We start from the raw sequence: 55067 nt of genomic DNA, 5'->3' as shown, positions 1-55067 counted from the left end.
CAGCGCCGTCGTACCCCGCCTGCTGCCACCGGCCTTCTCCTTGGTGAAGGCGAACTCCCGGGTGACCCTGAGCGGCCTCCTGGCCACGGGCGTGGCGGCGCCGATCGGCGCGGGCCTGCAGGCGCTGGGACCGCGCTGGCCGCTGTACGGGGCGTTCGTCCTGTTCGTCACGGGCACGGTGCTTTCGTTCACGCTGCCCCACAAGGTGGACTCGGCGAAGGGCGAGCGCAAGGCGCTGCTCGTCGCCGACGAGGAGCATCTGCACCTGGCCCGCGCCCGGGACCGCGAGGACACCTCCCGAAGACGGCGCCTCGGTCTGCGTACCGTCGGCCCGTCGGTGACGCACGGCCTCGTCGTGAACGCCGCGCAGCGCGGGCTCTCCGGGTTCCTGATCTTCTTCCTCGCCTTCCTGCTGCGCGAGCATCCGCTGGCCGGGCAGAGCGCCGCGGTGTCGCTGGGCATAGTGGGCGTGTCGGCGGGCGCGGGCAACGCGCTCGGCACGGCGGTCGGGGCGTGGCTGAAGGCCCGGGCCCCGGAGATGATCATCGTGACGGTGGTGGCGGTCGTCCTGGGGGTGGCGGTGTGCGCGGCCGTGTTCGTCAGCCCGGTGGGCATCGCCGCGCTCGCGGCGGTGGCGGGTTTCGCGCAGGCGCTGTCGAAGCTGTCGCTGGACGCGATGATCCAACGGGACGTACCGGAGGAGGTACGGACGTCCGCGTTCGCGCGGTCCGAGACGTTGCTGCAGATGGCGTGGGTGGTGGGCGGCGGCATCGGCATCGCGCTGCCGCTCAACGGCACGCTGGGCCTGTGGGTGGCGGCGGGGATCATCGCGGTGGGCTGGGTGCCGACGGTGAAGGGGCTCCTGGCGGCGGCACGCAGGGGCGGCGCCCGGCGCCCCCGGGTCGCCTGACCCGCACCGCCGCTCCGCCACACCCGCGCACCCGCGCACCCGCGCACCCGCGCACCCGCGCACCCGCGCACCCGCGCACCCGCCCGACCCCACCGCAGGTGGCGGCACGCCGCACCCACCTCGCAGACGTCACCCCGGCGCCCGATAGCCTTCCGCCATGACCTCCCTGGTACCCCGCTCGGCGCGTCGCCGCCGCACCGTCGCCGCTCTCGGCGCCGCCTCCGCCGGACTTCTCGTCCTGTCGGCCTGTGACAAGCCGACGCCGCTGGCCACCGTGACGGTCGGCAGCGACTCCGTGCACTCCGAGGCGTCCTGCTACAACGACGGCAAGGAACTGACGGAGTCCGAGGTTCAGGACTGCCTGAAGGACAAGAAGGACATCAAGTCCATCACCGTCGACCCCGACGAGAAGGTCCGCTTCGGCGTCGACCCGGAGATCGCCGACAAGGGCTGGACGCTCCTGATGAACGGCCGGCCGCTGACCGAGGCCAGCAAGAAGACGTACGTCGTCATCCCGGGCAGCGTGTTCTTCAACCAGCAGTACGGCGGCAGCGGCAACACCGCCACGGTGAGCCTGCTCGAAGGCGGCAAGGCCGAGGGCGGTGCCAAGGCCACCGGCCTGTGGTCGTTCAAGTTCAAGAAGGACTCGGACGCCTGACCGGGACCGCACCACGGACCCGGCTTCCGGGCCCGCGCGTCCTGATCGCCACCGCGGTCCCCGCCGAGCGGGACGCGGTGGCGTCCGGCCTGCCCGACCCCTCCGGCGGTGACCCCGCCCCCGTCGTCGACCTCCTCGTCGTCGGCGTCGGACCCGCCGCCGCTGCCGCCGCCACCGGCCGCGCCCTTGCCCTCGCCGCCGCGGCCGACGCCCCCTACGACCTGGTCGTCTCCGCCGGAATCGGCGGCGGCTTCCAGCCCGGCGCCCCCGTCGGCTCCCTCGTCGTCGCCGACGCCGTCACCGCCGCCGACCTCGGCGCCGAGACGCCCGACGGATTCCTGCCCGTCACCGACCTCGGCTTCGGCCGGGTCACCCACCTGCCCCCGCCCGCGCTCGTGAGCGCCCTGGCCGCCGCCACCGGCGCCGCGGTCGGCCCCGTCCTGACCGTCTCCACCGTGACCGGCTCCGCCGCCCGCGCCGACGCGCTGCGCGAGCGCCACCCCGGCGTCCTCGCCGAGGCCATGGAGGGCTTCGGGGTCGCCGAGGCCGCCGCCCTGTACGGGCTTCCCGTCGTCGAGGTCCGCGCCGTGTCCAACCCGGTCGGCCCGCGCGACCGGGACACCTGGCGGATCGGGGCCGCGCTGGCCGCGCTGACCGGCGCGTTCGGGAAGTTCACGCCCGTACTCGGGAAGCTCGCGCCCGCACTGGAGAGTTGGAAAAGGCATGACTGACGCCCCGCCCCGGTCCCTGAAGATCGCCTACTCGCCCTGCCCGAACGACACCTTCGTCTTCGACGCGTGGGCACACGGACGGGTGCCCGGCGCCCCCGAACTCGACGTCACCTTCGCCGACATCGACATCACCAACGGCCTCGCCGAGCGCGGCGCCGCCGGGTTCGACGTCCTGAAGGTGTCGTACGCCGTCCTGCCCTACGTCCTCGACGAGTACGCGCTGCTGCCCTGCGGCGGGGCGCTCGGGCGGGGGTGCGGGCCGCTGGTCCTGACCCGGGAAGCCGGGGCCGACCTGACCGGGAAGACCGTCGCCGTCCCGAGTGAGAAGTCGACCGCCTATCTCCTCTTCCGGCTCTGGGCCGCGGACGTCCTGCCCGGCGGGGTCGGCGAGATCGTCGTCCTGCCCTTCCACCAGATCATGCCCGCGGTGCGGGACGGGAAGGTGGACGCGGGGCTCGTCATCCACGAGGCGCGGTTCACGTATCAGGACTACGGGCTGCACAAGCTTGCGGACATGGGCGAGCACTGGGAGGAGGTCACGGGGCTGCCCATTCCCCTCGGTGCGATCATCGCTCGGCGGGCGCTCGGGGAGGGGGTTCTGCGGGAGTTGGCTGCTGCGGCGCGGGCGTCCGTGCGGATGGCCTGGGAGGATCCCGAGGCGTCCCGGCCCTATGTGCGGGAGCATGCCCAGGAGATGGACCCCGCCGTCGCCGATCAGCACATCGGGCTTTACGTCAACGAGTTCACCGCCGACCTGGGTGAGGACGGGTACGCGGCCGTTCGTGGGCTCCTCACGCGGGCGGCGGCCGAGGGATTGGTGCCCGCGCTTCGCCCCGGGGCGCTGGCGTTTCCGTGACGGGTGGAGGCCCTGCCGGGGGCTCCCCAATCCCGCCCCTTCACCGAAACTGGGGCTCCGCCCCAGACCCCGCTCCTCAAACGCCGGAGGGGCTGGAAATCTCGCCGGTGCGGCACAGTTCCAGCCCGCCCCGGCAAGGTTTTAGCCCGTCCGGCGATTGAGGACGAGGCGCGGAGCGCCGACAAGCGGGGGGCCGGGGGCGCAGCCCCCTGGGGGTGACTACACGTCCAGCTGGTCCGCCACCGCCCGGAGGAGACCTGCGATCTTCGCGCCCGAAGCCTTGTCGGGGTAGCGGCCCTTCTCCAGCATGGGTGTGATGTTCTCGAGCAGGGTCGTCAAATCCTGGACGATGGACGCCAGTTCGTCCGGCTTGCGCCGCTGCGCCGCGGCGACGGACGGCGTCGGGTCGAGCAGCGTCACGGAAAGGGCCTGATCCCCCCGCTGCCCGGCGACCACGCCGAATTCCACGCGCTGGCCGGGCTTGAGGGTGTCGACGCCGTCGGGCAGTACGGAGGAATGCACGAAGACGTCGCCGCCGTCGTCGCGGGAGAGAAAGCCAAAGCCCTTCTCGCTGTTGAACCACTTGACCTTGCCGGTAGGCACGTGAAGTCCTCGTCCTCGTACTCGTCGTCGTACTCGTCTGTGCCGCGACGCGTTCCGGCGGACGGGTCGGTCCGGCCCGCCGGGCGTAAACGGCTCTGGATAGCAGTACAGCGGGTCGCCCCGACCCGCCGGAACCAAGACTATGGGTCCCCGGGCCGGTGACAAGACGTCCCCGGTTTCTTCCTACGCGCTGGGAACTACCCTGGTCCGGTGCGTGACAAAACCCAAGCGAATTCCACCGGACCGGGCGACGGCCTCGTACGGATTGGCGCGATCGTTTTCTTCGTCGGCGCCGTGGCCACACTGGTCACGGTGGCACCGCTGTTCCTCGGCGGCGACACTTTCCCACCCATCGCGTACGCGGTCTGCATGCTGATGGGAGCGGGCTTCCTCATCGCGGGCGCGGGCGTGCTGCGCGGTATCGCGGTGCAGCGGCGTCAGGCCAGGTCGGCGACGGAGCCGTCCGCCCGGTAGGCCGCGAGCCAGGCGGGGAACAGGGTCAGGTCGTCGAGTACGACGTCGGCGCCCGCCGCGCGCAATTCCGCTGCGTCACACGGACCGGTCGCCACCGCCACGGACAGCGCGCCCGCCGTACGCGCGCCGCGTACGTCGCCGGTGTGGTCGCCGACGTACACCGACGCCCCCTGCTCGGTCAGCGCCTCCGCCTTCCGCTCCGCCCACAGGTCGCCTATGACCGCGTCCACGTCGAGGGCCAGGTGCTCCAGATGGAGCTTCGCGTTCGGCTCGAACTTGGCGGTCACGACCAGGGCGCGGCCGCCCGCGGCGTGCACCGCGTCGACGGCCTCGCGGGCTCCGGGGAGCGCGGGCGTCGCGGTGATCGCGTATGTGGGATACATCTCACGGTAGAGCGTGGCCATGGCAGCGACACGATCGGCTGGAAACCAGTGCTTCAACTCCTCCTCAAGAGGCGGTCCGAGCCGGGTGATCGTCAGGTCCGCGTCGATGTACGTCCCCGTACGCGCCGAAAGCTCCAGGTAGCAGGCGTGGATGCCGGGCCGGGAGTCGATCAGCGTCATGTCGAGGTCGAAGCCGACGGTGAGGGGAGCGGTGGTCCGGTCAGTCCGTGAGGTCATGGGGCCATTGTGCCGAGGGCCGCGAGCCCCGGGCAGGGACCCCGGCCCCGCTTAGACTTAGCCAAGCCTTACCAGCCTCTGTGCACCCCTGCGAAACGAACCCCTGCGAAACGAGCCCCAGCCGATGCGTGTGTCCGTCAGACGGGCTGTCGCGATGACGGCGGCCGTCGTGGCCCTGCTGCTCGCGGTCCTGTTCAGCCTCGCCGTCGGCGCCCGCGCGATCGCGCCCTCCGCCGTACTCGACGCCCTCCTGCACGGCGGGCACAGCGACGCCGCCGAGGTGATCCGGGAGCTGCGGGTGCCCCGCACCGTCATCGGCGTGATGGTCGGCGCCGCCCTCGCCGTCGCCGGCACCGCCCTGCAGGGCATCACCCGCAACCCCATCGCCGACCCCGGCATCCTCGGCATCAGCCAGGGCGCCTCCGTCGGCGTCGTCCTCGCCATCGCCTACGCGGGCGTGCACACCCTCACCGGCTACGTCTGGTACGCCTTCGCGGGCGCCGGGATCGCCTCCGTCGCCGTGTACGCCATCGCCAGCAGCGGGCGCGGCGGCGCGACGCCCGTCAAACTCGCCCTCGGCGGCGCCGCCATCAACGCCCTGCTCGTCTCCGTCACCACCGCCGTCCTCACCACCAAGGCCTCCGCCCTGGACGAGTTCCGCTTCTGGCAGGTCGGCTCACTGTCCGGCCGCGACGCCGACATCGCCGCCCAGATCTGGCCCTTCCTGCTCGTCGGGCTCCTCCTCGTGCTCTCCGTCGCCCGCGGCCTCGACGCCCTCGCGCTCGGCGAGGACGTGGCCAAGGGCCTCGGCCAGAAGGTCGCGACGGTACGCGTCGTGGGCGGCCTCGGCGCCACGGTCCTCACCGCCGTCGGCGTCGCCGCGGCCGGGCCCATCGCCTTCATCGGACTCGCCGTCCCCCACATCGCCCGCGCCGTCATCGGCAGCGACCACCGCTGGGTCCTCCCCCTCGCCGCCCTCCTCGGCCCGGTCATGCTCCTGGTCTCCGACACCGTCGGTCGCGTCGTCTTCCCCCCGAGCGAGGTCCCGGCGGGCGTCATGACGGCGCTGATCGGGGTCCCGTTCCTGGTGACCCTGGTCCGCAGGAAGGCGGTGGCGGCGTGAGTCCCACGTCCTCAGGCGGCTCCCGTTTTGGGCAGGCGTTCCGCATGGCGGAACGGGTGGGCAAAACCCCCGGTGCCGGGCGCCCTTCACGCGTCCGTCCAGCCGGTTACGGCGTACTCCGCTTCGGGCAAGCGAACTTCCTCGTCCACCGCCGCTCCGCCGCAGTCGCCCTGGCCCTCGGCCTGACCCTCGCAGCCGCCTGCCTGGCCTACCTCTGCATCGGCGAAACCTTCGTACAGCCCCTGGAAGCCGTGAAGGTGATCCTCGGCCAGCCCTCCCCCGACGAACTGGTCGTGGGCACGCTGCGCGAACCCCGCATGGTGGTGGGCCTCCTGGTCGGCGCGGCCTTCGGCGTCGCGGGCGCCCTCATCCAGACGGTCGCCCGCAACCCCCTGGCCAGCCCGGACATCATCGGCATCAGCCAGGGCGCGAGCGCGGTGACGGTGGGGGCGATGACGTTCGGCGTGACGTCGTACACGCTCCTGCCGTACCTGTCGGTGGCGGGCGGCATCCTCGCCGCGCTGCTCGTGTACGTGTTCGCCTGGCGAGGCGGCCTGCACGCCACCCGCTTCGTCCTGATCGGCATCGGCTTCGCGATCGCGCTCCGCTCGGTCACGACGCTGTTCATGACGAAGGGCGACTACCTGGTCGCGCAGCAGGCGCAGATCTGGATGACGGGTTCGCTGAACGGCCGCGGCTGGCCGGAGGCCGACCCGCTCGCCCTGACCCTGCTCGTACTGCTCCCGTTCGTGGCCTGGGCGGCCCGCGCCCAGCGCACGGCGGCGATGGACGACGACACGGCGACGGCCCTGGGCGTGCGCCTGGGCCGGGTCCGCTTCGGCCTTGTCCTGCTCGGCGTGGTGCTGGCCTCCGTGGCGACGGGCGCGGCGGGCCCGGTCGACTTCGTGGCCCTGCTCGCCCCGCAGATCGCCCGCCGTCTCACCCGCACCGCCCAGATCCCGCTGCTCAGCTCGGCCCTCCTGGGCGCCCTGATCGTCGTCCTCGCGGACCTGCTCGCCCGGAAGCTGTTCGCGCCGACGGAGCTGCCGGTGGGCGTCCTGACGGCTGCCGTCGGAGCCCCGTATCTGATCTGGCTCATCATCCGCAGTCGTTCCGTACGCAATGGAGGCACCGCGTGACCGCCCCCGCCCCCGCCACCACGGCGGCCGCCCGCCTCACGGCCCGCGAGCTGACCCTCGCGTACGAGGACCGCACCGTCGTACACGACCTGGACCTCGCGATCCCCGACGGCAAGGTCACCGTCATCGTCGGCCCGAACGCCTGCGGCAAGTCCACGACGCTGCGGGCCCTCGGGCGGCTCCTGAAGCCCAGGGGCGGCTCGGTGCTGCTCGACGGCGAAGCCCTCGCGAAGCTGCCGACCCGGCACATCGCCCAGCAGGTCGGGCTGCTCCCGCAGACGCCCGTCGCCCCCGAGGCGATCACCGTCGGCGACCTGGTGGCGCGCGGCCGCCAGCCGCACCAGCGCTGGTGGCAGCAGTGGTCCGACGCCGACGAGACCGCGGTGACCGAGGCGATGGAGCGCACCGACGTGGCGGCGCTCGCCGAGCGGTCCGTGGACGAGCTGTCGGGCGGGCAGCGGCAGCGCGTGTGGATCGCGATGGCGCTCGCGCAGCAGACGGACATCCTGCTCCTGGACGAGCCCACGACCTACCTGGACATCTCCCACCAGGTCGAAGTCCTCGACCTGGTGCGCCAGTTGGCCGCGCCCGCGCCGGAGGGCGACCGGGGCCGGACGGTCGTGGTCGTGCTGCACGACCTGAACCAGGCGGCCCGTTACGCCGACCACCTCGTCGCCATGAAGGAGGGGCGGGTGGTCGCCCGCGGAACGCCCGCGGACGTCGTCACCGCGGAACTCGTGGGTGAGGTCTTCGGGCTCGACTGCGTGGTCGTCCCCGACCCGGTGACGGGCTCGCCGCTGGTCGTGCCGGGCGCGCCCTGGCAGCCGTCGGCCTCCGGGAAGTCAGCGGCTCCCGCCGGTCCTTCGGCCCCCACCGACCTTCCCACGGACAAGAAACCACCCCTCGACGAAAGGCCCACGTCATGACTGGTTTCCCCCGCCGCACCGCTCTCCCCCACCGCACCGCTCTCCCCCGCCGTCGCGCCCTCGTCCCGTGCGCCCTCGCGCTGTCCGGCGCCCTCGCCCTCACCGCCTGCGGGTCCGACTCGGACGACTCCGACGGCGGCTCGGGCTCGGGCAAGACGCACACCGTGAAGACCGCCATGGGCGACGTGAAGGTGCCGGTCGAACCGAAGCGGGTCGTCGTGCTCGACACCGCCGAGCTGGACTCCGCGATCACCCTCGGCGTGAAGCCGGTCGGCGCCACCCACGTCGAGGCGGCGGGCGAGTTCCCGGGCTATCTGCCGAAGGACGAGGTCGCGGGCATCAAGGACGTCGGGGAGATGCTGAACCCCAACATGGAGGTCATCGCCGGGCTCAAGCCCGACCTGATCCTCACGTCCAAGATCCGGCACGGGGCGAAGTACGACCAGCTCAAGAAGATCGCGCCGACGGTGATGACGGAGACCACCGGCCACCCCTGGAAGGAGAACTTCCAGACCCACGCCGACGCCCTCGGCAAGAAGCCCGAGGCGAAGAAGGCCGTCGCCGACTACACCGCCCACGCCGAGAAGGTCACGAAGGCCGTCGGCGGCCCCGCGAAGGCCAAGGCGACCGAGGTCAACGTCGTCCGCTTCGTGGAGGGCGCGGACATCCGCGTGTACGGCGAGCAGACGTACATCGCCACCCTCCTCAAGGACGTCGGGCTCGGCAGGCCGCCGCTGGCGAAGAAGGCCAAGGACGGGTTCTCGTACGACCTGAGCCCCGAGAAGATCGACATGGCCGACGCGGACGTCATCTTCCAGTCCACGTACGGCGATCCGGAGAAGTCCAAGCAGACGCAGACCGTGCGGAGCGGGCTGTGGAAGAACATGGAGGCCGTGAAGTCCGGCAACGTCCATGTCGTCGACGACGAGTTGTGGATCCAGGGCATCGGCTACACGGCCGCAGCGAAGATCCTGGACCAGATGCAGGCCGACCTGACGAAGTAGCCCTCCGGGCGGGCACGGGGTCGACTCCCGGGCGGGCGCGGGCCGGGGCCTGCCCGCCGGGGGCGGCCCCTAATCCGCCGACGGCCGTTGTCGCTGCGACCTCCACACCAGGAAGAGCGCGGAGGCGACGGCCGCACCGCGGACCACCCACGGCCAGGTGTCGGCCACCGCCTCGTTCATGTGCCCCTTCACGATGGGCTCGCCCCACTTGCCCTGCGAGCGGCCCCACAGCCAGGCGACACCCGACGCGATGGCGAGGCCCGGCACGACGAACACGCCGACCTTCCGCTCGGCCGGGCTGAGCTTCCGCGAGAACCAGGCGAGGACCCAACCGCCCGCCAGCGCGAACCAGTTGCCGATGACGGCGCCGACGACGAGCGCGATGGCCGCGAGCAGGGGGACGGGGTTGGCGAGGGCCCGGGCGAGGCCCGCCTTGGCGTTGCCGCCCTTCGCCACCGGGGCGGGCTCGTCCTCCTCGGCGGTGTCCTCCTCGGGGGCGGCCTTCGCGGCGGGCGGGAGCAGTCGCCGCAGCCCTCTGCGCGGGGCCGCCTCGACGGCCCCGTCTTCCTCCTCCGCCTCCCCTTCCTCCGCCTCCTCGTCCTCGTAGACCTCTTCGTCGTCGTACTCGTCCTCTGCGTCCTCGGCGTACTCGGCCCCCGTCGCGCCGGGCCCCCGCTTCGCCATGTTCACCGACGGCCGCCGCAGCATCTCGGGGATCTCCACCCCGCCGACGAAGCCGTGCACGGTGTCCTTGCCCGCCGCGGGTGAGCTGTCGACGCGCCACCAGTCCGGCTCCAAGTCGGCTCCCGTGACGCCCAGTTCGTCCGTGCCCGCGAGGTGCGGGGGCGTGGGGCGGGGGTCGGGGGCGGGCGGCGGGGCGGCCGGGCGGCGCCGGGCGGGGCGGTCCTTCGCCGGGCGGGCGGGACGGGCCGGGCGGTCCTTCGCGGGGCGCGCGGGGCGGGCCGGGCGCTCGGTGGCGGGCGGTTCGGGCACGGGCCGCGCGGAGCTGTCCGGGGCCGCGGGGCGCTCCGTCGCCGGGCGCAGGCGTGGCCGGGGGACGACCCGGCGCAGGCGGCTCGTCTGGGGTTCCGCGCGCTGTTCGGGGATGGCGGCGCTGACGTCGTCGGGGTTGTCGGCCGCCGCGTCGACCAGTTCGTCGGGGGTGCCGAGGCCGTCCAGGATGCGGCGGATCGCGGCGGGGCTGTCGGCGGCGCCCGCGCGGCGGCGGTCGATCTCGCCGCGCAGCCCGGAGACGAGCCGCATCCGGGTGCCGGACGGCAGTTGGCGCTGCTGAGCCACGTCGCCGACGCGGCTCAGGTAGTCGAAGACGAGCTGGTCGCTCTCGATCCCCACGAAGTTCCCTCCGGGGCTGCGGTGTTGTGGGCCCGGACCTCGACGTTACCGTGATCCGCGGCCTCCGGCGCCCCTGCCCCTGGGGCGGCCGCACCGCACCGGCCGTCCCCTCTTCTGTCACAGAACATCGACAGCGCCAACCGGACACACGTGTTCCCCGTTCTTGTAGGGCAGTTCGAGAGCTTCTGTTCGCTGCCCGCCTTCTTCTGTTCGCTGCCCGCTTTCTGTTCGCTGTGCGCCGTACGCCGCTGTCCGCACCAAGCCGAGGAGACACCCGCCATGACCGCGACACCCCCTTCCCTGTTCCGGCGACTTCGTGGCCGCGCCACGGGGCTCGCCGTGGCCGGCGCGGCCCTGGCCCTCGCCGCCCCCGTCGTGGTGACCGCCACGGCCGGTCAGGCAGGTGCCGCGGCCGACCCGACCTCCGCCCTGAAGTTCACCTCCGCGGAGCGCAAGGCCGCCCTCGCGTACTGGACCCCCGCCCGGATGAAGGCCGTCGGCAGGTCCGTGGACCTCGGCCCGACAGGACCGAAGGCCAAGCCGTGGCAGGGCCCCAAGCTCAAGACCGTGGGCCGCCTGTTCTTCGTCAACGCGAGCGGCGCCGACACCTGGTGCACGGCCACCGCCGTGAAGAGCGCCAACCGCTCCGCCGTGATGACCGCCGCCCACTGCGTGCGCCGGGGCTCCTCCCCCGTGAACACCAACATCGACATGGTCTTCGTCCCCGGCTACCACGAGGGCAAGGCGCCCCACGGCGTGTTCGCGGTCCGCCAGGCCATCACCCCGCGCGCCTGGGAGACGGACTCCACCGACGACATGGCCACGCTGGTCGTCGACCCCGACAAGAACGGCAAGAAGCTCACCGACGTCGTGGGCGCCCGCGCCGTCGCCTTCGGCCGACCCGTCGGCGGCACCGTCTCCGCCCTCGGCTACTCCGCCACCCGCCCGCAGCGCGGCGAGTCGCTGCTGCGCTGCGTCGGTACGGCGAAGAAGGAGCACGGCACCCAGGCCATCCCCTGCGACATGTCCGGCGGCGCCAGCGGCGGCCCCTGGTTCGCCGACTTCAAGGCGAGCACCGGCCGCGGCACCCTGATCTCGGTCAACAGCGCGCTGGACTCCCTGGAGCCGACCAAGATGTACGGCGAGGTGTTCGGGAGCCTGGCCAAGAAGGTGTACGACCGGGCGCAGAACGCCTGACGCGGCGGCGCGGGGCCCTGACCGGCCCTCGCGCCGCGCACGGCGCCGCGCCCCCGCACGGTGCGGCGCGGGCGCCCGCCCCGGCCCGGCCCGGCGGGCGACCCGCTACCGTGGCGAGGATGAGCACCCCGGACGCCCCCCGTTCCCTGGCGGAAGCCCTCCGGGCGAGCGACGACGCGGCGATGGTCGCGTTGTTGCGGACCCGGCCGGACCTCCTCACGCCGGTCCCGAACGACCTCACGCAGCTCGCGACGCGCGCGGGCACGCGGGCGTCCGTCGTGCGCGCGCTCGAACGGCTCGACCGGTTCGCACAGCAGGTCGCGGAGGCCCTTGCGGTGGCGGGGGATCCGGCGACGTATGCGGAGTTGCTGGGGCTGCTGGCGGGGGATGACGGGGCGGACGCGGCGCGGGCCGACGCGGCGGACGTCGACGCGGCACGCACCGCCACCACGACAGTCGCCGACGCGGCACGCACCACCACCGTCGCCGACACAACAAGTGCCGACACGACAGGCGCCGACGCGGCCTCGGTGCGGGGCGCCCTCGACCGGGCCCTCGCCACCCTGCGCGGGCAGGCACTCGTGTGGGGCGGCGACGACCGGCTCCGCCTGGTCCGCACCGCCCGCGAACTGCTCGCCCCCACCCCGCAGCGGCCGTCCCCGACGGGGCTCGGGCCGACCGTCGCGGAGGCGATGGCGGGGATGTCGCCGGGGCGGGTGCAGAGCCTGGTCGCGGCGGCGGGGCTCGCCGCCACGCACGACGCGGTGTCGGCCGTGGGGGCGCTGACGGCGCTGTTCACCGACCGCGAGCGGATGGCGGCGCTCCTGGACGAGGCGCCCGCCGAGTCCGTGGAGGTCCTGTCGCGGCTCGTGTGGGGGCCGCCGTACGGCCAGGTCACCGCCGAACCGGCGGCGCACCTGCGCTGGCTGATCGACCGGGGGCTGCTCCTGCCGACCGCGCCCGGCACCGTCGTCCTGCCCCGGGAGGCGGCCCTGCATCTGCGCGGTGGGCGCGCCCACCGCGTACTGGAGGCGACCGCACCGCCCGTCGAGGCTGCGCGCGAACACCGTCCACAGGTTGTGGACGCGACCGCCGCGGGCCAGGCGCACATGGCGCTCGCCACCGTCGAGGAACTCCTCAAGGACTGGGACGAGGGCGGGCCCGCGGTGCTGCGGGCGGGCGGCCTGAGCGTGCGCGACCTGAAGCGGACCGCGGTGGCCCTGGACGTGCCGGAACCGCAGGCCGCGTTCTGGGTGGAACTCGCGTACGCCGCCGGGCTGCTCGCGGCCGACGGCGAGGCCGACGAGCGGTACGCGGCGACGCCCGGGTACGACACCTGGCAGGAGCTGCCCGCCGCCGAGCGCTGGGCCCGCCTCGCCACGGCGTGGCTCACCGCGACCCGCACGGCGGGCCTGGTCGGCGGCCGCGACTCCAAGGACCGCACGCTGTCCGCACTCGGCCCCGGCCTGGACCGCTCCGCCGCCCCCGAGGTGCGCCACCGCGTCCTGACCCTCCTCACCGACCTCCCCGAGGGCTCCGCCCCCACCCCCGAATCCCTCCTGGCCCGCCTCCGCTGGGAACGACCGCCGGGCGTGGGCGCCTCCGACCTGCGGTCACGCCTGGCCACCTGGACCCTGACCGAGGCGGAACTCCTCGGCGTGACGGGCCGAGGTGCCCTGTCGTCCCACGCCCGCGCACTACTGGCCGTGGGCCTGGACCAGCCTTCCCCGCCGCTCCGCGGCGGCCGTCCCACCCGCCCACCCGTTCACCCTGGGCCGCAGGGTGGGGCGGGGGCCGATGGGGGTCCGGCTGGGCCGCAGGGCGGGGCGGAGGCCGATGGGGGTCCGGCTGGGCCGCAGGGCGGGGCGGAGGCCGGTGCCGTTCGCCCTGGGCCGCAGGGCGGGGCAGGGACCGGTGGCGACGCGGCGAAGGCACGCGAGGCGGACGCTGCGCGGCTCCTCGCCCCCCTCCTCCCCGACCCCCTCGACCACGTCCTCCTCCAGGCCGACCTCACCGCGGTTGCGCCGGGGCCCCTCCAGCGGCCCCTCGCCGACGCGCTCACCGTGCTCGCCGACGTCGAGTCGAAGGGCGGCGCGACCGTGTACCGGTTCACGCCGGGCTCCGTGCGGCGGGCGCTCGACGCCGGGCAGAGTGCGTCCGACCTGCACGCCTTCCTCGCCGCGCACTCCCGTACGCCGGTCCCCCAGCCGCTCACGTACCTGATCGACGACGTCGCCCGGAAACACGGCCACCTGCGCATCGGCGCCGCGTCCGCGTACGTGCGCTGCGACGACGAGGGCGTCCTCAACGAGATCCTCGCCGACAAGCGCGCCCAGGGCCTGCGCCTGCGCCGCCTCGCCCCGACCGTCCTCGCCACCCAGGCCGACCCGGCCGCGCTCCTCGACGGCCTGCGCTCCCTCGGCTTCGCCCCGTCCGCCGAGAGCGCCGAGGGCGACGTCCTCATCACCCGCGCGCACAGCCACCGCACCCCGCCGCGCACCCCGCCGGAGCCGGTCCCGGACGGCCCGCCGCTGCCCGACACCACCCTCATCGACGCCGCCGTACGCGCCATCCGCGCCGGCGACCTGGCCTCCACGACCCCCCGCAAGACCGCTACCCCTGGCACCCCCAGCACCGGCGAACTCCCCCGCACCACCCCCGCCGAGACCCTCGCCACCATGCAGGCCGCCGTCCTCACCGGCGAGGCCCTCTGGATCGGCTACGTCAACGCCGAGGGCGCCGCCAGCCAACGCGTCATCGCCCCCGTCCGCGTCGAGGGCGGCTTCGTCACGGCCTACGACCACACGGCCGACGAGGTCCGCACCTACCCCCTGCACCGGGTCACGGGGGTCGCGGAACTGGCGGACGACTGAGGGGCCCGGCCCGCACACGTCCGGGATCATCGAAAGAGTGAACGCATCCGGATCGCCGGACACACCGGAACGTGATCCAACAGGGTTGTCCCCATGGTCAGTTCAGCCCACGAGGGCTTACACCGCATCTTCCAGGAGCGGCCGGAGATCCTCGCCCCCGTCTTCCGAGTACTGGGCCTCCCCTTCCCCGAGAAGGTGACCCTGGACGCGCTCACCCCTGACGTGACGGAGACCAGGCCGCTGGAACGCCGCATCGACACCGTGCTGCGCATCGGCCCGTCCGACGGGGACGACTTCCTGCTCGCCGTCGAGGCACAGGGGGCACGAAAACCCGACAAGGAGTCGAGCTGGCCGTACTACGTCGCCCACCTCCAGGCCAAGTACCGCCTGCCGGTACTGCTGCTCGTGGTCTGCCAGGACCTGGCCACGGCCAAGTGGGCGGCCAGCCCCTTCGACTGCGCAGTCCGGGGCTGGACCACTCAGCGCACGCACCCGCTGGTCGTCGGCCCCGACAACCTGCCGGTGATCACCGATTCGAGGACGGCGGCGGAGAACCCCGCGATGGCGGCTTTCTCCGCGCTGGCACACGCCCGCAGCCGCCGCATCGACGCCATACTGGAAGCACTCGGCCGTGGCCTTCAACAGCAGGACCCGATGGCCGCCGACTACTTCTACGAGTTCCTGGACATCAACCTGCGGGGGACCGCAGCCGGAGACAAATGGAGGGAAATCTTGAGCTTCGTGAGCTACTTCCCCGGGCGCGGCACGGTCCGTGAGACGGCCTACCTCGAAGGCAAGGCCGAGGGCAAAGCCGAGGGCGAGATCAAGGGCAAGGCTGAGGCTCGCGCCTCCATGATCCTGCGCGCCCTGGAGGTGCGCGGCGTCGACGTTCCCGGGGACGTCCGGGAGCACATCGCCGCCTGCACAGACCCGTACACCCTCAGTCTCTGGTTCGACAAGGCACTCGTCGTCACCACCGTGGAGGAGCTCTTCGCCGGGCCCCCCGCCCCCTCGACGGGCACATCCGACGCGAGCTGAGCGCCCCCCATCGGCAAGCGGCCCGGGACCGGACCAGGTCCCGGGCCGCCGTGCACCCTCAGGACGACGCGTTGCCCGTGAGCAGCAGGACCAGGAACACCACTATGCCGAGCGCCTCCAGGATCGGCTCCGCGAGGAGGACCACTGCGGTCGTCAGGGCCGCGGCCAGTGTCGCCGTCAGCGCGAGGGTGCGCTGCGGGCTTCGGGGGGCCGGGGGCGCGTACCAGTGGGGGCGGTCGGGCGGAGCGGGGTGGCTGGTCATGGGTCCAGCCAAGCCGTCGGGACGTGTGTGTGGCACCGTGCGGGTACTCAGGGCGAAGGCCCCGCACCTGCGTGTTCGTACTCAGGCGTCACAGCGGCCCGCCGCCGTCCCCGCGGTGATGCGGCACACTGGATGTTTGGCCTAGCGAAAGGGCACCCCCTGGTGAACGGACCGCTCATCGTCCAGTCGGACAAGACTCTGCTTCTTGAGGTCGACCACGACCGGGCCGACGCCTGTCGCCGCGCGATCGCCCCGTTCGCGGAGCTGGAGCGCGCGCCCGAGCACATCCACACGTACCGCGTCACGCCCCTCGGCCTGTGGAACGCGCGGGCCGCCGGGCACGACGCCGAGCAGGTCGTGGACGCCCTGGTCGAGTTCTCCCGGTATCCCGTGCCGCACGCGCTGCTCGTGGACGTGGCCGAGACCATGGCGCGGTACGGGCGCCTCACGCTCAGCAAGCACCCCGTGCACGGGCTTGTTCTGACCAGCACGGACCGGCCGGTTCTTGAGGAGATCCTGCGGTCGAAGAAGGTCCAGCCGCTCGTCGGCGCCCGGATCGACCCCGACACCGTCGCCGTGCACCCCTCCGAGCGCGGCCAGATCAAGCAGACGCTCCTCAAGCTGGGCTGGCCCGCCGAGGACCTCGCGGGGTACGTCGACGGCGAGGCCCACAAGATCGACCTGCGCGAGGACGGCTGGGCCCTGCGCCCCTACCAGCGCCAGGCCGTCGAGGGCTTCTGGCACGGCGGCAGCGGCGTCGTCGTGCTGCCCTGCGGCGCCGGCAAGACGCTGGTCGGGGCCGGTGCCATGGCCGAGGCCAAGGCCACGACCCTCATCCTCGTCACGAACACCGTCTCCGCCCGGCAGTGGAAGCACGAGCTGGTCAAGCGGACATCGCTGACCGAGGACGAGATCGGCGAGTACAGCGGGACGAAGAAGGAGATCCGGCCCGTCACCATCGCCACCTATCAGGTGCTGACGACGCGGCGGAAGGGCGTCTATCCGCATCTGGAGCTCTTCGACTCCCGGGACTGGGGGCTCATCGTCTACGACGAGGTGCATCTGCTGCCCGCGCCCGTCTTCAAGTTCACCGCCGACCTCCAGGCGCGGCGACGGCTCGGTCTCACGGCGACGCTCGTCCGTGAGGACGGGCGGGAGTCCGACGTCTTCTCGCTCATCGGGCCCAAGCGGTTCGACGCCCCGTGGAAGGAGATCGAGGCGCAGGGGTACATCGCGCCCGCCGACTGCGTCGAGGTGCGCGTCAATCTGACGGACAGCGAGCGGCTCGCCTACGCCACCGCCGAGGCCGAGGAGAAGTACCGCTTCTGCGCGACCACCGCGACCAAGCGGAAGGTCACCGAGGCGTTGGTGCGCAAGCACCAGGGGCAGCAGACGCTGGTCATCGGGCAGTACATCGACCAGCTCGACGAGCTGGGTGAGCATCTGGACGCGCCCGTCATCAAGGGTGAGACCACCAACGCCCAGCGCGAGAAGCTCTTCGACGCCTTCCGGCAGGGGGAGATCTCCGTGCTCGTCGTCTCGAAGGTCGCGAACTTCTCGATCGATCTTCCGGAAGCGACCGTCGCCATTCAGGTGTCGGGGACGTTCGGGTCCCGGCAGGAGGAGGCACAGCGGCTCGGGCGGGTGCTGCGGCCCAAGTCCGACGGGCACGAGGCCCGCTTCTACTCCGTCGTCGCGCGGGACACCATCGACCAGGACTTCGCCGCGCATCGGCAGCGGTTCCTGGCGGAGCAGGGGTACGCGTACCGGATCCTGGACGCGGACGCGGTGCTTGCCGAGGACTAGGCAGGGGGCGGGACGTACGGCTGCGGTAGGAGGCTCAGCGGCGGCGGACGCCCGCCTCCTCCGCGTACTCCCCGAGCACGGCCACGCCGAACGCCGCCGTCATGAACACCTTCGCGGCGCGCAGGGTGGCGCCGACGCGGTGCGGGCGGTGGGTGTCGGAGAGGGCCGTCGCGCCGGGGGCCGGGCGGGGTCCGGGGATCTTCGGGGCGGACAGGGACGCGGGGGTGAAGGTTGCGCTGCTCATGTATCCATGGTCGGTTCCGCGGGGCGCGCGCACATCGGCCTGCGGGGGTAACCGTCGGCGTCCGCCGGTAGGACTCGGGGGTCACGGGCGGCCTCCGCCGGTAGGACCAGCGGGGGCCTGCCCGTACGCCTCGGGAGGGACCCTCGGGGACGCCGTCCCTCAGGGTTTTCTCGGGGGTGCGTCAGGGTTTGCCACCCCCGGCATCCGACGGCCCCCGCCCCACGGGACGCCCCCGGCGCCCCGGCCCCCTCCTCGCGGAAAAACCGTTTGGCCCGCCCCACCCCCGTAACTAGGATTTCCCCTTCCCGCCTCCCGCCCAGTGGAGCGCCGCCGCCCGGCCGGAAACCGGCGGCCCTGAGCCACGCACCGAGCACACCCCGCACCCGCCGCCGGAGGCCCCCCGTGAACGCCGCGCCCTCAGACCCCCTTGCCCGCGAACAGGCGCACCTGACCGCCTCCCGTGCCGCGCTGCGCGCCATGCGCGAGGACGCGGAGTCGCTGGACATCCGGGACGTGACGACGAACTGGGTCAACGCCCAGGTCCTCCAGGGCCAGATCGACGAGCGCATCAAGGCCCTGGCCGACCTCTCGCACACGCCGCTGTTCTTCGGCAGGCTGGACTTCCTGCACGCTCCCGGGGCCGATCAGGCCGAGGGGGCGGACGGGGAGCAGTTCTACATCGGGCGGCGGCATGTGCACGACGCCGAGGGCGACCCGATGGTCATCGACTGGCGCGCGCCCGTCTCGCAGCCGTTCTACCGCGCGTCGAAGAAGGACCCGCTGGACGTCGGCCTGCGCCGCCGGTTCGGTTACACCGGCGGTGACCTCACGGCGTACGAGGACGAGCACCTGACGGACTCCACCGAGGCCGAGCAGGTCAGCAAGCTGCTCCAGGAGGAGATCGAGCGGCCGCGCGTCGGCCCGATGCGGGACATCGTCGCGACGATCCAGCCGGAGCAGGACGAGATCGTGCGCGGCGGGCTCGGCGGGTCCGTGTGCGTGCAGGGCGGACCCGGCACGGGGAAGACGGCGGTCGGCCTGCACCGGGTCGCGTACCTCCTCTACGCCCACCGGGAGCGGCTCGCCCGCACCGGCACGCTGGTCATCGGGCCGAACCGTTCCTTCCTGCACTACATCGAGCAAGTGCTGCCCGCCCTGGGAGAGTTGGAGGTGCGGCAGGCGACGGTCGCCGACCTCGTCGCGCACGTCGAGGTGCGCGGCACGGACGATCCCGAGGCCGCCCTCGTCAAGGGTGACGCCCGGATGGCGGAGGTGCTGCGGCGGGCGCTGCGGTCGCACGTCACGATGCCGACGGAGGCGATCGTGGTGGTGCGCGGGTCGCGGCGGTGGCGGGTGCCCGTGTACGAATTCGAGGAGATCGTCGGGGAGTTGCTGGCGCGCGACATGCGGTACGGGGCCGCGCGGGAGGCCCTGCCGCAGCGCCTCGCGCACGCCGTGCTCGTGCAGATGGAGCGGTCGGGGGAGGCGCCGGACGACCGGGTGCAGGACGCGGTGGCGCGCAACGCGGCGGTGAAGGCGGCCGTCAAGGCGGTGTGGCCGCAGGTGGATCCGGCGCGGCTCGTGCTGCGGCTGCTCGGCGACGCGGAGTTCCTCGCGGAGCACGCCGAGGGGCTGCTCTCGGAGGCGGAGCAGAAGGCGGTCCTCTGGGCGAAGGCGCCGCGCACGCCGAAGAGCGCCAAGTGGTCGGCGGCGGACGCGGTCCTCATCGACGAGGCGGCGGACCTGGTGGCCCGTACACACTCGCTCGGGCATGTCGTCCTCGACGAGGCGCAGGACCTGTCCCCCATGCAGTACCGGGCCGTCGGACGGCGCTGCACCACCGGGTCCGTGACCGTGCTCGGCGACCTCGCGCAGGGCACCACGCCGTGGGCGACGCCGAGTTGGGGCGAGGCGCTGACCCATCTGGGCAAGTCCGACGCCGTGGTGGAGGAGTTGACGGCCGGTTTCCGCGTGCCGCGCGAGGTGATCGCGTACGCGTCGCGACTCCTTCCCGCCATCGCGCCCGGCCTCGCCGAGGTCAGCTCGGTCCGCCAGTCCCCCGGCTCCCTGTCCGTGCGCCACGTCGACGACCCCGACGCGGCCGCGCTCGCCGCCTGCGCCGAGTCGCTGCGCCACGAGGGGTCCATCGGCCTCATCGCCGCCGACCACCGCGTCCCCGCCCTCGCGGCGGCCCTCGCCGATGCCGGGGTCACCCATCTCTCCCCCGGCGAGGAGACCACCCCCGACACCCGTCTCACGCTCGTCCCCGCGTCCCTGGCCAAGGGCCTCGAATACGACTACGTGGTCCTGGACGAGCCCGCGGCGGTGGTGGCCGCCGAACCCGACGAACGCACCGGCCTGCGCCGCCTGTACGTGGCGTTGACGCGGGCGGTGTCGGGCCTGACGGTGCTGCACTCGACGCCGCTGCCGGGGGTGTTGGCGGACGGGGCCGGGGCTTAGCCCCGTCCGGCGCCCCCACCCACCCGGCCCGGGGTCAGACGGCGTCCAGCGTGCGCCGCCACACGGCGACCGCGTCGGCGGAGACCGGCGCGTCCCACCCGTCGGGCCGGGCCGCGCCGCCGATGTGGAAGGCGTCGAGTCCCGCCGCCCGGAGCTGCGGCACGTGGTCGAGGCGGAGGCCGCCGCCGACGAGGACGCGGGGTTCGTACCCCGGCTCTCCGGAGCGGGCGGCCTCGGCGAGGAGCGTGGGCAGGCCCTCGTCGACGCCGGCGGCGGCACCCGCGGTGAGGTAGGTGTCGAGTCCGGGCAGGTCGGCGAGCTGCTTGCGGAGGGCGTCGCGGTCGGCGGCCCGGTCGATGGCGCGGTGGAACGTCCACCGGCACCCGTCGAGGACCTCCACGACCGCGTCGACGGCGGCGACGTCCGCCCCGCCCGCCTCGTCGAGGAAGCCGAGCACGAACTCGTCGGCCCCCGCGTCCCGCAACTCCCGTGCGCGCCGCGCCAGCGCGTCCACGTCCCCGGCGGCGAACCCGTCGGCGAGCCGCAGCATGACGCGCAGCGCGATGTCGACGGAGGAACGGATCTCCGTGAAGGTCGCGACGGACGGCGTGAGCCCGTCCGCGGCCATGTCGGTGACCAGTTCGAGGCGGTCCGCACCTCCGGCCTGGGCGGCGACCGCGTCCTCGGCGTCGAGGGCGATCACCTCCAGGAGCGCGCGCTTGCTCATGGATGTCTTCCTTCTGGAGTCGGGGCCGGCTGTGGGCTGACGTCGTGCGGAGCGCCGACTACAGAAACACAGGTCTAGTCCAATTACCAGGGTACGCGCAGATCACCCCGGCGCGAATCGAATCGCACCGGGGTGATCAGGCCACGTACCGAGTTGATCAGGCCATGCGGCAGGGCGATCGGTCGTACGACGTCAGCTCAGGGGCTGGAAGCCGCGCAGCCGCAGGCTGTTGCCGACCACGAAGACCGACGAGAAGGCCATCGCGGCGCCCGCGATCATCGGGTTCAGGAGCCCCGCCGCGGCCAGCGGCAGCGCGCCGACGTTGTAGGCGAAGGCCCAGAACAGGTTGGACTTGATGGTGCCGAGGGTGCGGCGCGAGAGCCGGATGGCGTCGGCCGCGGCCCGCAGGTCGCCCCGAACGAGGGTGAGGTCGCCCGCCTCGATGGCCGCGTCCGTGCCCGTGCCCATCGCGAGCCCGAGGTCGGCCTGCGCGAGCGCCGCCGCGTCGTTGACGCCGTCGCCGACCATGGCGACCGAACGCCCCTCGCCCTGCAGCCGCTTGACCACGTCGACCTTGTCCTGCGGAAGCACCTCGGCGATGACGTGCTCCGGCGCGATGCCGACCTCGGCGGCGACGGACGCCGCGACGGCCGCGTTGTCACCGGTGAGCAGGATCGGCGTGAGGCCCAGCTCGCGCAGCCTGCGGATGGCCTCCGGGCTGGTGTCCTTCACGGCGTCGGCGACTTCGAGGACGGCCCGCGCCTCGCCGTCCCAGGCGACCGCGATGGCCGTACGCCCGGCCCGCTCGGCCTCGTCCTTGGCCCGCTTCAGGCCCTCCGGCAGCTCCATGGCCCACTCCGCCAGCAACTGCTCCCGGCCGACCAGGACCGCGTGCCCCTCCACGATCCCCTGCACCCCGAGCCCTGGGACGTTCGCGAAGTCCTCCGGCGTCGGCAGCTCACCGACCCGCTCGGTGGCGCCCGCCGCGACGGCCTGGGCGATCGGGTGCTCCGAGGCGTGCTCCAACGCGCCCGCGAGCCGCAGGACTTCGTCCTCGTCCGTGCCCTCGGCCACGTGCGTGGCGAGCAGCGTCATCCGGCCCGTGGTGACCGTGCCGGTCTTGTCCAGGACGATCGTGTCGAGGCGCCGCGTGGACTCCAGGACCTCCGGGCCCTTGATCAGGATGCCGAGCTGGGCGCCGCGCCCGGTGCCGACCATGAGCGCGGTCGGCGTGGCCAGGCCGAGGGCGCACGGGCAGGCGATGATCAGTACGGCGACGGCGGCCGTGAACGCGGCGGTGAGCCCCGCGCCGTTGCCGAGCCAGAAGCCGAGCGTGGCGACGGCGAGCGCGATGACGACGGGCACGAAGACGCCCGAGATGCGGTCGGCGAGGCGCTGGGCCGCGGCCTTGCCGTTCTGCGCGTCCTCGACGAGCCGCGCCATCCGGGCCAGCTGGGTGTCGGCGCCGACGCGGGTGGCCTCGACGACGAGGCGGCCGCCGACGTTCAGGGTGGCGCCGGTGACGGCGTCGCCGGGGGCGACCTCCACGGGCACGGACTCGCCGGTGAGCATGGAGGCGTCGACGGCGGAGGAGCCCTCGACGACGCGACCGTCCGTGGCGATCTTCTCGCCGGGCCGGACGAGGAAGTGGTCACCGGCCTTCAGCTCGCCCACGGGAACGGTCTCCTCGCGACCCTCCCGCACCACGGTGACGTCCTTGGCGCCGAGTTCGAGCAGCGCCTTCAGGGCGGCGCCCGCCTTCCGCTTCGAGCGGGCCTCGAAGTACCGCCCGGCGAGGATGAACGCGGTGACCCCGGCGGCGGCCTCCAGGTAGATGTTCGCGGCGCCGTCGCTGCGCTCGATGGTCAGCTCGAAGGCGTGCGTCATGCCGGGCGTCCCGGCCGAGCCGAAGAACAGCGCCCACAGCGACCACAGGAACGCCGCCGACGTACCGACCGAAATCAGCGTGTCCATCGTGGCCGCGCCGTGCCGGGCGTTGGTGACGGCCGCCTTGTGGAAGGGCCAGGCGGCGTACGTCACGACGGGCGCCGCGAGCGTCAGGGACAGCCACTGCCAGTACTCGAACTGGAGCGCCGGGACCATCGCCATCGCGATGACGGGCACGGAGAGCACGACGGCGGTGATCAGCCGCTCCTTCAGCGGCCGCAGCGCGGCGGCGTCGGCGTCCTCGCCGTCCACCCCGCCTCCGCCCCCGCCGGGCTCCACGCTCGGCGGGGCGGGCTCCTTGGCGGTGTACCCGGTGGCCTCGACGGTGGCGATCAGGTCGGCCACGGCCACGTCGTCGCCGTCGTAGGTGACCTTGGCCTTCTCGGTGGCGTAGTTGACGGTCGCAGCCACCCCGTCCATGCGGTTGAGCTTCTTCTCGATGCGGGCGGCGCAGGAGGCGCAGGTCATGCCGCCGATGGCGAGTTCTATCTGCGCTGTCCGCGCCGTCTCAGTGGTGGCCATGCCAGCTACTCCTCGTGCCGGGTACCCCGGGTCGGTATCGCCTTACGAGTCCATGTATACCCCTGGGGGGTATCAGAACGCAAGGAGATCCCGAGCGGAACCGGGCTTGACTTGATACCCCTAGGGGGTATCGTCGGTGGCATGAACACAGGACTGCGGATCACCGCATACGCCACAGCGGTCGCGGCGGCGTTCGGCGCCGCGTACGCGGTGGGCACGAACGTCGACACCGTGAGCAAGCCGGTGGCGCACAGCGAGAAGAAGGACCATGGCGGCGGGCACGCCGAGCAGGGCGCCGGGCAGGCCGAGAACGCCGAGAACGCCGAGAACGCCGAGAAGAACGCCGCCGTACCAGCCGGGCTGCAGGTCTCCGCCCAGGGGTACGCACTCGACCTCAGGACGCCGCGCGCCAAGGCGGGCGAGCGCACCGACCTGCGCTTCACCGTCCTGAAGGAGTCCTCGGGGGCGCCCCTGAAGACGTACAAGAAGGACCACGGCAAGGAACTGCACCTGATCCTCGCCTCACGGGACCTGACGACCTACCGCCATCTGCACCCCGCGCGCGCCGCCGACGGCACCTGGTCGGTCCCCGCGACGCTGCCGAAGGCCGGGGACTACCGCGTCTTCGCGGACTTCACGCCCCGGGGCGCCGAGCAGAAGGTCACCCTCGGCACGGACCTGGCCGTCACCGGCCCGTACGCCCCCGGGAAACTGCCGCCCGTCACCGCGACGGCCAAGGCCCCCGACGGCTACGAGGTGCGGCTGACCGGCGGGCTGACCCCCGGTAAGCCCCGCGAGGTCACCCTCCGCGTCACCCGCGACGGCAAGCCGGTCACCGACCTCCAGCCCTACCTCGGCGCCTACGGCCACCTCGTCGCGCTGCGCGCCGGCGACCTCGCCTACCTCCACGTCCACCCGAACGGTGAACCGGGCGACGGCACCACGAAGCCGGGCCCCGAGGTGTCCTTCACGGCGACGGCTCCGAGCGCGGGGGCCTACCGCCTGTTCCTGGACTTCCGGCACGAGGGCGAGGTGCGGACGGCGGCGTTCACGGTGCGGGCCGGCGGGGCGGGGCCGCAGGATCCGGGGGCCGGTACGCAGCCGCCCCACGGCCACTGAGCCGCCCGCCCGGCCGCCGCGCCCGCCCGGCCTGCCGGACCTGCCTGACCTCAGCTGAAGATGCTCAACTCCTCCTGCGTCGCCCCCGCCAGCTCGAACTTCGAGTCGGACAGGGGGCGGCCCGCGTAGAGCCGGACCAGCGTCGGGGCGTCCCCGATGTACCGGGCGGGCGGGCGGCTGCCGTCCGTCACGCCCAGGAACAACGGCTCGTCGAAGCCGTCCACGTCCGCGTGCAGGGGCGGAGCCGACGACTGCTTGCTGAACGCGGTGAGCAGCGGCAGCGCGTCGGCGAGGCCGTCGCCTCCGTACGCTCCCGGCAGGCCCCACGCGTCCCGTACGTCGCCCGCGTGCACCCACTCGCCGAGCGCGACGCCGTCGAAGAGGCCCTTCGACGCGGCGATGGCCGCGCCCGCGTTCGTCATGCCGTGCTCCAGCTCGTCCACGATGCGGGAGTTGGGCCAGTGCGCGCGTTCGGCGATGTCCCGGTCGTTGCCCTCGGCGGTGAACACCCCCTCCTCGAAGCGGCTCTCGATCACTCGGCTCAGGGCGGCCGAGCAGTGCGCGAGTACGTCGCGGACCGACCAGCCGGGGCAGCAGGTGGGGGCCGCGAACGCCTCGTCGGCGGCGGAGCGCAGGAGGGGGATGAGGGCGTCCCTCTCCGTGCGCAGGAGCCTGCCCGGCCGGTCGGATTCGTACGCTTCGTCGGGCGTGTTCGCGTCGTCGTACGTCATGGCGGCCAGCCAAGCGGGCGCCGCCCCGAAAGGCAACGTCCAGGCCCGTTTTCCCCTGGCCCGACGGACGGCGCGGCTTGCCCCACCACCCCCCGATCGGCGCTCCGCGCCTCGTCCTCAAACGCCGGACAGGCTCTCTCCCACCCACCCGCCCAAACTCGCACCGGCCTACCCAACAGCCCGGCACCATCAGCCCCGAAACACCTCACCTCACAGCACCCACCCCCACAGCGCCTCTCCGGCCCGCCTCGGCGTAGTTGTTTTCAGCCCGTCCGGCGTTTGAGGACGAGGCGCGGAGCGCCGATTCGGCGGTGCCCCCGTCCCACGGCAGCGGGACACCCACCCCCGGGGTCCAGGGGCGGAGCCCCGGGATCGGGAAGGGGTGGGGTTGGGGAGCCCCCGGCTAAGGTCGGCGCATGGCTGCAGACGACGTAGACGCGCTTCGCGCCCGCTGGCGGGATGCCCTGGTCGGGGCCCGGGGCGCGGGTCCGGGCCCGGACCCGGAGCCGTACGGGGAGAATCTGATCGCCCGGTGGGGCGAGGCGCACCGGCGGTATCACGACCGGGAGCACCTGCTCGCCGTCCTGAACCACATCGACACCCTCCACCCCCACGCGGACACCCCGCACTTGGTGCGGCTGGCAGCCTGGTTCCACGACGCGGTCTACGCCCCGGACCGCTCGGAGAACGAGGAACGCAGCGCCCGCCTCGCGGAACGCGCCCTGCCGGAAGCGGGCCTGACCGAGGAGGCGACCGCGGAGGTGGCCCGCCTGGTCCGCCTCACGACCACCCACGACCCGGCCGAAGGCGACACGAACGGCGAGGTCCTGTGCGACGCGGACCTGGCGATCCTCGCGGCACCCCCGGACGCGTACGCCACGTACGCGGCGGCGGTCCGCGAGGAGTACGCCTTCGTCCCGGACGAGGCGTTCCGCACGGGCCGGGCGGAGGTCCTGCGCCAGCTCCTGGCCCTGCCCCGACTGTTCCGCACGGAGTACGGAGCGACCCACTGGGAGCCCCGGGCCAGGGAAAACATCAGGACGGAGCTGGACCTGCTCACGTAGCCTCGCGCCATGATCTTCAACGGCGGGGAACGCATCGACGAGGCGACGGCACACGCGGCGGCGGCCCTGCGCGCGGTGGCGACGGCGGAGTACGACTGGACGGTCCCCGCGGGCGGCCTGGAGTGGAGCTGCCTGGACACGGCGGAGCACATCGCGGGCGACTTCACGGCGTACGCGACGCAGCTCACCGGCCGCACGGCGGGCACCGGCGCGTACGTCCCTATGGACATGCACTTCGAGGAGGGCACGGACGCGGACGGCGCGGTGCGCGTCGTGGAGGCGACGGCGGGCCTGCTCGCGGCGGTCGTCCGGACGACCCCGCGGGGCGTGCGCGGCTGGCACCCGTACCCGTACGGCACCGCGGACGCGACCGGCTTCGCGGCGATGGGCGTCGCCGAGCTGATCCTGCACACCTACGACGTCCTGCGCGCCTTCGACGTCGCCTACGAACCCCCGGCCGAGCTGTGCGAGGCCCTCCTGGCCCGCCAGTTCGCGAACGTGCCCCCGGCCCACGACGGCGAGGACCACTGGGGCGTCCTGCTGTGGGCCACCGGCCGCGGCACCCGCGCGGGCCACGCCCGCCGGGACCGCTGGCGCTGGCACAATCCGCTGCTGCTCCCCGCGGGGCCCGTCGACCTCGTCGAGGTGTCCCCGGACGCCGCCGCCGACATCGCCGCGGGCGGCACGGGCGGCTTCGACTGGGCCGACGACGACGGCCCGTCCGGGGGCACGCGCGGCGCGGCCGACCGCACCGCGAAGTCGTACGCCGCCGGGACGCACCGCCCCGAGTGGGGCATGTTCGCCGTCGTCCGCACCGAGGACCAGCGCACCGTCGGCGCCATGGGCTTCCACGGCGTCCCCGGCGAGGACGGCTGGGCGGAGGTCGGCTACAGCCTGGTCCCCGCGGCCCGCGGCAACGGCTACGCCACCCAGGCCCTGCGCGCCCTCACCGCCTGGGCCCTCGCCCACCCCGACCACGGCGACGTACGGGGCGTGCGCGCCCTCTCCGACGTCGGCAACACCGCCTCCCACAACGTCCTGACCCGCGCCGGCTTCACGCGCGCGGCCGACCGCGAGGACGAGGCCGTCTTCGAGCACCCGCGCGAGGCCTGACCGCGTCAGTCCGGCTGGTTCGTCCGAGGCGTCGCGAGGCGTCGCGAGGCGTCCGAGGCGGCCCAGGCGGGAATTCCCGCACCTCCGAACACGTTGGCGAAAACCGTGCCCTCTCGCATGCCCATAGCCGTCCACACGCTCGGCGTCGCCGTCTTCGCGCTCGGCACCAGTGAGTTCATGCTGTCGGGCCTGCTGCCCGCCGTCGCCGACGACATGAACGTCTCCGTGCCGCGCGCCGGACTGCTGATCTCCGCGTTCGCCATCGGCATGGTCATCGGCGCCCCGCTGCTCGCCGCCGCGACCCTGCGGCTGCCGCGCCGGGCCACCCTCGTCGCCCTCATCAGCGTCTTCGGCCTCGGCCAGATCGCGGGCGCCCTCGCCCCCTCGTACGCCGTCCTGTTCGCGTCCCGCGTCGTCAGCGCGCTCGCCTGCGCCGGGTTCTGGGCCGTCGGCGCGGCCGTCGCCGTCGCGATGGTGCCGGTGACGCAGCGGGCCCGGGCCATCGCCGTCATGCTCGGCGGCCTCTCCCTCGCCAACGTCCTCGGCGTGCCCGCGGGTGCCTTCCTCGGCGACCACTTCGGGTGGCGGTCGGCCTTCTGGGCGGTCGCGGGGGCCTCGGCGCTCGCCCTCGTCGGCGTCGTCCTGCTCGTCCCGCGCATCGCCCCGCCCGCCGAACAGCCCGTCCTGCGGCGCGAACTCGTCATCTACCGGGACCGGCAGGTGTGGCTCGCCGTCGCCGTCGTCGCGCTCGCCGCCGGTGGGGTCTTCTGCGCGTTCAGCTATCTAGCCCCGCTCCTCACCGACGTCGCGGGGCTCGGCGAGAGCTGGGTGCCGGGGGTGCTCGCGCTGTTCGGGGTGGGGGCGTTGATCGGTACGGCGATCGGGGGGCGGGTCACCGACGGGCGGCTGTTCACCGTTCTGTTCAGCGGGATCGCCGCGTCCACCACGTTCCTGGCCCTGCTCGCCCTGCTCTCCGGCAGCGCTGTCGCTGCCGTATTGCTCGCCTTCCTGCTCGGGGTCTCCGCGTTCTACACCGGGCCCGCGCTCAACGCCCGTGTCTTCGAGGTCGCTGCGGCCGCGCCCACCCTCGCGGGGGCCACGGCGACTGCCTCGTTCAACCTCGGGAACACGGCGGGGCCTTGGCTCGGGGGGACCGTCATCGACGCGGGGTGGGGGTACGAGTCGGCTGCTTGGGCGGGGGCCGGGCTCACCTTGTCGGCTTTGGGGGCTGTCGCGGTGTCGGTTCGGGTGGGGGGCTCTGCCGAGGGCTCCCCGAACCCGCCCCTTCCCGGCTGTAACAATTTGCGGCTCCGCCGCGCGGGGGGCTCTGCCCCCAGACCCCCGCTCCTCAAACGCCGGAGGGGCTGAATCTGCTCCGGCAGGACTGAATCTGCTCGTTCACTTCAGGAAGTCCGAGCACACGTACGTTCCCGGGCGGGTGTCGCCCCTCGGGCGGAGTGTGACGCGGATGTCGTCGGTCTGGGTCGTGCCGTTGCTGTCGGCCATGGCTCGGGCCCTTGCGATGCTGCACACGAGTTGGCCCTTCAGGTTCCGGTTTTCCACGGGTGATCCGAGGAGTGCTCCCTGTGGGATGTGGACAGTGACCCTGTCGCCGTCCACGGTGGCGTCGTAGCTGCCGTCGTCCCCCAGCAAGGTGGTGAGTCCTGCGTCGCGTTCCGATTCCACCGGGCCGACCAGGAGGTACTTGATGACGGCTTTGGGGTCCGTGACCTGGGACGCGGGGATGCCGGGGCGGGCGACGCCCTCCAAACGCCCCGCCTGCGATACGAAGTAGAGCCGCAGCCCCTTGGTCAGGCCCCCGGCCGCCTCGCCGCCGTCCAGGACGCCGGTGGGGCGGACCCCGCATCCGGCGAGCAGCAGGGCGGCCAGGGTCGTCAGGGCGGTGGCGGTGAGCTTGTGCTTCGGGCGGGGCGGCCTCATGGGGTCTCCTCTTCCGGGCGCCGCCACGGCAGCCGCAGTGTGAACACCGCGCCGCCTTCGGGGGCGTTGGCCGCCTCGATGGTGCCGCCGTGCAGGCGGGCGTTCTCCAGGGCGATGGCGGTGCCGAGGCCGCTGCCCTCGGAGCGGGTGCGGGCGGAGTCGGCCTTGTAGAAGCGGTCGAAGACGTGGGCGAGGGTTTCGGGCGGGAGGCCGGGGCCGCGGTCGGCCACCTCCACGGTCAGCCAGTCGCCCGCCGGGTCGGTGGCGAGGGTCAGGGCCACGGGGGCCGCTCCGTGGCGCAGGGCGTTGCCGACGAGGTTGGCCACGATCACGTCGACGCGGCGGCGGTCGACCATCGCCCGGACGCCGTGGGGCAGTTCGGTGCGTACGCGGTCGGTCAGGGCTCGCAGGGACAGCGTGGCGGTGACGGCTTCCGCGAGGTCGGTGGGGGTGAGGTTGAGGTGTGCCGCGCCCGAGTCGAAGCGGGACATCTCCATCAGGTCGTCCACGAGCCGGGAGAGCCGCGCCGTCTCCTCGCTGACGGTGCGGGCCGCGTGGGCCGTGTCCGGCGGCAGCGCGTCCGCGTCCTCGTCGAGGACGGTGGCGACCATCGTCATGGCGGCGAGCGGGGTGCGCAGTTCGTGCGAGACGTCGGCGACGAAGCGCTTGGCCCGCGCGTCCTGCTCGCGCAGTTCGGCGACGGACGCCTCCAGGGCGTCCGCGGTCTCGTTGAAGTCCCTTGCCAGGTCGGCCAGTTCGTCACGGCCCCGGACCCGTACCCGGGACGTGAGGTCACCGGCCGCGTGCCGTCGGGTGGCGCGGCCCAGTTCGCGTACGGGACGCAGGACGGTGCCCGCGGAGAGCAGCGCGAGGACGGCGGCGAGCAGCACCACCGGCACGATGCCGTCCCGCACCGCGCCCAGGACACCGGCCGTCGCCTCGCTCTCCGCCCGCAGCGAGGTGATGGCGAAGGCGTCGAGGCCCGAGGGGGACGCGCCGTCGAAGGTGACGGGGGTGCCCACGACCAGGTAGGCGCCGCCGTTCCTCTCGACCCGCTGGAAGCTCATGCGGTTGCGGTCGCGCACCGCTTCGCGCAGGGCGGGCGTGATCCGCGAGCGGTCGGCAGACGCGTCGGACGACACGGTGAGGGAGCGGTACCGGGCCACGACCACGGCGTCGTCGCCGAGGCCGTCCGCGATGCCGGTGGCGAAGCGGGTCAGGGACACCTCGTCGGCGGGGACGTCGAAGTCCGCCGCGGCCTGCTCGACGCGGTTCTTGAAGGCGGCGCGCACCGCGTCCTGCTTGCGTTCGAGGACGGCGGTACGGGATTCGCGATACGCAAGGGCGGTCGCCGTGACCGCGCTGGCCAGGGCGATGAGGACGAAGGCCACGACGAGGCGGGCGCGGAGGCCGACGAGGCGTCGCAGCGCGCGGCGGGCCACCCTCACACCGGCCCGAACCGGTAGCCGAAGCCCCGTACCGTCTGGATGTAGCGCGGCCGCGCCGGAATGTCCTCGATCTTGGCGCGGAGCCTGCCCACCGCCGCGTCCACGAGCCGTGAGTCCCCGAGGAAGCCGTGCTCCCACACGGACTGGAGCAACTGCTCGCGGCTGAAGACGTGCGCCGGGGACGCCGAGAGTTCGAGGAGCAGGCGGAGTTCGGTGGGCGGCAGGGCGATGGGCGTGCCGCGCTTGGCGACGGTGAGCCCGGCGCGGTCGATGAGGAGGCCCGCGTGGTCCTCGCCCCGTGCCGTCTGGGAGGGTTCGGCCCGGCGCAGCGCGGCCCGGATCCTGGCCTCCAGGACCGGCGCGGTCACCGGCTTGACCACGTAGTCGTCGGCGCCCGCCTCAAGGCCCCGCACGATGTCGGTGTCGTCGCCGCGCGCGGTCAGCATGATCACGGGCACCGTGGACCCGCCCGCGCGCAGCCGTCGGCAGACCTCGAATCCGTCGATGCCGGGCAGCATCAGGTCGAGCACGGCGAGTTCGACGGCCGTGCCCGCCGGGTCGGCGAGGAGCGCGAGGGCGTCCTCGCCGGTGGCGGCGGTGGCGACGTCGTAGCCGTGCCTGCGCAGCACCAGTTCCATGCCGTCGCGCACGGACACGTCGTCCTCGATCAGCAGTACGTGGGCCATGCGGCCGATTATGCGTGAGGGTTTGCCCTGTTCAGGCCCGGTCGCGGGGGCCGGGAGCGGCGTTCCCGCGCATTGTTACGCGCTCATCATGCGGCCATGGACCGGCCACCATGTACGGGCCCGACGGTGGTCCGCATGAGCATCCACACCGCTTCCCGGGGCACCGCTTCCCGGAGCGCCCCTGCCCGGCGTCCCCTGAGCACCGCTGCCCGGAGCACCACACGCGTCCGCGTCGCCGCGGCCGTCGCCGCCCCCCTCCTCGCCCTCTGCGTCGCCTGCGGCGGCGGGGACGACGGCGTCAAGGACGAGGGGGTCGCCTCCGCCCCCGATGAGCCGACCTCGGCCGGGGCCTCCGGCAAGGACAAGGGCGAGGGCAAGGGCACGGGCGACGACGCCTCCAAGCCCGCCGCCGAGGGCAAGAGCGCCTTCTACGACGCCCAGATGACCTACGTCCGCTGCATGCGCGCCAAGGCCGGTCTGAAGGACTACCCCGACCCGAAGCTGAGCGGCTACCTGGACTGGTCGAAGATCGAGAAGCTCGTCGACCCGAAGGGCTCCGGCGAGGAGTACAAGGGTGGCAAGAACGGCGTCTGCGCCGACGAACTGCGCGCCGCCATGGACCTGGCGCCCAAGCGCGACGCGCAGAAGGACTACGAGTCGATGCTCGCGCACGCCAAGTGCATGCGCGACAACGGCGTCTCCAAGTTCACCAACCCCACGATGTCCGGCGGCAACGTCATCCCCGGCGGCGACCCGAGCCCCGCGAACCCGGCACTCGACCGGAACTCGCCCGCGTACGAACGGGCCCGGAAGGCCTGCGAGAGCAAGCTGCTCGAAGGCCTGGACGGGATGCAGTAGATGAGACGGCGTACGGGATTCCTCGTCGGCGGCGTCGCCGCGGCCGCCGTGGCGGTGGGCGCGGGCGCCCTGGCGTACGGGGGCGGCGGCTCCGACGACGGCCGGTCCGAGCGGCCGCCCGCCACCACCACCGTCACCAGGACCGACCTCGTGCTGTCCAAGACGGTCGACGGGAAGGTCGACTACGCGCAGCGGCGTGCCGTGAAGTCCGCCGTCCCGGGCACGGTGACGGTCGCGGCCCGCGAGGGCACCACGGTCACCCGCGGGCAGGCCCTCTACGAGCTGGACGACAAACCGGTCACGCTCCTGTACGGCCCGGTGCCCGCGTTCCGCGAGATGAAGGTCGGCGCCCGCGGCAGCGACGTACTGGAACTGGAGCGCAACCTCGTCGCGCTCGGCTACGGCGGCGGCCTCTACGTCGACCCGCGCTACGACCGGGCCACGGCCGCCGCCGTCAAGCGCTGGCAGCGGTCCCTGAACCGGACGCCGACCGGCAGGGTCGGCAAGGGAGACGTCGTCTTCCAGCCCGAGCAGGTCAAGGTCGTCCGCGCGGACGCGGCCCTCGCCGACCAGGTCGGCCCGGAGGCGCCCGCCCTCACCATCGCCTCCACCAGGCCCGTGGTCCGCGCCCAGCTCGACCAGACCGACGCCTCGCTCACCGCGAAGGGCACCAGGGTCGAGGTGACCCTGCCCAGCGGCACCATCAAGCGCGGCCGGGTCACCGGAACCGTGAAGCCGGAGGACTCCGGCGACGAGGAGGCGTCCGGGGACACCATCACCGTCGAGGTCTCCCTGGACGGCGGCGCGTCGGCGTCCGGCGAGGACGCCAAGGCCACGGCGAGCGTGAAGTTCGTCAGCGAGAGCCGCGAGGACGTCCTGACCGTCCCGGTCGAGGCGGTCGTCGCGCTGCGCGGCACGGACGGCGGCTACGGCCTCCAGCTCGTCGAGGGCCGTACGTCCCGGATGGTGCGGGTCGAGACGGGCCTGACGGCCGACGGGCGCATCGAGGTCAGCGGCTCGCAGCTCAAGGAGGGTCTCACGGTGGGGGTGGCCACGGAATGACGCTCACCCCGCCCGGACCTCCGCCTGGGCCTCCGTCCGGACCCGCGTCCGAACCTGCGTCCGGACCCGCGTCCGGATCGGCGCCCGGCCCGGCGCCAGGGCCCGCCCCCGTCGTCTCCGCCCCCGTCGTCGAACTGCGTGACGTCACCAAGTCGTACGCCGGTGACGTGCACGCCCTGCGCGGCGTCAGCCTCACCGTCCGCGCGGGCGAACTCCTCGCCGTCGTCGGCCCGTCGGGGTCCGGCAAGTCGACGATGCTGCACGTCGTCGGCACGCTCGACGCGCCCACGACGGGCACGGTCCGCGTGGCCGGGTACGACGTGGGGCGCCTGTCGGACGCACGCCTTTCCGCGCTGCGCGCACGCCACATCGGCTTCGTGTTCCAGCACTTCCACCTGGCCGCGGGCCGCGACGCCGTCGACAACGTCGCGGACGGACTCCTGTACGCGGGCGTCCCGCGCCGGGAGCGCCGCGCCCGTGCCCGCGCCGCCCTGGAGCGGGTCCGGCTCGGCCACCGCCTCGGCCACCGGCCCGCCGAGCTGTCCGGCGGCGAGAAGCAGCGCGTGGCCATCGCCCGCGCGCTGGTCGGCGAACCGGACCTGCTGCTCGCGGACGAGCCGACGGGCGCCCTGGACAGCGCGTCCGGCGAGGTCGTCATGGAGCTCCTGCACGAGCTGAACGCGGCGGGCACCACGATCTGCGTGATCACGCACGACCAGGAGATCGCGGACTCGCTGCCGCGCCGGGTCCGGTTCCGGGACGGCGAGATCGTGTCCGACTCCCGCTGCCAGGATCCGAGTTCACGTCTCCAGAGGGCGAGTTCACGCTGCCAGGAGGCGAGTTCACGATGACTTCCACTCCCCCGCGCAAGCCGCCCCGGCTCAAGCCCTCCCCGCTCGCGCCCCACGACGTCCTGCGCCTCGGCGCCGTCGGCCTGCGCGCCCGGCGGGCCCGGGTCGTCCTGTCCGCCCTCGGCATCGCCATCGGGATCGCCACGATGGTCGCCGTGGTGGGCCTGTCCCAGTCCAGCAAGTCGGACCTGATGGCGCGGCTCGACCGCCTCGGCACCAACCTCCTCACCGTCGAGGCGGGCGAGGACAGCCGGGGCAACGAGCTGAAGCTGCCGAAGTCGGCGGTGGCGATGGTCGAGCGGATCGGACCCGTCCAGCACGCCACGGCCACCGGGAACGTCGACGCCAGGATCCGGCGCAGCGACGTGGTGCCCGAGGAGCGGTCGGCGGGCGTCACCACCCAGGCGGCCCGCACCGACCTCCTCGACGCCCTCAACGCCCGCGTGGCCAAGGGGATCTGGCTGAACGCGGCCAACGAGCGGCTTCCCGTCACCGTCCTCGGCTCGGTCGCCGCGGAGCGCCTCGGCATCACCGAGCCGGGCGGGAAGATCATGATGGACGACGAGTACGTCGTCGTGGTGGGCATCCTGGAGCCCGTGGAGCTGGTCCCCACCCTGGACCGGGTCGCGATGATCGGCTTCCCGGCCGCCGCGACCCACTTCCGCTTCGACGGCCACCCCTCGATGATCTTCGAGCGGTCCCCGGACGGAACGGTCGAGGACGTCAGGGCCGTCCTCGCCCGCACGGTCAGCCCCGGCGCCGAGGGCTCCGTGAAGGTCTCCCGGCCCTCGGACGCGCTCGCCGCGAAGGCGGCCACCGACAAGGGCCTGACCAGCCTGATGCTCGGCCTGGGCGCGGTGGCGCTCCTGGTCGGCGGGGTCGGCGTGGCCAACACCATGGTCATCTCGGTGCTGGAGCGCCGGCAGGAGATCGGTCTGCGGCGGGCGCTCGGCGCCACCAGGAACGCGGTCCGCCTGCAGTTCCTCACCGAGTCCCTGCTGCTCTCGGCGCTCGGCGGCGCCGCGGGCGCGGTGCTCGGGGCGGCGGCGACGTTCGGCTTCGCCCTCGCGCAGGGCTGGACGGCGGTGGTCCCGCCGTGGTCGGTGGCGGCCGGGTTCGCGGCGACGCTGCTCATCGGCGTGCTCGCGGGCCTCTATCCGGCGGTGCGGGCCTCGCGGCTGCATCCGACGGTCGCCCTGAACGCCACGTGAGGCGGCGCCCGCGTCTCACGTGGCGCGCCCCTCGCGCCTCCCGGCGGCCCCGACGCCTCCCGGCCCGTGCGTCTCCCGGTGGCCCCTAAGTCTCCCGGCCCTTGCGCCGCCGCAGCCCCGCGTCCGTCAGCCGCCGCACCAGCTCCTTGGACCCGACCGCGACCGCCCCGGCCCGCACCGCGTCCTCGTACCGGTGCGCGGGCAGGTCGTAGTGGTCCCGCTCGAAGGCCCGCTCCGGCACCCCGATGCGCTCGGCGAAGGCGTGCAGCTCCTCGTACGACTCGTCGCTGACCAGGTGCGACCAGAGGCGGCCGTGGCCGGGCCAGACGGGCGGGTCGATGTAGAGGGTCACCGGTGCACCGACCCGAGCGAGCCGACGGCCGCGACGACCACGCCCGCCTTCGCGCACACCCAGTGCGGGTCGGGGCCCAACTCCGGCTCCACGTCGAGGGCGTGCGGGTCGCCCGAGCCGCACACCGGGCACAGCGGCCACCGTCCGTACCGCTCCAGGAGGGCGTCCTGCACGTCCTGCGCGACGAGCCCGGCGACGAAGTCGACGCCCTCGGGCCACTGCTCGACCCACCACCGGCGCTGCGCCACGGAGTCCTCGACGAACGACACGACGTCCGACTCTGCCACCTCGTCCGCGACCAGGTCGGCGAGGACCAGCGCGCGGGCCGCGTGCAGCGCCCGCTCCAGCGGGCCGACGGGGACGGAGGATGCGGAGGAGTCCATACAGCCATTGTGCGCCCCGCCGCGCGCCGGGCGTCCCCCGGCCGGTCCAGGCCCCGGACGTCGGGGGTCTTGACCCGCCCCGGCCCCGAAAATATCTTTCAAGGGTGACCCATGACGTGAAGGAAATTTTCGCGGGCGGCGCGCCCCCGGCCCCGGCCGCCCTCGCGGCCAAGGTCCGCACGCTCGCGCCGTCGATGACCCGCTCCATGCAGCGGGTCGCCGAGGCCGTCGCGGGCGACCCGGCCGGCACCGCCGCCCTCACCGTCACCGGCCTCGCCGAGCTCACCGGCACCAGTGAGGCCACGGTGGTCCGCACCGCCCGCCTGCTCGGCTACCCCGGCTATCGCGATCTGCGCCTCGCCCTCGCCGGGCTCGCCGCCCAGCAGCAGTCGGGCCGCGCCCCCGCCGTCACCGCCGACATCGCGGTGGACGACCCCATCGCGGACGTGGTGGCGAAACTCGCGTACGACGAGCAGCAGACCCTCGCCGACACCGCGGCCGGACTCGACACCGTCCAGCTCGGCGCGGCCGTCACCGCGCTGGCCTCGGCCCGCCGCGTGGAGGTGTACGGCGTCGCCGCGTCCGGGCTCGTCGCCCAGGACCTCGTACAGAAACTGCTGCGCATCGGCCAGGTCGCGCACGCGCACTCCGATCCGCATCTGGCCGTCACCAACGCGGTGACGCTCCGCGCCAAGGACGTCGCCATCGCGATCACGCACTCCGGGTCCACCGGCGATGTCATCGAGCCGCTGCGGGTCGCCTTCGAGCACGGGGCGACCACCGTCGCGATCACGGGACGGCCCGACGGGCTCGTCTCGCAGTACGCCGATCACATACTGACCACGTCCACTGCTCGTGAGAGCGAGTTGCGGCCCGCGGCGATGTCCTCTCGGACGAGTCAGCTGCTGGTCGTGGACTGTCTGTTCGTGGGGGTCGCGCAGCGGACGTACGAGACGGCTGCGCCTGCGCTGGCCGCGTCTTACGAGGCCCTGGCTCACCGGCACAGCCCTCGCGGGGGCGCCGGCAGTCGTTGAGTCCCCGTCGGCCGGGGCTGGCCCCGATCGGCCTTCGGCCTCGTCCTCAAACGCCGGACGGGCTGAACTAGTTCCTCCAGTCCGAAATGTCACCCCTCTCCCCCGAAAGAGCCGCACCCCCATGACCTCCACGCCCACCGGGCCCGCCGCCTACGGCGAACTCCGTGCCCAGTTGGAGACCCTCACCACCGAGGCGTTCCGGCCCGAGCTCTCCGAGATCGACCGGCTGCCCACGGCGGAGATCGCGAAGATCATGAACGGCGAGGACGCGTCCGTTCCCGCGGCCGTCGCCGAGCAGGTGCCGCGGATCGCCGCCGCCATCGACGCGACCGCCGAGCGCATGGCCCGCGGCGGGCGGCTGATCTACGCGGGCGCGGGCACCGCCGGACGGCTCGGGGTGCTCGACGCCTCCGAGTGTCCGCCGACGTTCAACACCGACCCGGGCGACGTCGTCGGCCTCATCGCGGGCGGCCCGTCCGCCGTGGTCACCTCGATCGAGGGCGCCGAGGACAGCAAGGACCTGGCCGCCGCGGACCTGGACGCGCTGGACCTCACCGCCGACGACACCGTGGTCGGCGTGTCCGCCTCCGGCCGCACGCCCTACGCCGTCGGAGCCGTCGAGCACGCCCGCGCCCGCGGCGCGCTCACCATCGGCCTGTCCTGCAACGCCGACAGCGCCCTCGCCGCGGCGGCCGAGCACGGCATCGAGGTCGTCGTCGGACCCGAACTCCTCACCGGCTCCACCCGGTTGAAGGCGGGCACGGCCCAGAAGCTCGTCCTCAACATGCTGTCGACGATCACGATGATCCGCCTCGGCAAGACCTACGGGAACCTGATGGTCGACGTGCGCGCCTCCAACGAGAAACTGCGCGCCCGCTCCCGCCGCATCGTCGCCCTCGCCACCGGCGCCTCCGACGAGGAGATCGAAGCGGCCCTCGCGGCCACCGACGGCGAGGTCAAGAACGCCATCCTCACCCTCCTCGGCTCCGTCGACGGCCCCACCGCCGCCCGCCTCCTCGACGAGTCCGACGGCCACCTCAGGGCGGCGCTCGACAACTCCCGTACCGCATGAACGGGAGTCAGCCCGTCCATCTCCCGGACAGGAACGTCACCGCGAACAGCGTGCTCAGCGGCGCGAGCACGCACAGCCCCGCGTACCCGCGCCACGGCGCCCTGAGGCTCCAGGCGGCCAGGCCCGTCCACAGCGGCCACCACAGGAGGGTCGCGCGGGGCACGGACGTGTACCAGTACGAGGTGCCGAGCGCCCACAGGTTGAGGGCGATGTACACCGCCTCGGGCCACCTCCGGCGCCACAGCAGCCAGCCGAGCAGGGCCAACCCGACGACCATGGCGGCCAGTTCGGCCTGGGACATCAGGGCGTACCCGGTGGAGTAGCGGCCGTCGAACCCCGCGTCCCAGGTGTTGCCCCAGGCCTCCCACGGCGGGTGGAAGGTGCGGTACCAGCCGCGCTCCTGGGCGTGCTTCCAGGCCATCCAGTCGCCGGTGCGGTCGTACAGGTACAGCGTGTACGCGAGGGCGGGCAGCGCGGGCAGCGTCAGCCAGGGCAGTCGGCGCCAGTCGCGGCGGCCGTCGCGGGCGAGCAGGAAGTCGACGGCCAGGGCGGCGGCCAGGAAGAGCCCGCTGACACGGGTCGCCGTGGCGCATGCGGCGAGGGTCGCCGCGAGCGGCCAGCGGCCCGACCGGGCGGCGAGCCAGGCGGGCAACGCGAAGGCGAGGAAGAGGGATTCGGAGTAGCCCGCGGCGAGGAAGACGGCGCAGGGCGACAGGAGCACGACGAGGACGGCACGCCGGGCGACGGCGTCCGCGCCCCCGAGCCGGACCTCCGCGCCCCCGCCCGTGCGCGACCCCGCACCCGCACCCAGGCCCAGGCCCCTGCCCGTGCCCGTGCCCGCGCCCCCGAGCCTGGCCACGCGGGCCAGCGCGAGCATCGCGACCGCGCCCGAGACCAACGAGATCAGCAGCCCGGCCGCCACCCAGTCCGGCACGACAAGGCGCACCGCCCGCAGCACCAGCGGGAACCCGGGGAAGAACGCCTCCTCGTTCTCGAAGCCGTCCGCGTACCCCGGCGCGGGCCCGAAGTAGCCGTACTCCGCTATGTGCCGGAAGTGCGTCCAGTCCCACTGCTCCCACACCGAGAGCAGCCCGGGCGCCTCCTTGGCACGGGAGTTCGCGGGAAACAGCCACCCCACGCAGTACCCGGTGATCAACAGCCCCACCCGCGTGCACACATACACCTGGAGCACGAAGCGGTCGGTGGCGTCGAGGCGCCCCGCGAGCCGCCGCAGCACCCCACGCCCACCGCCGGGCCGCCGCTCCCGCTCCCGCTCACGGACGTCGGGCCAGGGCGGGCGCGGGGAGGGCCGGGTGGCGGTGGTCGCCGGTGCCGCTGGCATGCGTGATCTCCGTTCGGGCGCGCGGAATCGCCCGGCGGCGCAGGGTGCGCCGCCGGTCGGTGGATGCTGCGGGGGTGCCGGTCAGGGGCGGGAGCCGACCGGGGTCAGTCGGGGCCGTCCGTCATGTCCGACGTCGGGGGCGGGGAGGTCCCGGCGCCCCGGTACGGAGTCTCGGTCGGGCCCTGGGTGCCGGTGGTCGGCGGCGCGGTGCCCTGGGGGTACGTCGGCGAGTGGCTCGGGTCGGCGTCGGCGGAACTGCCGGAGGTGCCGGTCGTGGCAGGCGGCGTGCTGGGGTCGGGCGCACCGGTGGTCTCGGTCGGTCCCGGCGACGACGAGGCGTCGGTGGGCCCGGAGGTGGGGTCGGGCACCGGGTCGCCGGAGGAGGGCGCGGGCAGCGGGTCGCGGGTGTCGGCCGGGGACACCCGCTCCTCGGACCCGGCGATCCCGGCGGCGACCGCGCCGCCCATCCCGCCGCACAGCAGCACGGCACTGGCCGCGAGCACGGCGAACCTGCGCCGCCGCACCCGCTCGCCGCGGGCCGTGACCACGGGCGCGGGCGCCGGGTCGCTGCCGCGCTCCGCCGCCGCGGCAAGGTCCCGGAGCGCGTCCGCCAGCGAATCGTCCAGCGGATCGTCGTGGTGGGCTTCAGTCACCGTGCGCCTCCTGGGTACGGGGGTCCTGCAAGCGGTCGGCGAGGGCGGCCCGCCCCCGGGACAGATGCGTCTTGACCGTGCCGGTGGACTGGCCCGTCTCCGCGGCGATCTGCTCCACCGACAGATCGCAGATGTAGTGCAGCGCCACCGTCCTGCGCTGCTGCGGGGAAAGACCCTTCAGCGCCTCGACGAGGACCACGGAACCGGGGTCGGGCGCGGCCGCGGGCGGCGCGCCGCCGTGCCGCTGCCAGGCCTGCTCGCTGCGCCGCCGCCCGTGCCACCGGCGCACGGCGAGCCGCCAGGCCACGGTGCGGATCCACGCCTCGGGCGCGGCCTCCTTCACCAGACGCCCGCGCCTGCTCCAGGCCCTGACGAACGCCTCCTGCACGACGTCCTGCGCCTCCTGCAGGTCGCCGAGCATCACATACAGCTGGCCGGTGAGCCGTCGGACCGCGTGGGCGTAGAACTCCTCGAACTCCTCAGCGGTCAATGACGTGCTCCCCATCTGGTCGGTACAACCTCTCTAGACCTGCGGGGGTGGGTTCGGTTGACACGGGGCGGGAGATTTTTTCGCCGGGAGGCTCCTGCCGGGGACGCCCCGGAGAAAGGGCCCGGCGACGCCCCGGAGAAAGACCCCGGGAACGCCCGAGGGCGGCACCCCCTGAGACAGGGAGTGCCGCCCTCGTTCGCGTACTGCGACGAACTGCCGATCCGCGAGGGATCAGAAGTCCATGTCACCGCCCGGCATGCCGCCCGGAGCGCCCGCAGCGGCGGCCTTCTCCGGCTTGTCGGCGATGACGGCCTCGGTGGTGAGGAACAGCGCGGCGATGGACGCGGCGTTCTGCAGGGCGGAACGCGTGACCTTCGCCGGGTCGATGATGCCCTCGGCGATCATGTCGACGTACTCGCCGTTCGCGGCGTTCAGGCCGTGACCGACGGTCAGGTTGCGCACCTTCTCCACGACGACGCCGCCCTCGAGGCCGGCGTTGACCGCGATCTGCTTCAGCGGGGCCTCCAGGGCCAGCTTCACAGCGGCGGCACCGGTGGCCTCGTCACCCTCGAGCTCGAGCTTCTCGAAGACCGAGGAAGCCTGCAGCAGGGCCACGCCACCACCGGCGACGATGCCCTCCTCGACGGCCGCCTTGGCGTTGCGCACGGCGTCCTCGATGCGGTGCTTGCGCTCCTTGAGCTCGACCTCGGTCGCGGCACCGGCCTTGATGACCGCGACACCGCCGGCGAGCTTCGCCAGGCGCTCCTGCAGCTTCTCGCGGTCGTAGTCGCTGTCCGAGTTCTCGATCTCGGCGCGGATCTGGTTGACCCGGCCCTGGACCTGGTCGCTCTCACCGGCGCCGTCGACGATGGTCGTCTCGTCCTTGGTGATGACGACCTTGCGGGCGCGGCCGAGCAGGTCGAGACCGGCGTTCTCCAGCTTGAGGCCGACCTCCTCGGAGATGACCGTGCCACCGGTGAGGATGGCGATGTCGCCGAGCATGGCCTTGCGGCGGTCGCCGAAGCCCGGGGCCTTGACGGCGACGGACTTGAAGGTGCCGCGGATCTTGTTGACGACCAGCGTGGACAGGGCCTCGCCCTCGACGTCCTCGGCGATGATCAGCAGCGGCTTGCCCGACTGCATGACCTTCTCCAGGAGCGGAAGGAGGTCCTTCACGTTGGAGATCTTGGAGTTGACGATCAGGATGTACGGGTCGTCGAGCGACGCCTCCATACGCTCCATGTCGGTGGCGAAGTACGCCGAGATGTAGCCCTTGTCGAAGCGCATACCCTCGGTGAGCTCCAGCTCCAGACCGAAGGTCTGGGACTCCTCGACGGTGATGACGCCTTCCTTGCCGACCTTGTCCATGGCCTCGGCGATGAGCTCGCCGATCTGGGTGTCGGCGGCGGAGATGGAGGCGGTGGAAGCGATCTGCTCCTTGGTCTCCACGTCCTTGGCCTGCTCGAGCAGGGCGCCGGAGACGGCCTCGACGGCCTTCTCGATGCCGCGCTTGAGGGCCATCGGGTTGGCGCCGGCCGCGACGTTGCGCAGGCCTTCCTTGACGAGCGCCTGGGCGAGGACGGTCGCGGTCGTCGTGCCGTCACCGGCGACGTCGTCCGTCTTCTTCGCGACCTCCTTGACCAGCTCGGCGCCGATCTTCTCGTACGGGTCCTCGAGCTCGATCTCCTTGGCGATGGACACACCATCGTTGGTGATCGTGGGGGCGCCCCACTTCTTCTCGAGGACGACGTTGCGACCCTTGGGGCCCAGGGTCACCTTGACGGCGTCGGCGAGCTGGTTCATGCCGCGCTCGAGGCCGCGCCGTGCCTCCTCGTCGAACGCGATGATCTTGGCCATGTGAAGTGGTCCTCCCGGACGGGGTGGAAAAGCAAACGGATCGTGCTGGTGCCCGCGACGGACGGCCTGCGCGCCGTGTGGTTCCTTGCCCCACCCGGCCTGCGGACCTCACCGACCCGATCCAAGTTCTGTCACTCTCACTCGTAGAGTGCTAACGCCAATGATTAGCACTCGACCCCCGCGAGTGCAAGGTCGCCCCCGGGTCTCGTACGAGGACTCGCCGCTCCCGCACGGGACCCCGCGCGCCCCGGGCGGAACTCCCCGATCTTGCAACGCCGAAGGGCCCGCGCCCCGTTCCCGGGGTGCGGGCCCTTCGTCTGCGTCGCGTCGGTGGCCGATCGCGTCAAGCCGCTAGACGGCGAGCTTGACCATGTCCGCCTGCGGACCCTTCTGGCCCTGCGAGATCTCGAACTCGACTCGCTGACCTTCTTCCAGGGTGCGGTAGCCGTCCATCTGGATCGCGCTGTAGTGGACGAATACATCCGCACCACCGTCGACCGCGATGAAGCCATATCCCTTCTCCGCGTTGAACCACTTGACGGTGCCCTGAGCCATGCCTAACTCCCCTATTACTGGCCCTTGCGCAGACCCGCACTTCGCGGACCCGGGTCAGACCTCACTCCCCATGGGTTGGGGGTGTGCGCCGGAACGCGTCGACCGCGGCTGAATGTATCTGTCCAACTGCCCTCTGCAACAGGTCAATCGGACGAGAATTCTGGGCACGCGCTATCGGAGATTTCCGGAGAATTCCATGGAATTCAGGGCAAGTCGGGCCCGACAAATGCCGCATAAGGTTCAAATAGGCAGGACACTTTGGCTACTTCTTGTCGGCTCCGCGGCCGACTTCGAATATGCGCGCGGCACTGCTTGCGCCGAGAGCGGCGCTCCATTCCCAACTGTACCGCGCTCAACCATACAGAATTGCCCCCTCCGCTTCTCTCGCGGAGGGGGCATTCCCGGTGACTCTGCGTGCGTTCAGCCGCCGGCGACGGCAGGAATGATCGAAACCCCGGCGCCGTCCGGCGTCACGGTCTCAAGGCCCTGCTCGAACCGCACGTCGTCGTCGTTCACGTACACGTTCACGAACCGCCGCAGCTTGCCCTGGTCGTCCAGGACCCGGGCGGCGATGCCGGTGTGGTTCTTCTCCAGATCGGCGATGACCTCACCGAGGGTGCCCCCCTCGGCGGCGACCTCGGCCTGACCGCCGGTGTAGGTGCGGAGAATGGTGGGGATGCGGACGTTGACACTCATGGGGATGCCTTTCTGGGGTGCCGGGAAGGTCAGCTGGCCAGGCCCGCGGCGCGGAACGCGTCGAGGCTCGGGCGGATCGTCGCGGTCGCCTGGGACGTCGCGGCGACCGCGTCAAGCGTCTTGAGCCCGTCTCCGGTGTTGAGCACGACGGTGGTGAGCGAGGGGTCGATGAGGCCCGCCTCGATCAGCTTCTTCGCGACGCCGACGGTCACCCCGCCCGCGGTCTCCGCGAAGATCCCCTCCGTGCGGGCGAGCAGCTTGATCGCGTCCACGACCTGCTCGTCGTTCACGTCCTCCACCGCCCCGCCGGTACGCCGCGCGATGTCGAGGACGTACGGACCGTCGGCCGGATTGCCGATGGCGAGCGACTTGGCGATGGTGTCCGGCTTCTGCGGCCGGACGACGTCGTGGCCCGCCTTGAACGCGGTGGACACCGGCGAGCAGCCCTCCGCCTGCGCCCCGAAGATCTTGTACGGCTTGTCCTCGACCAGACCGAGCGCGATCAGCTCCTTCAGACCCTTGTCGATCTTCGTGAGCTGGGACCCGGAGGCGATCGGGATCACGAGCTGGTCGGGAAGGACCCACCCCAACTGCTCGCAGATCTCGTACGCGAGGGTCTTGGAGCCCTCGCCGTAGTACGGCCGCAGGTTGACGTTGACGAAGCCCCAGCCCTCGCCCAGCGGGTCGCCGATCAGCTCGGAGCAGAAGCGGTTCACGTCGTCGTAGTTGCCCTCGATGCCGACGAGCTCGCCGCCGTACACCGCGGCCATGACGACCTTGCCCTGCTCCAGGTCGTGCGGGATGAACACGCAGGAGCGGAAGCCCGCGCGGGCGGCGGCGGCGCCGACGGCACCGGCGAGGTTGCCCGTGGAGGAGCAGGACAGCGTGGTGAAGCCGAAGGCGCGGGCGGCCTCGAGGGCCTGCGCGACGACGCGGTCCTTGAAGGAGTGCGTGGGGTTGCCCGAGTCGTCCTTGATGAACAACTTGCCCTGGTCGACGCCGAGTTCGGCGGCGAGGTTGTCGGCCTTGACGAGCTTGGTCCAGCCCGGGTTGAGGTTCGGCTTGTCGGCCACGTCGGCGGGGACGGGCAGCAGCGGGGCGTACCGCCAGATGTTGGCGGGGCCGGACTCGATCCGCTTGCGCAGGGCCTCCGGGTCGCCGAGGGGAAGGTCGTAGGCGACTTCGAGGGGGCCGAAACACTCGGCGCAGGCGAAGATGGGGCCCAGGTCGAAGCGGGTTCCGCACTCGCGGCAGGAGAGTCCGGAAGCGGGTCCGAGATCGACGGTGTCCGCGGCGGGGGCGGTGGTGGCGACAGTCTGCACAGCCATGGAGGCGAGGCCCTTTCTCCTCATCTTCCTCGCGGCGCATCTCGCCGCGAGACGGAATTGGCACCTTCCCGAGCCGGGAGCCTCGCGGCGCCGCGCTGGCGGCGGCTTACGAGACCGGCTGGAGGGTTGCCGGGGCTTCAACGGGCCGTATCCCTCTGCCCCTCTGGATGAGCGGTATTCGATTGTGACGCCCGGGACCCCCGACATGCGATGGTCACCGGCGTTGTTCAAGACTGTAACCGAAGCCTTGGACCCTTGAGATAGTCGTCCGATGCGCGAGATGGATCACAACCGGGAGGACGCGCGTGCTGGAAGAGGTCGAGCGCTGGCTGAGCAGGCGTTCCTGGTCCGTCGCCGACCGGGCGCCCGGCGCCCTGACAGCCGCCAAGCGTGCCCTCGGCACCTCGGTGAGCGTGGTGCTGCCCGCCCTCGACGAGGAGGAGACGGTCGGCGGGATCGTCGCCGAGATCCGCAGGGAGCTGATGGAGCGGGTGCCGCTCGTCGACGAGCTCGTGGTGATCGACTCCGGCTCCGCGGACCGGACGGCCGAGGTGGCCGCGGCCGCCGGGGCCCGGGTGGTGCACCGGGACGGGATCCTGCCGCGGCTGCCCGCCGTACCGGGCAAGGGCGAGGTCCTGTGGCGTTCCCTCCTGGTCACCCGCGGTGACATCGTGGCGTTCGTCGACGCGGACCTGAAGGAGTTCTCGGCGGACTTCGTCTCCGGCATCGTGGGGCCGCTCCTCACGGAGCCGGACGTGCAGTTCGTGAAGGCGATGTACGACCGCCCGATGACGGTGTCCGACGGCCCCGCGGCCGAAGGACCCGCGTCCGGCGCGACGGCCGGGCAGGGCGGCCGGGTCACCGAGCTGATGGCGCGGCCCCTGCTGAACATGCACTGGCCGCAGCTCGCGGGGTTCGTGCAGCCGCTCGGCGGCGAGTACGCGGCCCGCAGGTCGCTCCTGGAACGCCTCCCCTTCCCCGTCGGGTACGGCGTGGAGCTCGGCCTGCTCGTCGACGCGCTGCACACCGTGGGCCTGGACGCGCTCGCGCAGGTCGACGTGGGAGTGCGCAGGCACCGGCACCAGGACGGGCAGGCGCTCGGGCGGATGGCGGCGGCGATCTACCGCACCGCGCAGCTGCGGCTCGCCCGCGCCCATCTCGTCCGCCCCGAGCTGACCCAGTTCGTCCGCGGCGAGCACGGCTTCGAACCGCGGACGTACGCGGTGGACACGGAGGAGCGGCCGCCGATGGCGGAGGTCGCGGAGTACGCGGAGCGACGGGTGGCCTGAGGGGTCGGGCGGGGGCGCCCGGCGGGTGGGGTCATGGGGGTCGGGTCGCACGCGTCCGGCGGCTCGTGTCGTGCCCGTCGGTGGCTCGTGTCGCGCCCGTCGGTGGCTCGTACCGCGCCCGTCCGGCGGGTCGTATACGGTCCGCTCGTCGCCCGCACTCGGGGCGTGGTGGGCGGTCTCCGGGTGGGGACGTGACGTTCCCCGGCCCTACGTTTGAGCGTTTGCGCGAACGGCTAGGTTTCGGCACATGGCTTCCGAGCAGGCGGGCGCAGCCCAGGTCCTCGTCGCGTCCAACCGCGGCCCGGTGACGTACTCCCTCGGTGCCGACGGGACACTCGACGCCAAGCGCGGCGGCGGCGGCCTCGTCTCCGGGCTCAGCGCCATCGGCGACGAGGCCGACGCCCTGTGGGTGTGCTCGGCGCTCGGCGACGGCGACCGGGAGGCCGTGCGGCGCGGGGTCGGCGAGCCGGGGGTGCGGATGCTCGACATCGACGCCGCCGTGCACGCCGACGCGTACAACGGCGTCGCGAACTCGGTGCTGTGGTTCGTGCACCACATGCTGTACCAGACGCCCCTGGAACCCTCCTTCGGGCCGGAGTTCCGCGCCCAGTGGGCCGCGTACGAGACGTACAACCGGGCCTTCGCCGAAGCCCTCGCGGGCGCGGCGGCGCCGGGCGCGGCCGTCCTAGTGCAGGACTACCACCTGGCCCTGGTGCCCGGCATGCTCCGCGAACTCCGCTCCGACCTGCGCATCGGCCACTTCTCGCACACGCCCTGGGCGCCCGTCGACTACTTCCGGCTGCTGCCCGACGACATCGCCGAACAGCTCCTTCGCGGGATGCTCGGCGCGGACCGGCTCGGCTTCCTCACCGGGCGCTGGGCGGACGCCTTCACGGCGTGCTGCGTGGCGGTCCTCGGCGGCACGTCAGGGACCCGGATCGGGGTGCACGGGCTCGGGGCCGACCCGGACTTCCTGCGGGAACGGGCGCGGCGCCCCGACGTCGAGGAGCGCCTCGCCGCGCTGCGGGAACAGATCGGGCCCCACCGGAAGGTCATCGTCCGGGTGGACCGGACCGAGCTGTCCAAGAACATCGTGCGCGGACTGCACGCCTACGAGCGGCTCCTCGCCGAGCGGCCCGAGTGGCGGGAGCGGGTCGTGCACGTCGCCTTCGCCTATCCGTCGCGGCAGGACCTCGCCGTCTACCGCGACTACACCGCGGCGGTGACGCGGGTCGCCGACGCCATCAACTCCGCGTACGGCACCGCCGGTTGGACGCCGGTCGTCCTCCACGTCAAGGACGACTTCGCCCGCTCCCTCGCCGCCTACCGGCTCGCCGACGTCGCCCTCGTCAACCCCATCCGGGACGGCATGAACCTCGTCGCCAAGGAGGTCCCCGTCGTCTCCGACGAGGGCTGCGCGCTCGTCCTCTCCCGCGAGGCCGGGGCGTACGAGGAGCTCGCCGAGGACGCGCTCACCGTCAACCCGTACGACGTGTCCGCGACGGCCGCCGCGCTCCACGAAGCCCTCCTGATGCCCCCCGCGGAGCGCGCGGAGCGCACCAAACGCCTGGCCGCGGCCGCGACCGCCCTCCCCCCGACCCAGTGGTTCCTGGACCAACTCCACGCCTTGCGCACCCCCTGACCCACCGCTCCGCGGCGGGATGTCTCCCACCCCGCCCGCCCGTTTCCAGTCGACCGCGGGGTGAACGTCTCCAGCGGGGGCCGGCCACCGTCGGCGGGTGCGGGTGCGGGTGCGGGTGCGGGTGGGGGCCGGGCGCGAGGGCGGGTGCGGTGCGCATACCTCTGTGGGCAATCGTCCCGCAAGGCGGGACGGGTGGGCACAGCCCAGGCCGACGGTGCCATGACGGCAGGGGAAGGCCACAGCCCAAGCGTGCCGAGCCGTTACGGCAGTTGGTGTGCCACCGCCGACAGGAGGGCGACCACGCCGGCGGGACCTTCGGTCACCACGTCCGCGCGGGCGGCGAGTTCCGTGACCTCGGGGCTGCCGCTGCACACGAGGAGCCCCCGCACCTCCCCGTCGGACCGCAGCTTGTCCACCGCCGTGAAGGCGGGCACGTCCCCGAGGTCGTCCCCGGCGTACAGGACGGACTCGGCGCCCACCTCACGTACGTAGTCGACGAGGGCGACCCCCTTGTCGACACCGGGCGGCCGCAACTCAAGGACGAGACGTCCGGGTTCGACGATCAGCCCGTGCCGGACGGCGAGCTCCCCGAGCGGCCCCCGCAACGCGTCGAACGCGGCCTGCGGATCCCGCGCCCGCCGCGTGTGGACGGCGACGGCCCGCCCCTTCTCCTCGATCCAGGTCCCGCGCCACGCCCCGATCGCGTCCAGGAAACCGGGCAGCTCGGCCCGCACGGCGGCGACACCGGGATGCGGCTCGGCGGCCTGCACGGTCCCGGTGACGGCGTCCCACCGCTCGGCCCCGTAGTGCCCGAGCACGACGAGGTGTTCGAGCCCGGGGACCCCGGCGAACCCGCCGTAGCGGACGGCGACCCCCGCGGGCCGGCCGGTGACGACGGCCACGGACCGGACCTTCGGCGCGAGCGCGGCCAGCGCGGGCACCGCGTCGGGGTGGGCCCGCGCCCGTTCGGGATCGGGCACGATCGGCGCGAGCGTGCCGTCGAAGTCGAGGGCGATCACGGCACGTTCGGGCCGGGCCAGGAGCGCGGCGAGTCCGTCCCGCCCGGCGGGCGTGAGCGGCTGCGGCAAGGAGTGCGGCAGGGAGTGCGTCGGGTCACCCATGGGCCAGACCCTAACGTCAACGCTCGGCGCGCCGCGCCTGTCGAACCCGTCGCAGTCGGTTCACGGTGACGGGATCGTGGGCGAGGGCCCGCTCGTCGTCGAGGAGGGCGTTCAGGATCTGGTAGTAGCGGACGGGGGCGAGCCCCAGCTCTTCCCGGATGGCCCGCTCCTTGGCGCCGGGCCCGGCCCAGTTGCGCCGCTCGAGCGCGAGCACGTCCTTGGCTCGCCCGGAGAGGCCCCCCGGCTCGGGAGGCCCGTCGGGCGGCTCGGGAAGCCCGTCGGGCCCGGGCTGCGTGTCGTCCGTCATGACGACCACGCTAACCCCGGCGCCCCCGCGTCACTGCGCGCTCTCCTCCGCGGCCGCCTTCGACTCGATCTGCCCGAGGATGGCCTCGGGGTCGCCGTTCTTGTCGACGGTCTTGCCGATGTACTTCTTGATCTGCACGGAGACCTGCGCCCAGGACGTCTTGCCGACCGGGTACAGCTGCGAGGCGGGCAGTTCCTTCAGGAACTCGCCGAGCTTCGCGGAGTCCTGCTTGTTCTCCGCCATCTCCTGCGACGCCGACGTCGTGACGGGAAGCAGGTCGTACTCGCGGGAGAAGTCCAGGACGTTCTTCGTGCTGTAGACGAAGTCGAGGAACTCGCCGATCTCCTTGCGGTGGCCGTTCTGCTTGAAGGCCATCATCCAGTCGGCGACACCCATCGTGGACTGGGCCTTGCCGTTGACGCCGGGCATCGGAACCATGCCGTACTTCAGGCCCTTCTTCGAGGCCATCTGCATCAGCGTGGGGTGCCCGTTGAGCATGCCGACGTCACCGCGCGTGAACGCGGCGAAGGCCTCGGCACGGTCGAGTTCGGCGGGCGCGGTGGGGCCGGTGAGGCCCTTGCCGACCAGTTCGTTCTTCAGCCAGGTGAAGGTCTGGACGTTCTGCTTGGAGTCGATGTCGTACGAGCCGACGTTGTCGGTGTAGCCGCCGCCCCCGCTGAGCAGCCACTGCATCGTCTCGGCCTGCGCCTCCTCCGGGCCGAGCGGCAGCGCGTAGGGGATCTTCACGCCGCGCGCCTTCAGCTTCTGCGCGGCGGCCTGGAGCTCGGTCCAGCTCTGCGGCGGCTTGATCCCGGCGCTCTTGAACAGCTTCTCGTTGAAGAAGAGCAGGCGCGTGGACGCGGCGAACGGCATGCCGTACTGCACCCGGTTCACCTCGCCGGCCTTCGAGAGCGGGGCGAGGAAGTCGGCCTGGGTGGGGATGGAGAGCAGGTCGTCGGCGGAGTACAGCTTGTCCTGCGCGGCGTAGTCGGCGTACGCGCCGATCTGGGCGAGGTCGGGGGCGTTCCCGTCCTTCACCATCTCCTTGACCTCGCGGTCGACGTCCGTCCAGGAGTGCACGGTCACATCGACCTTGATGCCCGGGTGCTCGGCCTCGAACTTCTTCGTCAGCTCGCCCCAGTACTTCTTGGAGCTGTTGGCGGCGGAGTCGCCGTAGTCGGCGGCCACGAGTTTGAGGGTGACGTCGCCGGAGTCACCGGAGTCGCCGCCGCAGCCGGCGAGCAGCGCCGTCATGCTCAGTGCGGCCACCGCCGCGGTCAGACCTGTCACGCGCCGCTGCACTGCTGTTTCCCACCCTCGTCGTACGAATGAACCGCGAGTTTCCCTCGCGTCCGGATACAAGGTCTACACCACCCGAGTATCACTTCTGCAACGGCCTTGCCTTATTGCCCCCCCTCCCACCGGCGCTCCGCGCCGGGTCCTCAGTCGCCGGACGGGCTCTCTCCCACCCACCCGCCCAAACTTGCACCACCAGCCCAACAGCCCGGCACCTCCAGCCCGCCTCGGCGAAGTAGTTTTCAGCCCGTCCGGCGTTTGAGGACGAGGCGCGAAGCGCCGATTCGGCGGAGGCCCGTCCCACCCGCACGGGACACCCACCCCCTGGGGTCCAGGGGCGCAGCCCCGGTTTCGGAGAAGGGGCGGGACTGGGGCGCCCCGCGAGGGCCCGACCGGAACGCAGGTGGACTAGACCTCTCGCGGGGTCACACGCGACACTGTCCCCGTGAGACATGTCATCGCCCTGGACGTGGGCGGCACAGGAATGAAGGCCGCCCTGGTAGGGGCGGACGGCACGCTGCTGCACGAGGCCCGCCGCCCGACCGGCAGGGACCGCGGCGCGGACGCCGTGGTCGAGTCGATCGTAGAGTTCGCAGCCGACCTGAGGGCCCACGGAGTGGCGCACCTAGGCGAACCGGCGGCAGCCGCAGGCGTGGCCGTACCGGGCATCGTGGACGCCGACCACGGCATCGCGGTGTACGCGTCCAACCTCGGCTGGTCCGACGTACCGCTGCGCGACCTCCTGAGCGCCCGCCTGGAAGGCATCCCCGTGGCGCTCGGCCACGACGTCCGCACGGGCGGCCTCGCCGAGGGCCGCGTGGGCGCGGGCAAGGGCGCCGACCGCTTCCTCTTCGTCCCGCTCGGCACCGGCATCGCGGGCGCGATCGGCATCGACGGCACCATCGAGCCCGGCGCCCACGGCTCCGCGGGCGAGATCGGCCACATCGTCGTACGCCCCGGCGGCCCCCCGTGCGGCTGCGGCCAGCGCGGCTGCCTGGAGCGCCTGGCGTCGGCGTCCGCGGTGAGCAAGGCCTGGGCGGAGGCCAGCGGCGACCCGACGGCGGACGCGGCGGACTGCGCGAAGGCGGTCCGCTCCGGCGACCCCCGCGCCCTCGCCGTCTGGCAGAACGCGGTCGACGCCCTCGCCGACGGCCTGCTCACGGCCCTCACCCTCCTGGACCCGCACACCCTGATCATCGGTGGCGGCCTCGCGGAGGCCGGGGAAACCTTGTTCACACCGCTGCGCACGGCGGTCGCCGCCCGCGTGGTCGAGTTCCAGACGCTGCCGGAGATCGTCCCGGCGGCACTCGGCGACGCGGCGGGCTGCCTGGGCGCGGGCCTGCTCGCCTGGGACCTGCTCGAAGCCACCGCGCAGACCCCGGCCGCCACCACCGCACCGGCGACGACCGACGCCACCACCACCAACCCCGCGACCCCGACTCCCCGGAGGTAACCACCAGATGGCCACTAGCAAGGTGCTCGCCGGTGCCCAGGTGGTACTGCCCACCGGGACCGTCCCGGGCGGCCGCGTGCTCGTGTCGGACGACGGCCGCATCACGGGGAGCCCGCCCGCGGACGCCGAGACGATCGACCTGACCGGCCACTGGCTGGTCCCCGGCTTCGTCGACATCCACAACCACGGCGGCGGCGGCGCGTCCTTCACCAGCGGCACGGCCGAGGACATCCTGCACGGCGTCCACACGCACCGCCTGCACGGCACCACCACCACCGTGGCCTCGACGGTCACCGGCGAGATGGACGTCCTGGCGCAGCGCGCGGGCCTGCTCTCCGAGCTGGCCGAGCAGGGCGACATCGCGGGCGTCCACTTCGAGGGCCCGTTCATCTCGCCGTGCCGCAAGGGCGCCCACAGCGAGGTCCTGCTGCGCGACCCGGACCCGGCGGAGGTCCGCAAGCTCATCGACGCGGCCCGCGGCCAGGCCCGCATGGTCACCCTCGCCACCGAGCTGCCGGGCGGCCTCGACTCCGTACGCCTGCTCGCCGAGCACGGCGTGATCGCGGCGATCGGCCACACCGACGCCACGTACGAGCAGACGAAGGCCGCCATCGACGCGGGCGCCACCGTCGCCACGCACCTCTACAACGCCATGCCCGGCCTCGGCCACCGCGCCCCCGGCCCCATCGCCGCCCTCCTGGAGGACGAGCGGATCACCGTCGAGCTGATCAACGACGGCACGCATCTGCACCCGGCCTCCTTCGAGCTGGCCTTCCACCACGCGGGCGCGGACCGCGTCGCCCTGATCACGGACGCGATGGACGCGGCGGGCTTCGGCGACGGCACCTACCACCTGGGCCCGCTGGAGGTCGAGGTGAAGGACGGCGTCGCCCGGCTCGCCGAGGGCGGCTCCATCGCCGGGTCCACGCTGACCCTGGACCGCGCGTTCAAGCGGTCGGTGACCGTCGACAAGCTGCCCGTCGAGGACGTCGTCGCCGCGATCTCCGCGAACCCGGCGAAACTCCTCGGCATGTACGACCGCGTCGGCTCCCTGGAGCCGGGCAAGGACGCGGACGTCGTGGTCCTGGACGCCGAGTTCACGCTCAAGGGCGTGCTGCGCAAGGGCGATTGGGTCATCGAACCGTAATTCACCCCATAACAGCGGCGGTTGGTCCGAAGTCTGGGCCAACCGCCTTCTTTTTGGCATGATCAGAGCCCGCAAGCCGCACACGCGCACAGCACGCGGATCCGTGGTCCCGGGGGTGAAGCAGTGATCGTCACGGTCACGCTCAACGCCGCCCTGGACATCACGTACAAAGTGCCCTCCCTCACCCCGCACACCTCGCACCGCGTCACCGACGTGACCGAACGCGCGGGCGGCAAGGGCCTGAACGTCGCCCGCGTCCTCGCCGCCCTCGGCCACGACGTGACGGTGACCGGCTTCGCGGGCGGCGACACCGGCCGCACCCTGCGCGACCACCTCGCCCGCGTTCCCGGCGTCCGGGACGGCCTGCGCCCCGTCGCGGGCGCCACCCGCCGCACCCTGGCCGTCGTGGACGCCCGCACCGGCGACACCACGCAGCTCAACGAACCGGGCCCGACCGTCTCCCCCGCCGAGTGGGCCGGATTCCTCACCTCCTACGAGGAGTTGCTGACCGGCGACGACGTGAGCGCCGTGGCCCTGTGCGGCAGCCTCCCGCCCGGCGTGCCGGTGGGCGCGTACGCCCTCCTGATACGCGCCGCGCGCGCCGCCTCCGTACCCGTACTCCTCGACACCAGCGGCGAACCACTGCGCCGCGGCGTCGCCGCCCGCCCCGACATCGTCAAGCCCAACGCCGACGAGCTCGCCGAACTCACCGGCGCCCACGAGCCCGCCCAGGCCACCCGCGACGCCCGCCGCCGCGGCGCCCACGCCGTCGTCGCCTCCCTCGGCCCCGAAGGACTCCTCGCCCTCACCCCCGAGGGCACCTGGCGCGCCAAGCCCCCGGGCCCGGTCCGCGGCAACCCCACCGGCGCGGGCGACTCGGCCGTCGCGGGCCTGCTCTCCGGCCTCGTCCGGCATCTGCCCTGGCCGGACCGGCTCTCCCGCGCGGTGGCCCTGTCGGCGGCCACCGTCGCGGCACCCGTGGCGGGCGAGTTCGACGCGGCGGTGTACGAGGACGTGCTCCCGAAAGTCGCCGTGACGGGCAAGCCGCCGACGGCCTGAGCCAGGAATGGGGACCGGTCAGCGTGCCGCTCAACACCACCGGCGAACTCGTCGCCCGAGCCGTCGCGGACGGCCGCGGCATCGCGGCCTTCAACGTCATCACCCTCGAACACGCGGAGGCCATCGCGCTCGGCGCGGAGCGTGCGGGCACCGCGGCGATCCTCCAAATATCCGAGAACGCGGTCAAGTTCCACGGCGGCAACCTGTCCGCCGTCGCCGCGGCGGCCGCCACGGTGGCCCACGCCTCCTCGGCCCCGCTCTCCCTCCACCTGGACCACGTCACCGACACCGACCTGCTGCGCGCCGCCTCCGACGAGGGCTTCAGCTCCGTCATGTTCGACGCCTCGAAGCTGAGCCACGCCGACAACGTCAAGACGACCGCCGACGCCGTCCGCCGGGCCCACGAGCGCGGCATCTGGATCGAGGCGGAACTC

The 55067-nt window shown here is 73.1% G+C and carries 53 protein-coding genes and 1 riboswitch (2 of these 54 cut by a window edge); of the genes, 30 read left to right on the top strand and 23 right to left on the bottom strand.

What is annotated here, in order from left to right:
* The 4 genes from ACFVHO_RS17975 to ACFVHO_RS17960 all read left to right on the top strand — a co-directional run.
* Nucleotides 1-910, top strand: the 3' portion of a protein-coding gene (locus tag ACFVHO_RS17975; protein ID WP_385715002.1) for an MFS transporter. The gene continues 500 nt to the left of window position 1, outside the view; 910 of the gene's 1410 nt are visible here — the last part of the coding sequence; its start codon lies off the left edge, out of view; the stop codon is at nucleotides 908-910.
* Between the two features lie 157 nt (nucleotides 911-1067).
* Nucleotides 1068-1568, top strand: a complete 501-nt coding sequence (locus ACFVHO_RS17970) for a DUF2771 domain-containing protein (protein ID WP_385714999.1) — start codon at nucleotides 1068-1070, stop codon at nucleotides 1566-1568.
* Nucleotides 1532-2299, top strand: coding sequence for a futalosine hydrolase (locus ACFVHO_RS17965; RefSeq protein ID WP_385714996.1), 768 nt, complete (start codon nucleotides 1532-1534; stop codon nucleotides 2297-2299). The genes ACFVHO_RS17970 and ACFVHO_RS17965 overlap by 37 nt, the downstream gene beginning before the upstream one ends.
* Nucleotides 2292-3155, top strand: coding sequence for a 1,4-dihydroxy-6-naphthoate synthase (locus ACFVHO_RS17960; protein WP_385714993.1), 864 nt, complete (start codon nucleotides 2292-2294; stop codon nucleotides 3153-3155). Before ACFVHO_RS17965 ends, ACFVHO_RS17960 begins: the two co-directional genes overlap by 8 nt.
* Before the next feature lie 219 nt (nucleotides 3156-3374).
* Here ACFVHO_RS17960 and ACFVHO_RS17955 read toward each other — a convergent pair whose 3' ends face one another.
* A complete protein-coding gene (locus tag ACFVHO_RS17955; RefSeq protein WP_030363393.1) occupies nucleotides 3375-3758 on the bottom strand; it encodes a cold-shock protein in 384 nt (127 codons plus the stop codon).
* Nucleotides 3759-3968: 210 nt separating this feature from the next.
* Between ACFVHO_RS17955 and ACFVHO_RS17950 the strand changes: the two genes are divergently transcribed.
* Nucleotides 3969-4232 (top strand): hypothetical protein, encoded by a 264-nt coding sequence (locus tag ACFVHO_RS17950; protein ID WP_385714990.1) that lies wholly within the window; start codon nucleotides 3969-3971, stop codon nucleotides 4230-4232.
* Here the strand turns inward: ACFVHO_RS17950 and ACFVHO_RS17945 are convergent.
* The gene (locus ACFVHO_RS17945) at nucleotides 4196-4852 is read right to left on the bottom strand and encodes an HAD family hydrolase (protein ID WP_385714987.1); all 657 of its coding nucleotides are present in this window, start codon (nucleotides 4850-4852) and stop codon (nucleotides 4196-4198) included. The two genes, ACFVHO_RS17950 and ACFVHO_RS17945, sit on opposite strands and share 37 nt — an antisense overlap.
* Before the next feature lie 124 nt (nucleotides 4853-4976).
* On the opposite strand from ACFVHO_RS17945, the gene ACFVHO_RS17940 reads away from it, so the two are divergent.
* Genes ACFVHO_RS17940 through ACFVHO_RS17925 form a run of 4 tightly spaced genes read left to right on the top strand, consistent with a single transcriptional unit; the run spans nucleotide 4977 to nucleotide 9044 of the window.
* Nucleotides 4977-5975 (top strand): FecCD family ABC transporter permease, encoded by a 999-nt coding sequence (locus tag ACFVHO_RS17940; protein ID WP_385714984.1) that lies wholly within the window; start codon nucleotides 4977-4979, stop codon nucleotides 5973-5975.
* Between the two features lie 44 nt (nucleotides 5976-6019).
* On the top strand, nucleotides 6020-7114 hold the full coding sequence (locus tag ACFVHO_RS17935) for a FecCD family ABC transporter permease (RefSeq protein WP_385714981.1): 1095 nt from the start codon (nucleotides 6020-6022) through the stop codon (nucleotides 7112-7114).
* Complete coding sequence (locus ACFVHO_RS17930) at nucleotides 7111-8040, top strand: ABC transporter ATP-binding protein (RefSeq protein WP_385714978.1); 930 nt, start codon at nucleotides 7111-7113, stop codon at nucleotides 8038-8040. Before ACFVHO_RS17935 ends, ACFVHO_RS17930 begins: the two co-directional genes overlap by 4 nt.
* Nucleotides 8037-9044 (top strand): ABC transporter substrate-binding protein, encoded by a 1008-nt coding sequence (locus ACFVHO_RS17925; protein ID WP_385714975.1) that lies wholly within the window; start codon nucleotides 8037-8039, stop codon nucleotides 9042-9044. The genes ACFVHO_RS17930 and ACFVHO_RS17925 overlap by 4 nt, the downstream gene beginning before the upstream one ends.
* A 69-nt stretch (nucleotides 9045-9113) precedes the next feature.
* Here ACFVHO_RS17925 and ACFVHO_RS17920 read toward each other — a convergent pair whose 3' ends face one another.
* A complete protein-coding gene (locus ACFVHO_RS17920; RefSeq protein WP_385714972.1) occupies nucleotides 9114-10397 on the bottom strand; it encodes a hypothetical protein in 1284 nt (427 codons plus the stop codon).
* 279 nt (nucleotides 10398-10676) lie between these two features.
* Between ACFVHO_RS17920 and ACFVHO_RS17915 the strand changes: the two genes are divergently transcribed.
* From ACFVHO_RS17915 to ACFVHO_RS17905, 3 genes are all read left to right on the top strand, one after another.
* Complete coding sequence (locus tag ACFVHO_RS17915) at nucleotides 10677-11594, top strand: trypsin-like serine peptidase (RefSeq protein WP_385714969.1); 918 nt, start codon at nucleotides 10677-10679, stop codon at nucleotides 11592-11594.
* Between the two features lie 119 nt (nucleotides 11595-11713).
* On the top strand, nucleotides 11714-14467 hold the full coding sequence (locus ACFVHO_RS17910; RefSeq protein ID WP_385714966.1) for a helicase-associated domain-containing protein: 2754 nt from the start codon (nucleotides 11714-11716) through the stop codon (nucleotides 14465-14467).
* A gap of 93 nt (nucleotides 14468-14560) precedes the next feature.
* Complete coding sequence (locus ACFVHO_RS17905) at nucleotides 14561-15505, top strand: hypothetical protein (protein WP_385714963.1); 945 nt, start codon at nucleotides 14561-14563, stop codon at nucleotides 15503-15505.
* A gap of 58 nt (nucleotides 15506-15563) precedes the next feature.
* Here ACFVHO_RS17905 and ACFVHO_RS17900 read toward each other — a convergent pair whose 3' ends face one another.
* A complete protein-coding gene (locus ACFVHO_RS17900) occupies nucleotides 15564-15767 on the bottom strand; it encodes a hypothetical protein (RefSeq protein ID WP_385714960.1) in 204 nt (67 codons plus the stop codon).
* Between the two features lie 162 nt (nucleotides 15768-15929).
* Between ACFVHO_RS17900 and ACFVHO_RS17895 the strand changes: the two genes are divergently transcribed.
* Nucleotides 15930-17573 carry a DNA repair helicase XPB gene (locus tag ACFVHO_RS17895; protein ID WP_385714957.1) on the top strand — a complete coding sequence of 548 codons (1644 nt, stop codon included), beginning with the start codon at nucleotides 15930-15932 and terminating at the stop codon, nucleotides 17571-17573.
* A gap of 34 nt (nucleotides 17574-17607) precedes the next feature.
* Here ACFVHO_RS17895 and ACFVHO_RS17890 read toward each other — a convergent pair whose 3' ends face one another.
* Entirely contained in the window at nucleotides 17608-17817 is a 210-nt protein-coding gene (locus tag ACFVHO_RS17890; protein WP_385714954.1) for a hypothetical protein, read from the bottom strand.
* A 402-nt stretch (nucleotides 17818-18219) separates the two neighbouring features.
* On the opposite strand from ACFVHO_RS17890, the gene ACFVHO_RS17885 reads away from it, so the two are divergent.
* Nucleotides 18220-20277, top strand: coding sequence for a HelD family protein (locus ACFVHO_RS17885; protein ID WP_385714951.1), 2058 nt, complete (start codon nucleotides 18220-18222; stop codon nucleotides 20275-20277).
* Nucleotides 20278-20311: 34 nt separating this feature from the next.
* On the opposite strand, the gene ACFVHO_RS17880 is transcribed toward ACFVHO_RS17885, so the two are convergent.
* Entirely contained in the window at nucleotides 20312-21004 is a 693-nt protein-coding gene (locus ACFVHO_RS17880; protein WP_385714949.1) for a copper homeostasis protein CutC, read from the bottom strand.
* Nucleotides 21005-21196: 192 nt separating this feature from the next.
* A complete protein-coding gene (locus tag ACFVHO_RS17875; RefSeq protein ID WP_385714947.1) occupies nucleotides 21197-23473 on the bottom strand; it encodes a heavy metal translocating P-type ATPase in 2277 nt (758 codons plus the stop codon).
* Between the two features lie 141 nt (nucleotides 23474-23614).
* Here ACFVHO_RS17875 and ACFVHO_RS17870 point away from each other — a divergent pair, with 141 nt between their 5' ends.
* Nucleotides 23615-24592 (top strand): hypothetical protein, encoded by a 978-nt coding sequence (locus ACFVHO_RS17870; protein ID WP_385714945.1) that lies wholly within the window; start codon nucleotides 23615-23617, stop codon nucleotides 24590-24592.
* Nucleotides 24593-24642: 50 nt separating this feature from the next.
* On the opposite strand, the gene ACFVHO_RS17865 is transcribed toward ACFVHO_RS17870, so the two are convergent.
* The gene (locus ACFVHO_RS17865; protein WP_385714943.1) at nucleotides 24643-25323 is read right to left on the bottom strand and encodes a maleylpyruvate isomerase family mycothiol-dependent enzyme; all 681 of its coding nucleotides are present in this window, start codon (nucleotides 25321-25323) and stop codon (nucleotides 24643-24645) included.
* A gap of 416 nt (nucleotides 25324-25739) precedes the next feature.
* Here ACFVHO_RS17865 and ACFVHO_RS17860 point away from each other — a divergent pair, with 416 nt between their 5' ends.
* From ACFVHO_RS17860 to ACFVHO_RS17850, 3 genes are all read left to right on the top strand, one after another.
* Complete coding sequence (locus ACFVHO_RS17860) at nucleotides 25740-26387, top strand: hypothetical protein (RefSeq protein WP_385714940.1); 648 nt, start codon at nucleotides 25740-25742, stop codon at nucleotides 26385-26387.
* A gap of 9 nt (nucleotides 26388-26396) precedes the next feature.
* On the top strand, nucleotides 26397-27500 hold the full coding sequence (locus ACFVHO_RS17855; RefSeq protein ID WP_385714937.1) for a GNAT family N-acetyltransferase: 1104 nt from the start codon (nucleotides 26397-26399) through the stop codon (nucleotides 27498-27500).
* 117 nt (nucleotides 27501-27617) lie between these two features.
* Nucleotides 27618-28868, top strand: coding sequence for a Cmx/CmrA family chloramphenicol efflux MFS transporter (locus ACFVHO_RS17850; protein ID WP_385714935.1), 1251 nt, complete (start codon nucleotides 27618-27620; stop codon nucleotides 28866-28868).
* A gap of 30 nt (nucleotides 28869-28898) precedes the next feature.
* On the opposite strand, the gene ACFVHO_RS17845 is transcribed toward ACFVHO_RS17850, so the two are convergent.
* The 3 genes from ACFVHO_RS17845 to ACFVHO_RS17835 are packed head-to-tail and all read right to left on the bottom strand — an operon-like array spanning nucleotide 28899 to nucleotide 31575.
* Nucleotides 28899-29441: a hypothetical protein gene (locus tag ACFVHO_RS17845; protein WP_385714932.1), complete on the bottom strand. Its 543-nt coding sequence runs from the start codon at nucleotides 29439-29441 to the stop codon at nucleotides 28899-28901.
* Nucleotides 29438-30883, bottom strand: a complete 1446-nt coding sequence (locus tag ACFVHO_RS17840; protein ID WP_385714929.1) for an ATP-binding protein — start codon at nucleotides 30881-30883, stop codon at nucleotides 29438-29440. Before ACFVHO_RS17840 ends, ACFVHO_RS17845 begins: the two co-directional genes overlap by 4 nt.
* A gap of 2 nt (nucleotides 30884-30885) precedes the next feature.
* Complete coding sequence (locus ACFVHO_RS17835; protein WP_385714926.1) at nucleotides 30886-31575, bottom strand: response regulator transcription factor; 690 nt, start codon at nucleotides 31573-31575, stop codon at nucleotides 30886-30888.
* Between the two features lie 135 nt (nucleotides 31576-31710).
* Between ACFVHO_RS17835 and ACFVHO_RS17830 the strand changes: the two genes are divergently transcribed.
* From ACFVHO_RS17830 to ACFVHO_RS17815, 4 genes are read left to right on the top strand one after another with little or no spacing between them, the layout of a single operon-like run.
* A complete protein-coding gene (locus ACFVHO_RS17830) occupies nucleotides 31711-32433 on the top strand; it encodes a hypothetical protein (RefSeq protein ID WP_385714923.1) in 723 nt (240 codons plus the stop codon).
* Nucleotides 32434-33495 (top strand): peptidoglycan-binding protein, encoded by a 1062-nt coding sequence (locus ACFVHO_RS17825; RefSeq protein WP_385714920.1) that lies wholly within the window; start codon nucleotides 32434-32436, stop codon nucleotides 33493-33495.
* Nucleotides 33492-34346: an ABC transporter ATP-binding protein gene (locus ACFVHO_RS17820; protein WP_385714917.1), complete on the top strand. Its 855-nt coding sequence runs from the start codon at nucleotides 33492-33494 to the stop codon at nucleotides 34344-34346. Before ACFVHO_RS17825 ends, ACFVHO_RS17820 begins: the two co-directional genes overlap by 4 nt.
* Complete coding sequence (locus ACFVHO_RS17815) at nucleotides 34343-35557, top strand: ABC transporter permease (RefSeq protein WP_385714914.1); 1215 nt, start codon at nucleotides 34343-34345, stop codon at nucleotides 35555-35557. Before ACFVHO_RS17820 ends, ACFVHO_RS17815 begins: the two co-directional genes overlap by 4 nt.
* Before the next feature lie 85 nt (nucleotides 35558-35642).
* On the opposite strand, the gene ACFVHO_RS17810 is transcribed toward ACFVHO_RS17815, so the two are convergent.
* A complete protein-coding gene (locus ACFVHO_RS17810; protein WP_385714911.1) occupies nucleotides 35643-35909 on the bottom strand; it encodes a DUF4031 domain-containing protein in 267 nt (88 codons plus the stop codon).
* Nucleotides 35906-36292 (bottom strand): hypothetical protein, encoded by a 387-nt coding sequence (locus tag ACFVHO_RS17805; RefSeq protein ID WP_385714908.1) that lies wholly within the window; start codon nucleotides 36290-36292, stop codon nucleotides 35906-35908. Before ACFVHO_RS17805 ends, ACFVHO_RS17810 begins: the two co-directional genes overlap by 4 nt.
* Before the next feature lie 104 nt (nucleotides 36293-36396).
* On the opposite strand from ACFVHO_RS17805, the gene ACFVHO_RS17800 reads away from it, so the two are divergent.
* Nucleotides 36397-37326: a MurR/RpiR family transcriptional regulator gene (locus ACFVHO_RS17800; RefSeq protein WP_385714905.1), complete on the top strand. Its 930-nt coding sequence runs from the start codon at nucleotides 36397-36399 to the stop codon at nucleotides 37324-37326.
* 121 nt (nucleotides 37327-37447) lie between these two features.
* A complete protein-coding gene (gene murQ, locus ACFVHO_RS17795; protein WP_385714902.1) occupies nucleotides 37448-38398 on the top strand; it encodes an N-acetylmuramic acid 6-phosphate etherase in 951 nt (316 codons plus the stop codon).
* A 7-nt stretch (nucleotides 38399-38405) separates the two neighbouring features.
* On the opposite strand, the gene ACFVHO_RS17790 is transcribed toward murQ, so the two are convergent.
* The 7 genes from ACFVHO_RS17790 to thrC all read right to left on the bottom strand — a co-directional run bounded on the left by ACFVHO_RS17790 (nucleotide 38406) and on the right by thrC (nucleotide 45343).
* Nucleotides 38406-39740, bottom strand: coding sequence for a mannosyltransferase family protein (locus ACFVHO_RS17790; RefSeq protein WP_385714899.1), 1335 nt, complete (start codon nucleotides 39738-39740; stop codon nucleotides 38406-38408).
* A 104-nt stretch (nucleotides 39741-39844) separates the two neighbouring features.
* Complete coding sequence (locus tag ACFVHO_RS17785) at nucleotides 39845-40393, bottom strand: hypothetical protein (RefSeq protein ID WP_385714897.1); 549 nt, start codon at nucleotides 40391-40393, stop codon at nucleotides 39845-39847.
* Nucleotides 40386-40883 (bottom strand): SigE family RNA polymerase sigma factor, encoded by a 498-nt coding sequence (locus tag ACFVHO_RS17780; protein ID WP_385714894.1) that lies wholly within the window; start codon nucleotides 40881-40883, stop codon nucleotides 40386-40388. Before ACFVHO_RS17780 ends, ACFVHO_RS17785 begins: the two co-directional genes overlap by 8 nt.
* Before the next feature lie 231 nt (nucleotides 40884-41114).
* Nucleotides 41115-42740, bottom strand: coding sequence for a chaperonin GroEL (gene groL / locus ACFVHO_RS17775; RefSeq protein WP_380846361.1), 1626 nt, complete (start codon nucleotides 42738-42740; stop codon nucleotides 41115-41117).
* A 351-nt stretch (nucleotides 42741-43091) separates the two neighbouring features.
* On the bottom strand, nucleotides 43092-43295 hold the full coding sequence (locus tag ACFVHO_RS17770; protein ID WP_005315736.1) for a cold-shock protein: 204 nt from the start codon (nucleotides 43293-43295) through the stop codon (nucleotides 43092-43094).
* 420 nt (nucleotides 43296-43715) lie between these two features.
* Nucleotides 43716-43991, bottom strand: a complete 276-nt coding sequence (locus ACFVHO_RS17765) for a MoaD/ThiS family protein (RefSeq protein ID WP_385714891.1) — start codon at nucleotides 43989-43991, stop codon at nucleotides 43716-43718.
* 29 nt (nucleotides 43992-44020) lie between these two features.
* Complete coding sequence (gene thrC, locus ACFVHO_RS17760; protein WP_385714888.1) at nucleotides 44021-45343, bottom strand: threonine synthase; 1323 nt, start codon at nucleotides 45341-45343, stop codon at nucleotides 44021-44023.
* Nucleotides 45337-45493, bottom strand: a riboswitch (SAM riboswitch). (Overlaps the previous gene by 7 nt.)
* A gap of 131 nt (nucleotides 45494-45624) precedes the next feature.
* Here thrC and ACFVHO_RS17755 point away from each other — a divergent pair.
* Together ACFVHO_RS17755 and ACFVHO_RS17750 are read left to right on the top strand one after the other, a co-directional pair.
* A complete protein-coding gene (locus ACFVHO_RS17755) occupies nucleotides 45625-46608 on the top strand; it encodes a glucosyl-3-phosphoglycerate synthase (RefSeq protein ID WP_385714885.1) in 984 nt (327 codons plus the stop codon).
* Between the two features lie 247 nt (nucleotides 46609-46855).
* The gene (locus ACFVHO_RS17750) at nucleotides 46856-48250 is read left to right on the top strand and encodes a trehalose-6-phosphate synthase (protein WP_385714882.1); all 1395 of its coding nucleotides are present in this window, start codon (nucleotides 46856-46858) and stop codon (nucleotides 48248-48250) included.
* A 260-nt stretch (nucleotides 48251-48510) separates the two neighbouring features.
* Here ACFVHO_RS17750 and otsB read toward each other — a convergent pair whose 3' ends face one another.
* Genes otsB through ACFVHO_RS17735 form a run of 3 tightly spaced genes read right to left on the bottom strand, consistent with a single transcriptional unit; the run spans nucleotide 48511 to nucleotide 50932 of the window.
* The gene (gene otsB / locus ACFVHO_RS17745; RefSeq protein ID WP_385714879.1) at nucleotides 48511-49371 is read right to left on the bottom strand and encodes a trehalose-phosphatase; all 861 of its coding nucleotides are present in this window, start codon (nucleotides 49369-49371) and stop codon (nucleotides 48511-48513) included.
* A 16-nt stretch (nucleotides 49372-49387) separates the two neighbouring features.
* A complete protein-coding gene (locus tag ACFVHO_RS17740) occupies nucleotides 49388-49678 on the bottom strand; it encodes a DUF3263 domain-containing protein (RefSeq protein WP_385714876.1) in 291 nt (96 codons plus the stop codon).
* Between the two features lie 30 nt (nucleotides 49679-49708).
* Nucleotides 49709-50932 carry an extracellular solute-binding protein gene (locus ACFVHO_RS17735; protein ID WP_385715153.1) on the bottom strand — a complete coding sequence of 408 codons (1224 nt, stop codon included), beginning with the start codon at nucleotides 50930-50932 and terminating at the stop codon, nucleotides 49709-49711.
* 487 nt (nucleotides 50933-51419) lie between these two features.
* Here ACFVHO_RS17735 and ACFVHO_RS17730 point away from each other — a divergent pair, with 487 nt between their 5' ends.
* The 4 genes from ACFVHO_RS17730 to ACFVHO_RS17715 form a co-directional block, all read left to right on the top strand.
* Nucleotides 51420-52427: an ROK family protein gene (locus ACFVHO_RS17730; RefSeq protein WP_385714873.1), complete on the top strand. Its 1008-nt coding sequence runs from the start codon at nucleotides 51420-51422 to the stop codon at nucleotides 52425-52427.
* Between the two features lie 7 nt (nucleotides 52428-52434).
* Entirely contained in the window at nucleotides 52435-53574 is a 1140-nt protein-coding gene (nagA, locus tag ACFVHO_RS17725; RefSeq protein WP_385714870.1) for an N-acetylglucosamine-6-phosphate deacetylase, read from the top strand.
* Between the two features lie 123 nt (nucleotides 53575-53697).
* Nucleotides 53698-54633, top strand: a complete 936-nt coding sequence (locus ACFVHO_RS17720) for a 1-phosphofructokinase family hexose kinase (RefSeq protein WP_385714867.1) — start codon at nucleotides 53698-53700, stop codon at nucleotides 54631-54633.
* Between the two features lie 23 nt (nucleotides 54634-54656).
* Nucleotides 54657-55067: the start of a ketose-bisphosphate aldolase gene (locus ACFVHO_RS17715; protein WP_385714864.1), read on the top strand. The gene runs 435 nt beyond the window's last position; 411 of the gene's 846 nt are visible here — the first part of the coding sequence; it begins with the start codon at nucleotides 54657-54659; its stop codon lies off the right edge, out of view.

Origin of the sequence: Streptomyces sp. NPDC127108 (assembly GCF_042677545.1) — a bacterium.
In the GTDB taxonomy this organism is placed as follows: Bacteria; Actinomycetota; Actinomycetes; order Streptomycetales; family Streptomycetaceae; genus Streptomyces.
The sequence above is the reverse complement of the archived record's forward strand: the minus strand, read 5'-3'. Positions and strand labels throughout refer to the sequence as shown.

What these genes read in the sequence shown, in the direction of transcription:
- ACFVHO_RS17805 (WP_385714908.1), bottom strand. Translation starts at nt 36,292, where the DNA reads ATGGACTCCTCCGCATCCTCCGTCCCCGTCGGCCCGCTGGAGCGGGCG.
- ACFVHO_RS17935 (WP_385714981.1), top strand. Translation starts at nt 6,020, where the DNA reads ATGGCGGAACGGGTGGGCAAAACCCCCGGTGCCGGGCGCCCTTCACGC.
- ACFVHO_RS17740 (WP_385714876.1), bottom strand. Translation starts at nt 49,678, where the DNA reads ATGACGGACGACACGCAGCCCGGGCCCGACGGGCTTCCCGAGCCGCCC.
- ACFVHO_RS17750 (WP_385714882.1), top strand. Translation starts at nt 46,856, where the DNA reads ATGGCTTCCGAGCAGGCGGGCGCAGCCCAGGTCCTCGTCGCGTCCAAC.
- groL (WP_380846361.1), bottom strand. Translation starts at nt 42,740, where the DNA reads ATGGCCAAGATCATCGCGTTCGACGAGGAGGCACGGCGCGGCCTCGAG.
- ACFVHO_RS17960 (WP_385714993.1), top strand. Translation starts at nt 2,292, where the DNA reads ATGACTGACGCCCCGCCCCGGTCCCTGAAGATCGCCTACTCGCCCTGC.
- ACFVHO_RS17790 (WP_385714899.1), bottom strand. Translation starts at nt 39,740, where the DNA reads ATGCCAGCGGCACCGGCGACCACCGCCACCCGGCCCTCCCCGCGCCCG.
- ACFVHO_RS17735 (WP_385715153.1), bottom strand. Translation starts at nt 50,932, where the DNA reads ATGACGGCGCTGCTCGCCGGCTGCGGCGGCGACTCCGGTGACTCCGGC.
- ACFVHO_RS17860 (WP_385714940.1), top strand. Translation starts at nt 25,740, where the DNA reads ATGGCTGCAGACGACGTAGACGCGCTTCGCGCCCGCTGGCGGGATGCC.
- nagA (WP_385714870.1), top strand. Translation starts at nt 52,435, where the DNA reads ATGGCCACTAGCAAGGTGCTCGCCGGTGCCCAGGTGGTACTGCCCACC.
- ACFVHO_RS17945 (WP_385714987.1), bottom strand. Translation starts at nt 4,852, where the DNA reads ATGACCTCACGGACTGACCGGACCACCGCTCCCCTCACCGTCGGCTTC.
- ACFVHO_RS17820 (WP_385714917.1), top strand. Translation starts at nt 33,492, where the DNA reads ATGACGCTCACCCCGCCCGGACCTCCGCCTGGGCCTCCGTCCGGACCC.
- ACFVHO_RS17910 (WP_385714966.1), top strand. Translation starts at nt 11,714, where the DNA reads ATGAGCACCCCGGACGCCCCCCGTTCCCTGGCGGAAGCCCTCCGGGCG.
- otsB (WP_385714879.1), bottom strand. Translation starts at nt 49,371, where the DNA reads ATGGGTGACCCGACGCACTCCCTGCCGCACTCCTTGCCGCAGCCGCTC.
- ACFVHO_RS17970 (WP_385714999.1), top strand. Translation starts at nt 1,068, where the DNA reads ATGACCTCCCTGGTACCCCGCTCGGCGCGTCGCCGCCGCACCGTCGCC.
- ACFVHO_RS17850 (WP_385714935.1), top strand. Translation starts at nt 27,618, where the DNA reads ATGCCCATAGCCGTCCACACGCTCGGCGTCGCCGTCTTCGCGCTCGGC.
- ACFVHO_RS17825 (WP_385714920.1), top strand. Translation starts at nt 32,434, where the DNA reads ATGAGACGGCGTACGGGATTCCTCGTCGGCGGCGTCGCCGCGGCCGCC.
- ACFVHO_RS17925 (WP_385714975.1), top strand. Translation starts at nt 8,037, where the DNA reads ATGACTGGTTTCCCCCGCCGCACCGCTCTCCCCCACCGCACCGCTCTC.
- ACFVHO_RS17940 (WP_385714984.1), top strand. Translation starts at nt 4,977, where the DNA reads ATGCGTGTGTCCGTCAGACGGGCTGTCGCGATGACGGCGGCCGTCGTG.
- ACFVHO_RS17905 (WP_385714963.1), top strand. Translation starts at nt 14,561, where the DNA reads ATGGTCAGTTCAGCCCACGAGGGCTTACACCGCATCTTCCAGGAGCGG.
- murQ (WP_385714902.1), top strand. Translation starts at nt 37,448, where the DNA reads ATGACCTCCACGCCCACCGGGCCCGCCGCCTACGGCGAACTCCGTGCC.
- ACFVHO_RS17855 (WP_385714937.1), top strand. Translation starts at nt 26,397, where the DNA reads ATGATCTTCAACGGCGGGGAACGCATCGACGAGGCGACGGCACACGCG.
- ACFVHO_RS17870 (WP_385714945.1), top strand. Translation starts at nt 23,615, where the DNA reads ATGAACACAGGACTGCGGATCACCGCATACGCCACAGCGGTCGCGGCG.
- ACFVHO_RS17830 (WP_385714923.1), top strand. Translation starts at nt 31,711, where the DNA reads ATGAGCATCCACACCGCTTCCCGGGGCACCGCTTCCCGGAGCGCCCCT.
- ACFVHO_RS17815 (WP_385714914.1), top strand. Translation starts at nt 34,343, where the DNA reads ATGACTTCCACTCCCCCGCGCAAGCCGCCCCGGCTCAAGCCCTCCCCG.
- ACFVHO_RS17880 (WP_385714949.1), bottom strand. Translation starts at nt 21,004, where the DNA reads ATGAGCAAGCGCGCGCTCCTGGAGGTGATCGCCCTCGACGCCGAGGAC.
- ACFVHO_RS17900 (WP_385714960.1), bottom strand. Translation starts at nt 15,767, where the DNA reads ATGACCAGCCACCCCGCTCCGCCCGACCGCCCCCACTGGTACGCGCCC.
- ACFVHO_RS17865 (WP_385714943.1), bottom strand. Translation starts at nt 25,323, where the DNA reads ATGACGTACGACGACGCGAACACGCCCGACGAAGCGTACGAATCCGAC.
- ACFVHO_RS17845 (WP_385714932.1), bottom strand. Translation starts at nt 29,441, where the DNA reads ATGAGGCCGCCCCGCCCGAAGCACAAGCTCACCGCCACCGCCCTGACG.
- ACFVHO_RS17765 (WP_385714891.1), bottom strand. Translation starts at nt 43,991, where the DNA reads ATGAGTGTCAACGTCCGCATCCCCACCATTCTCCGCACCTACACCGGC.
- thrC (WP_385714888.1), bottom strand. Translation starts at nt 45,343, where the DNA reads ATGAGGAGAAAGGGCCTCGCCTCCATGGCTGTGCAGACTGTCGCCACC.
- ACFVHO_RS17915 (WP_385714969.1), top strand. Translation starts at nt 10,677, where the DNA reads ATGACCGCGACACCCCCTTCCCTGTTCCGGCGACTTCGTGGCCGCGCC.
- ACFVHO_RS17890 (WP_385714954.1), bottom strand. Translation starts at nt 17,817, where the DNA reads ATGAGCAGCGCAACCTTCACCCCCGCGTCCCTGTCCGCCCCGAAGATC.
- ACFVHO_RS17835 (WP_385714926.1), bottom strand. Translation starts at nt 31,575, where the DNA reads ATGGCCCACGTACTGCTGATCGAGGACGACGTGTCCGTGCGCGACGGC.
- ACFVHO_RS17770 (WP_005315736.1), bottom strand. Translation starts at nt 43,295, where the DNA reads ATGGCTCAGGGCACCGTCAAGTGGTTCAACGCGGAGAAGGGATATGGC.
- ACFVHO_RS17875 (WP_385714947.1), bottom strand. Translation starts at nt 23,473, where the DNA reads ATGGCCACCACTGAGACGGCGCGGACAGCGCAGATAGAACTCGCCATC.